Below are 57,671 nucleotides of genomic sequence, written 5' to 3' on the forward strand. Positions count from 1 at the left end.
GACAAGCTGTTCGCCGCTGCCAAGAAGGAAGGCTTCAAGGCAGTGCCGCTGGGTCTCGAAGCATCGACCAGCTTTTCGAACGACATCCGCACTTTCGAATCGCAAAACGTGATCGGTATCCTTCCCGGTACGGAAGCGCCGGACGAATACGTCATCCACACCGCGCACTGGGACCATCTGGGCCGGTGCACCGCAGCGCCTGACGGTGACGATATCTGCAATGGTGCGGTCGATAATGCGACGGGCACGGCGGCCCTGGTCGCTCTGGCCGAAGCGCATGCCAAGGTCGGTCCTACACGCCGCACGCTGGTGTTTCTTGCGGTGACGGCAGAGGAATCGGGGCTACTCGGCGCCGATTATTATGCGGCAAACCCGGTCTTCCCGCTCGATCAGACGGTCGGCGGCATCAACATGGATGCCTTCCTGATCGCCGGTCCGAGCAAGGACGTGACGGTTGTCGGGCCCGGCAAGTCGCAGCTCGACCAATTCCTCGAAGCGGCGCTTGAAGCCGATGGCCGCGTGTCGACGCCCAACCCCAATCCGGAAGCGGGCTATTACTATCGGTCCGATCACTTCGCCTTCGCCAAGCGCGGCGTGCCGATGCTCTATGTAGATGGCGGGGAAGACCTGGTCGACGGCGGTACGGAAGCGGGCGCGGCAGTGGCGCTCGACTATCGCGAAAACCGTTACCATGGCCCCAAGGACGAGTACGATCCGAACTGGGACTGGTCCGGCGTAATGGCTGATCTCCAGCTCTTCTACCGGCTCGGCCGCATGCTCGGCATGAGCACGAGCTGGCCCAACTGGAACGAGGGCGACGAGTTCAAGGCCACACGCGACGAAACTTGCACGGCGGCCAAAACCGGCTGCTGATCGAGGCCGGTTCAAACAGGAAGGGCCGGTCTGCCATAGCGGCGGGCCGGCCCTTTCCTTTTGGGGATGATGCTTTTTACTTTGCGAGCAGGCGCTCGGCGATGGCCCGAACTTCGCTTCCCATGTCTTCGCGTTCGAGCGCGAGTGCGAGGGTCGCTTCGACGAAACCGGTCTTGCTCCCGCAGTCGTAGCGGTTCCCGGCGAAGGTTACTGCGTGGAACGGCTGGTTGCCGATCATGCGCGCCATGGCATCGGTCAGCTGGATTTCGCCGCCGGCGCCCTTGCCCTGCGTTTCGAGGGTGCGCATCACCTCGGGCTGTAGAATATAGCGGCCCGAGATGATCTTGTTCGAAGGCGCTTCTGCAACCGGCGGCTTCTCGACCAATCCCGTCACTTCGGTCAGCGTATCGGAGATTTCCGCGCCCGGCGCGATGACGCCATAGCTCGACACCTCGTCCTGCGGGACTTCGAGGACCGAGATCAGGTTGCCGCCTACCTCGTTATAGGCTTCGACCATCTGCTTCATGCAGCCCGGCTCGCCGACCATGAGTTCGTCCGGAAGCAGGATTGCAAACGGATCGTCACCGACGATGGCGCGCGCGCACCAGATGGCGTGACCCAGACCCAGCGGAACCTGCTGGCGCACCGTAATGATATCGCCCGGCGTTGCACGCGTCGGATCGAGCACGCTCATATCCTTGCCGCGCTCTTCCATCGTGCTTTCGAGCTCGTATGCGATGTCGAAATGCTCGACGATCGCCGTCTTGCCCCGGCCGGTCACGAAGATGATCTGTTCGATCCCCGCCTCGCGGGCTTCGTCCACGGCATACTGGATCAGCGGCCGATCGACGATCGGAAGCAGTTCCTTCGGGATCGCCTTGGTGGCGGGCAGGAATCGCGTACCGAGTCCCGCAACGGGGAAGACGGCCTTCTTGATCGGTTTGTGCTGGGTCATGCGGCGGGGGTTAGGTCGGCGGCCGGAACAGGTCAATCGCTCGGCGGTTGAGCGAGCAGTATTGGGGGGGCGGCGCCACGCGCATGATGCTTGCCACAGCCCCGGAGAGGACTAAGGCAGGGGGCCATGGACAAACTTATCATTCACGGCGGCAATCGCCTTTCGGGTACCATTCCCATTTCCGGCGCCAAGAACGCGGCGCTTACGCTGATACCATGCGCACTGCTCACCGAAGAGGCCGTGACGCTGCGGAACCTCCCACGGCTCGCCGATATCGACGGCTTCCAGCACCTCATGACCCAGTTCGGTGTCAGTCACACGATCCCCGGCAAGCGGCCGGAGGAATTCGGGCGCAATGTCACGCTCGAAGCCATGCGGATCACCAGCTCGGTCGCGCCCTACGATCTCGTTCGCAAGATGCGCGCGTCGATCCTCGTGCTTGGCCCGCTCCTCGCCCGGACCGGAGAAGCGACGGTGTCGCTGCCCGGTGGCTGCGCGATCGGTAACCGGCCGATCGATTTGCACCTGAAAGCCCTCGAAGCATTCGGCGCGCAGATCGAATTGGCGCAAGGGTATGTGAAGGCAGTCGCTCCGGACGGCGGGCTGCCCGGTGGCGAGTTCGATTTCCCGGTCGTGTCTGTGGGCGCTACCGAAAACGCCTTGATGACCGCGGTGCTGTGCAATGGCACCAGCAAGCTGATTAATGCCGCGCGCGAGCCGGAAATCGTCGACCTGTGCAACCTGCTCACCGCCATGGGCGCCGAAATCGAAGGTATCGGCAGTTCCGAACTAACCATCCACGGCGTGAAGAAGCTGCACGGCGCGACCTATCGCGTGATGCCCGACCGGATCGAGGCGGGGTCTTACGCCTGCGCTGCGGCAATCACCGGTGGCGAGGTATTTCTCGAAGGCGCCGATGCCGATGACATGGCGTCGACGATCCATGCCTTGCGCAACATCGGTGTCGAGATCGAGACCGACAAGAAGGGCGTGCGGGTCGCAGCGAACCAGCCGCTCAAGGCGCATAATCTGACGACCGCGCCGTTCCCCGGCCTCGCGACCGACATGCAGGCGCAGTTGATGAGCTTGCTGTGCAAGGCAGAAGGCACCAGCGTGCTCAAGGAAACGATCTTCGAGAACCGCTTCATGCACGTTCCCGAGCTCATCCGCATGGGCGCCGATATCGAGACCACAGGCCGCACCGCCATCGTGCGCGGTCCGGTAGAGCTGGCGGGGGCCGAAGTGATGGCCACGGACCTGCGCGCTTCGATGAGCCTCGTGATCGCAGGCCTTGCCGCAAAGGGCGAGACCACGGTGCGCCGCCTCTACCACCTCGACCGCGGTTACGAGCGGCTGGAAGAGAAGTTGCAGCTGGTCGGCGCGGATATCGAACGGGTCGGCGACGATTGAGGATCGCGTTGCGGACCTTTCGGCGTTTTCATCCGTTGACCGAGTGAAGCAATTTTCGAAAGGGAAGCACTATGATCCTCAAGCTCGCAGCACTCGGTGCACTCGGCTATGCCGGGTACAAGTATTACGAAAAGAACCAGCGCGACAGCAATGGCGTCGCATTTGCGGACGGCCAGCCGGAAGGCGCATTCCGCAATGCCGGTTCGGAAGCGACCGCCTCGACGGGCGACACCATGAGTTCGACCGACGAAGCGCTCGATGAAACCTATCCAGCTAGCGACGCGACCGCGAAATACTGATCAGTCTTGCTGATCGTTACCAGGGGCGGCGGACATCGGTCCGTCGCCCTTTTGCGTGCGCTCGGCCATTTCGTGCGTAGCGAGCCACACCCGGATGGCTCCGGCGAGGCCGGGCGGCGTGTCGCTCCTGATGCGTTCGGCATCGATACTTGCCACGAGTGTGTTGACCGCTAGTCCACGCCTTGCGGCCGCACGGCGCAGCAGGTCCCAGAACACGGGCTCCAGGCTCACCGAAGTGCGATGCCCCTCGATGCGGATCGAGTACTTCTTCGGCGGGTGGTAAGGGGTCGTCATGCGCCTGCCCTAAACTGCTTCGCGCCGGCGCGCATCATCAATTGATATGCCGGCACCGGCTCGGGAATAGGGATCGCCTACCTGAACAAGGTTAGCCACCGCATCATTTTCAGGCGTGCGTAATTGGAAAGAACCGCGTCAGAGGTCGCGATTCCTCATCAGTACATGTGCTGGCCGCCGTTGATGCTCATGGTCGAGCCAGTGACGAACTCGGCGTGTTCGGAGCACAGGAAGCTCACACCGCGGGCGATTTCGCTGGCCTTTCCGAGGCGGCCGACCGGGATCTTGGCAACGATTTTTTCCAGCACAGGCTCGGGCACGGCTGCGACCATGTCGGTGTCGATATAGCCGGGCGCAATCGCATTGACGGTGATGCCGAAGCGCGCGCCTTCCTGCGCGAGGGCCTTGGTGAAGCCGTGAATGCCGCTCTTGGCGGCGGCGTAGTTGACCTGGCCATATTGTCCGGCCTGTCCATTGATGGAACCGATGTTGACGATCCTACCCCAGCCGCGCTCTTTCATGCCGGGGAATGCGGCCTTGGCCATGTTGAAGCAGCCGCCCAGATTGGTCCGCATCACGGCGTCCCAATCGTCATAGCTCATCTTCAGGAGCGTGCCGTCGCGCGTGATCCCGGCGTTGTTGACGACGATGTCGAGGGGGCCGTGCTCTTCCGCTACCTTCTCGCAGGCCTCCTGCACGGCGTCAAAATCGCCGACGTCGAATTTTACCGTGGGAATGCCGGTTTCTTCGGTGAACTTGCGGGCCGCCTCGTCATTGCCGGCGTAATTGGCAATGACCGTACAGTCGCGTTCGTCGCGCAGTCTTTCGCAAATGGCGCGCCCGATTCCGCGCGTACCGCCGGTCACGATTGCAACTCGTCCCATAGTGATTCTCCCAAGCTTTCCGTAGCGTTTTGCCTATTCGTAGGCATGGATACATTACGGCGCAAAGGCAATCAGACCTTCAGGGAAGGCCGACAATCGTATTCGTAGAGAATTGTAAGTATGTATCCGCCTAGAAGCGGATCTGAGTGCCCACGTAGACGGCCTGGTCGTCTTCCACGCCGTTGGTCAACGGAGCGAGACGATCCCGTTCCTGCTTGAGGCGGACGCCGGCAGTCACGTCGAGGTTGCGGCTCAGGCTATACGAACCGCCAAGGTCGACCTGCTGCGAGCCCGCACCTTCGATGGTGAGGGGCGAGGAGCCTGCGCGATCCTTCTGTCCGATCTCGATTCGCGACTGGAAGCGGCTGCGCTCGTCACGCTCCCCATCGCGATAGGTCGACAGGTCCGGCATCGCGATGTCGCGAATGCCCGTGGGTACGGCCGCTGCCGAGCGAGTCGGCTGGGCGAAGCTCTGGTAACCGCGTGCGACGCCAAGATTGTAGCGCGTCGGCGTAACCGGCAGCACGCTCTCGATCGGGTTGGCGCTGGCGAGCTTGTCACCCGACGCACGACCTGAAATCGATGCCGCGATGCCCTTGTCGACCCGCACCGCGAAATTGACGGTGCGCTGGTTCGAAAGGCGGGGCTTGCTGGCCGGAGTGAACCGCAGGGCATCTTCGCCGATCACGGCGGCAACGCGGGCAGCCAGTTCCGGATCTACGCCTGCGGGCGTGAATGGCAGGAATTCCATCGTTTCAGGAGCTGCTTCGGGCGTGCTCGACACGACGGCGAGGCCGGCGCCCGGAATGGCGAGCGCGCAAACGGCAGCCGCAAGCACGACCGGCGCGAGCCGATCCTTGCCTTTGCTGTTACGTTGCGTGCCCATCAGGCCGATGTCCTCTCGATTGCGGGTGTGTTCATCCTTAAAGACGAACCCCGCTTAACTGTTCCCGAACGCGATAGCACGGTTGTGCGACTCGGATCGGATGGAAAAGACTAGGCCCGCCAGAAGGGCAGCGCCAGCTTTTCCACAAGGTCTGTTCCGACATCGCGCCGGAGTGTTGCATAGCCTCAACAAATACCATCCAATTCAGACGGTATTCACGCGTTCGCGGCGTCTATGCCGCCAAGCTGGCGCTTGCCCGAGCGCGAGCAGGCACTATAGAGCCGGACTAACTTTTTTGACCCAAGGACCGTTCATGACCCTCACCCGCTCCATCCGTCGTCCCGCAGCCATTGCCGGCCTCGCGGTCGCCACACTGGCGCTGGGCGCTTGCAGCAAGAGTGAACGTCCCCGCGCCGACCTCGCTGCCGCGCAGGTGTCGACCATCGGCGTGAACTCCTATCTCTGGCGCGCCTCGCTCGAAGCCGTCAGCTTTGCCCCGCTGCTCCAGGCCGACAGCAGTGGCGGCGTGATTGTCACCGACTGGTACGCAAATCCCAATAATCCGGGCGAACGTGTCAAGATGACCGTGACCATCCTCGATCGTGACCTGCGTGCCGATGCCTTGCGCGTCGCCGCCAGCCGCCAGGTCGCACAGTCGGGTGGCTGGGTCGATGCGCCGGTCCAGGCCGCCACGGTCCAGAAGCTGGAAGACATCATCCTCACCAAGGCGCGCGAATTGCGCCGCCAGGCCATCGCCAACTGATTCTGACGGGTTCCATTTGCGCCCGAATTGCCTAAGGGCTTCGGGCATGAGCGATACCCGTTTCGATCCGACATCCGCCGACCCGCGCTGGCAAGCCGCGTGGCAAGACGCGCAGACCTTCCGCGCGGACAGCAATTCCGAAAAGCCCAAGAGCTACGTGCTTGAGATGTTCCCCTATCCCTCGGGGCGCATCCATATCGGTCACGTGCGCAACTACACGATGGGCGACGTGCTGGCGCGCTACAAGAAGGCGACCGGGCACGAGGTGCTGCACCCGATGGGCTGGGATGCTTTCGGCATGCCGGCGGAAAACGCCGCGATGGAGAAGGGCGTGCACCCGGGCGGCTGGACCCGCGACAATATCGAACACATGAAGGCGCAGCTGAAGCGCCTCGGCTTCGCGCTCGACTGGAGCCGCGAACTGGCGACCTGCGAGCCGGATTATTACGGCCACGAGCAGGCGCTCTTCATCGACCTTTACGAAGCGGGCCTCGTCTATCGCAAGGAAAGCGAGGTCAACTGGGACCCGGTCGACATGACCGTGCTCGCCAACGAGCAGGTTATCGACGGCAAGGGCTGGCGCAGCGGCGCGGAAGTCGAGAAGCGCAAGCTGAACCAGTGGTTCCTCAAGATCACCGACTTCGCCGAGGAGCTGCTGGAGGGACTGGGCAGCCTCGAGAACTGGCCCGACAAGGTTCGGCTGATGCAGGAAAACTGGATCGGCAAGTCCAAGGGCCTGGAATTCAGCTTCGACCTTTCGAATGGCGAGAAGCTTCCCGTCTACACTACGCGCCCGGATACGATTTTCGGCGCGAGCTTCGTTGCGGTTGCCGCCGATCATCCGGTCGCGCAGGCTATCGACAGTGACGAGGCGCGCGCCTTCATCGCCGAGTGCAAGAAGGGCGGGACCACCGCCGCCGAACTCGAAACCGCCGAAAAGCTGGGCTTCGACACGGGCATCACGGCGAGGCACCCGTTCACCGGCGCGGACTTGCCCGTCTACATCGCGAACTTCGTGCTGATGGATTACGGCACCGGCGCCATCATGGCAGTACCGGGCCACGACCAGCGCGACTTCGAATTCGCCACCAAATATGGCCTGCCGATCCCGCGCGTCGTCGCGTCGAGCCTAAAAGAAGCGGGCAAGGGTTTCGACGGCGAGGCCGAGGCGGGCGACGGCGTGATCGTCAACTCCGACTTCCTCGACGGGATGGAAGTCGAGGATGCCAAGCGCGAGATCATCCGCCGCATCGAGGAACAGGGACGCGGGACCGGCAAGACCGTCTGGCGCCTGCGCGACTGGGGCGTTTCGCGCCAGCGCTACTGGGGCACGCCCATCCCCTTCATCCATTGCGATGCTTGCGGCGTCGTGCCTGCGCCCAAGGACAGCCTGCCGATCACGCTGCCTCAGGACGTCGATTTCCAGACACCCGGCAATCCGCTGCTGCGCCACGCGACATGGAAGCATGTCGACTGTCCGAAATGCGGCGGCAAGGCCGAACGCGAGACCGACACCCTCGACACCTTCGTCGACAGTTCGTGGTATTTCCTGCGCTTTGCGAGCCAGCCAGCCGACAAGCCATTCGACCCCGAGGAGGTCGCCAAGTGGCTGCCGGTCGAACAGTATATCGGCGGCATCGAGCACGCGATCCTGCACTTGCTCTACGCCCGTTTCTGGACGCGCGCGCTCGCCCACATGGGCCAGATAGAGGTGAAGGAGCCCTTTGCCTCGCTCTTCACGCAGGGCATGGTCACGCATGAGACCTACAGCCGCAAAACCGGCGGCAAGACGGTCTATTACGCGCCCGACGAGATCAGCCGCGAAGCCGAGCGTGCCCTCCTCCTGGAGGATGGTGGCGAGGTCGAGATCGGCCGCGTCATCAAGATGTCGAAGTCGAAGAAGAACGTCGTCGACCCCGACACGATCATCGACACTTATGGCGCCGATGCAGTGCGCTGGTTCATGCTGTCCGACAGCCCGCCCGAGCGCGACCTGCCGTGGTCCGAAGCGGGCATCGAAGGCTGCAGCCGCTTCGTCCACCGGTTGTGGCGCCTGTTCGCTGCCTATGACGCAGGTGCCGCAGGCGAGGACAAGGCGCTCGCCCGCAAGACGCACCAGACCATTGCCGCGGTTGCCGAAGACATTGAGGCGCTCGGCTTCAACAAGGCCGTGGCCCGCATTTACGAGCTGACCGGGGCGGTCGAGAAAGCCGTTCCCTCCGCTAGCCGCAGCCACGCTATCCGCACCCTGGTGCAGCTGGTCGCGCCGATGATGCCGCACCTTGCGGAAGAGGCATGGGCCGGTCTCGGCGAGAGCGGGATGGTGGCCGACGCAGCCTGGCCCGCAGTCGATCCGGCATTGCTGGTCGAAGACGAGGTGACCATCGCCGTCCAGCACAAGGGCAAGCTGCGCGATACGCTTACCGCGCCCAAGGGTGCCTCGAAGGAAGACCTCGAGGCGATGGCGCTCGCATCCGAAAAGGTCCAGCGCTCGCTTGATGGTGCAGAAGTCCGCAAGGTCATTGTCGTGCCCGACAGATTGGTGAATATCGTCACGTGATGCGTTTCGTCTTCAGTCTTCTCGCCTGCCTCGCACTCGCGGCCTGCAACCTCTCGCCCATGTATGCGGGCGGTGGCAGCGGGGCGGTCGCGCAGGGACTGGCAGCCGTGGACGTTCCGCCGATCGCGGGACGGGCCGGGTGGCTGGTTCGCGGTGAGTTGAACGATCGCCTCGGAGCGGCGGGCAATGAAGCACCGCAATACCGCCTCGACGTTCGCCTCGACGACAATCTCGAAGCGCTCGGCATTTTGGCCGATGACACGGTCAGTCGGGAGCGGCGGACTTTGCGTGCCCGCTACCAGTTGGTGGACGCGTCGACCGGCGAAATCCTGCTCGACGCCACCGAAGGCGCGGATGCCGGGATCGATGTCGTGTCCAGCGAATACGCCACCATCGCGGCAGAGCAGACGGCGCTGGAAAATCTCGCGCGCGAAATTGCGGACAGGATCGTGACCCGCGTGGCACTGACGCTGCGCGAACAGTGAGGGCGGCCGGGGCGTGAAGGTCAGGGGGAACGAATTCGCTGCGAAGCTGCAGGGCCTCGCGAAGGATTGCTCCATCTTCTTCTTCTGCGGCCAGGATGAAGCGGGTGCCAGCGCCGCTGCGCGGGAGCTGGTTGCAGCCCTGCCCGATGCTGGCGAGCGGGTGGAGATCCCCGGTGCGGAGCTTCGCGCCGATCCTGCCAAACTGGGCGACGAGGCGCGCTCTTCCTCCCTCTTTGGGGACAAGCGGCATATCTGGTCGCGGGTCAGCGGGGACGAAGCGCATGCCGCGCTCGAAACGCTGATCAAGACGGGCGAGATGGGCGCGGGCGAAGCGTGCCCGGTGATCGTCGTCGCGACCGCGGCCACCGACAAATCGCGCACGGCAAAGCTGCTCGAGAAGCGCAAGGATGCAGTCGTCGCGATGTTCTATCCGCCCGACCTGCGCTCGGTGACGCAGTCCGTTCGCGCCATGGGCGATGCCGCAGGCGTGCGCCTCGACCAGGCGGTGGCCGAGCGGATCGCGCGCGGTGCCAATCTCGACGTGCGGCTTGCGCAGAGCGAGGTCACCAAGCTGGCGACCTATCTCGATGCCACCGCGCAATCGCCGCGCCCTGGCACGATGGAACATCTCGACGCTATCGGCGCGGCCAGCGAGGAGGACGGCTTCGCCAGCCTCGTCAATGCGGTTCTCGGCGGCCAGACCGGCAAGGTGGGCGGCGAGATCGCACGGATGAAGCAAATCGGCCTCAACCCCGTCGGCACCTTGCTTGCCATCGAACGCCGTGCCGCCCAGCTCGCCCGCATTTCGGCGGCGCTCGGCAATCGCCGTTACCAGGATCTCGACAAGGGCCAGAAGGCACGGCTCGGCATCTTCTGGAAGGAAGAGCGCGATATCGCCGACCAGGTCAATCGCTGGCGCGGGCCCAAACTCGACCGGCTGACCAACGGCCTGACCAAGCTGCACCGTGACCTGTTGTCGAACAGCCAGGCGGCGGAACTGCTGCTGGCGCAGGGCCTTACGAACCTCGCCCGGCTCGCCGCGCGGCGCTAGTCCCCGGACAGCCAGCGGGCCAGTTCGGCCGCCGCGAGCCCATCGTTCCTGCTCCGCCTGTTCGCCAGCGTGCCTGCCAGTGATGCGCCGCGAGTTGCGAGGCGCCCGAGACGCCGGAATCCTGTCGAGCCCTTCGCCTGGTCGAGCGGTGCCTCTTTCAGCCGCGCGCCTCGTTCTCCGGTTGCCAGCCCTGCAATCGCGTTGATGTCCTTCCGCGCAGCGGGATCCTGGACGAGAAGGTCTTCGACCCGGTCGAGCAGCGCGGCGTCGGCGCGGATCGGACAGATGGTGTTCTCCTGAAAGCCGGGTCGCAACCATCGGCCTATCAGGGCAAAGACCAGCGCTGCCGGCCTGGCGAAGCCCTCACCTTGAGCGCGCTGCCAAAACGCAGCCCAGTCGATCTCCCGTTCGGCAACGAAATAGTCGATATCTAACAGTCCGAGCGGCCCGACATTGAACAGGTGGGAAACTGCGCAGTGCATCACCAGGTGAGCGAGCATGTCCTCGTCTGCGGGTACGAGCATGCCGAGCGAATCGTCCCGCACCGCCCGCGCCAGAATGCCTTCGTCATCGCATGGCGGCATCGCCGCACTTGCCAGCGGCGCGCTTGCCCAGGCGTGGGCATGCACTTCGCACATCACCCCGTCGGGCGAGAACAGCGGGGGTAAGTGCGTTTCCTCGCGAGCCATTCGATCCAGCAATTCGCCGTCCGCCTGTGGTGCCTGCCATCCCGCATCGCGAAGCGAGCGATAGGCCTGCGTCGCCCGAGCTTGCGGGACCAGTACATCGATATCGCGCATGACCCGCTCTGCAGGTGAGGGCCAGACGCTCCACGCCAGCGCGGCCCCCTTGAGCGCGACGGCTGCGATGCCGTGTTCGCCCAACGTCAGGGCGATCCGCGCCAGCGCCCGCCGTTGCACGAGCTGGTCGAGCGCGTTGAAGCGGTGCGCTTCCTGCCAGCCTTGCGCGATGAAGGCGGGCACCTCCGCCTCGATTTCCTTGCGCACCAGCTTGCCGTGCAAATGCGGCCGCAAGCGATGGCCTGCCGCAAGCCGGTCGAGCGAGCGCCACTGCCTTTCGGTCAGCGTCCCGATTTCGCCGAAGCGATGCCCTGTCAGCGCCAGCAGGGCGCGGCGCATCAGTCTTGCGGGACGGAGAAAGTGCCCGTGACGCGGCCGCCCGATTGCTGTGTCTCGCCCGTCACCGGGGAAGACCCGCTTGCGCGGCCATCGACGCTCGACACGCCGCTCGCCAAGTCGATCACCAGGCGTCCGCCGTTCAGGCGATCGGTCCCGCGATTGAGGCTGACATTGCCGGCCATGGTGATGATCCGGCGGTTGAAATCATAGACCGCCGTATCCCCGCTCGCGCGTTCATTGCCGCGCGACACCGTCACGCCGCCGGTGGCCAGGATGCGCTGGATCTCCAGCGTTCCGGCATCGCTGTAATCGACGACGGTGCGTGCTGCGTTCAGCGTCAGGCCGGCCTGCGTGATGCGCACTGCGCCCGAAAGGACCACGCGATTTTGCCGGTCCTGCAATTCGATCCGGCCCGCATCGAAGGACACGGGCGCGTTCGAATTGTGGCTGGCGATGGCCTGCGCGTTCAGCTGCATCCCTCCCAGCGCCGCGCAGGTCAGCGCGAAACCGGCAAGGAGCGACTTGGTCATGGCGGGCAGGTGCTGCTTCATCATGGCATTCTCAGCTTTCCGGGTTCCATGCGCAAGCGCGCTTCGCCCGATAGGGTTACGGTCCTTGCCGCAAGGTCGGCATCGAGGCGGTTGGCGCTGAACGTGCCGGCAGGCACTGCGCCTTCGACGCCGCCCGCGCCGGTCATGGTCTTGCTGTCGAGTTCGACCGAGACGCCGCTGGCGCGCATGCGATAACCGTCTGCGGCCTCCATGCGCATGGTTCCCGTAACGTCGATCCGCTCTGCGTCGATGTCGTACTGGCCACCTTCCGCGCTGATTCGCGCGGGGCCTTCCGCCATGAGTAGTCGCGCCACGATATCGCGCATCCGCACGATCCCTTCCGCGCTCGAGCGCTGGACGGCTTCATCTGCGGTCAGCGAGAACGGGCGCCCCTGCGCATCGGTGCCGCGATAGAGCGCATTGTCGACGCGCAGGCGCTCCTGGATCACGGCGACTTCGTTGCGGTCGAGCAGAAAGCTGATTTCGCCGCGGGGGCTGAGCGGGGTGATGACCATCAGCGCTGCCAGGACGCCGACGCCCATCGGCAGGGCGCGGGCCAAGAAGTGCACCAACTTGTCGTGACTGCCGCCGGGCGCGGCGAAATGCTGGCGGCGCGAGCGGAGTTGCTGCGCTTCTGGCGTTTCGATCCTGCGCTTGCGGCGACGTATCATGGGGTCCTGCTGCCTGCCTTGCCCTTACGCGTGGCTGAAGATGTCGTGGTCGGCCCAGCCGAGGATGTCGAGATGGGCGCGTGCAGGAAGGAAATCGAAACAGGCCTCTGCCAGTTCCATCCGGCCTTCGCGTTCGAGCCTCTTGTTCAGCTCTTCGCGCATCCGGTGGAGGAAGCGCACGTCGCTGGCGGCGTATTCGCGCTGCGCCTGGTTGAGCTCCGGGCCGCCCCAGTCGGACGATTGCTGTGCCTTGGAGATGTTTTCGCCGAGCAGTTCCTCGACGAGGTTTTTGAGGCCGTGGCGATCGGTGTAGGTGCGCACCAGCTTGCTGGCGATCTTGGTGCAATAACAGGGCGCCGCGGTGACCCCGAGATAGTATTCGATCGCGGCGAGATCGAAGCGGGCGAAGTGGAACAGCTTGAGGCGTTCCGGGTCCGCCAGCACCGCCTTCAGGTTCGGCGCGTCGTATGTGCTGTCGGGGCCGAAGCGCACGAGGTGCTCGTCGCCCTTGCCGTCGCTGATCTGCACCACGCACAACCGGTCACGGATGGTGATGAGCCCCATGGTCTCGGTATCGACGGCCACCGGGCCATCTGCGAGCACGCCTTCGGGGAGGTCTTCTTCGTGAAAGTGAACTGCCATGCCCCGCGCCTTAGGCCGATTGGGGATTGTAGGGAAGGGGCCACTGGTCTGCCAACCGAAGCGGGGCCAGAGTGCCGGCCATGAGCGAGAGTGTGCCCGACAGCTGGAAGCCGGTCCTCGACCCTGTCCTGGGTGGCGAAGAAGCGCGCAGGCTCGGCGGCTGGCTGCGCGCAGAAGAGGATGCCGGCAAGATCGTCTACCCGCCGCGCGGCAGCCGGTTGAAGGCGCTCGAACTCACCCCGCTGGATGCCGTGAAAATCGTGATCCTCGGGCAGGATCCCTATCACGGGCCGGGGCAGGCGATGGGCCTCAGCTTCTCCGTGCCCGAAGGCGTGAAGGTGCCGCCCAGTCTTGCCAATATCTACAAGGAGCTGGAAGCCGATTGCGGCATCGCGCCACCGGGCCATGGCGACCTGACGCCGTGGGCGCGGCAGGGCGTGCTGCTGCTCAACAACACGCTGACGGTCGAGGCGGGGCAGGCGGGCAGCCATGCCGGACGCGGGTGGGACGCTGTCACCGATGCCTGCGTGGCGGCAGTCGCCGCGCGCGATAAGCCGTCGGTCTTCATCCTGTGGGGCAGCCACGCACAGGCCAAGGCGAAGCGCGTCGGCGCGCTGAATGGCGGGCCGCATCACGTCATCGCCAGCCCGCACCCAAGCCCGCTGTCCGCCTATCGCGGGTTCTTCGGTTCGAAACCTTTCAGCCGCGCGAATGCATTCCTGGAAGAGCATGGCCGGGGGGCGGTCGACTGGCGGCTGGGCGGGTGACGAAGTTGACACTGTGTCACCCAGCCTGTTTGCCTGTTAGTCTCTGATATACAAAAGGAAATCCGCCGGCATTCCGGTTGACAGTCAGGCGGCATGTTTCCGCCCGGATCGACGATTTGAAAGACCTCGCCGTGACCCTTATCCCGATCCGGGAGAGTAGGAAACGAGCGCGATCGAGGCTGGCGCAAGATTGGGCGCGGGCTAGTCTCGAGTACTCTTCAAGCCGCCGCTCAGGGCAGAACGCCGACGTCTTCGGCGGTGCCGTCCTTGTCCCGCTTGACCTGCCCGTCAGCCCCGACACTGCCACCGGTCACCAGCAGTATGCCGCTGAGGTGGGGGGCGGCCATGGACGTGCCGTCCTTGTTGGTCGTTCCGCCGCCCGGGGCGAGAGAGAGTATCCGCACGCCGGGTTCCGCGTAATCGACCGAAGCTCCGTAGTTCGAGAAGGACGCAAGGTTGCTGCGCTTGTCGATGGCGGACACGGTGAAGAGGTTTCGCCCGTTGTTATAGGCAGGCGATACGGAGCCGGTGTCGACATTCACGCCGCTGTTTCCCGCGGCCATCACCACGAACACGCCCCCGTCGGCCAGGGCCTGTACCCCGGCGTCGAGGATGGTCGATCCCTGGTCTGCGGTGAGGCTCAGATTGACCACATCGCCCACCGATGCATTGGCGGCCACGAAATCGAGGCCCGCGGCGACATCGCTATCCGGTGCCACGCCGAAGGAATCGAGCACGCGTACGGAGTATACCGGCGCTCCCGGTGCCACGCCGACGACGCCGATCGTGTTGTCGAGCGCGGCGATCGTGCCGGCGACGTGGGTGCCATGCCCGTTGAGGTCGTCGACGGAGTTTGCATTGCCGCCGAAAGTTTCTGACGTGAGGAATTCGGCGCTGCCGACGAGGTTGAGATCGGGATTGTCGACGTCCACTCCCGTATCGACGACCCAGGCGACATTGCCGTTGGGCGTGCCGGTGCCGACTCGGGCCACGCCCCACGGAACGGTCTGGTCGCTGCCGCCGCCACCTCCCGGCTTGCCCCCCCCGCCGCCTCCGCCGCCATTGTCGGGTTTCCCGCCGCCACCATCGGGTCTCGGCGCGCCGCGGGCGGCCGCTCCGGCGTCGGGCAGGCCGACATAGACCGCCTGCGAACAGCCGGTAATCGTCGGGTTGCGTTCGACGAGCGTGTCGATTGCCCTGTCGGATACCCGCAGGGCGAAACCATTGAAAATGCGGGAATAGTTGTGCAGCACGCGCCCGCCAGCCTGGCTTGCCGCACGGTTGGCTTCGTAGGTCGTGCTCACCGGCCCGCTGACGAGAGTGCAGATGAAGGTGTCGGGCACAGGGTCACCGACGGATTGGGCGAGGGCCGCCGGTGCCATCAGGAACGACACGCCCAAAAGGGCCACGCGCGTGCGAGTATTCATCGAAGATCCCCTTCTCCAAGCGACCCGCGATGCATGCGACATTCTGTTTTGGCGAGCGGTTAGCCTACTCCATTCAGGCTTCCGCGTCGAATCGGCCAGAGGCCACCTACCGCGGCAGTTCGCTGACCCCCATCAGTTCCTCGTCCACCGCGCGGGCGCACTGGCGGCCTTCGCGTATGGCCCAGACGACCAGGCTCTGGCCGCGGCGCATGTCGCCGCAGGCGAAAACGTGCGGCTCGCTGGTGGCGTAGCGGTTGGTGTCTGCCTTTACATTGCCGCGCGCATCCAGTTCCACGCCCGCCCGGTCGAGCAGGCCGCGGCGCTTGGGGCCGGTGAAGCCCATGGCGAGGAGGATGAGGTCGGCCTTGAGCGTGAACTCACTGCCCTCGACCTCGACCATGCGGCCGTCTTTCCATTCGACGCGCACGCATTCGAGGCCCGCGACATCGCCGCCATCCTCGATCACGCGCTTGGTCAAGACAGCCCAGTCACGCTCCGCGCCTTCCTCGTGGCTGGAGGAGGTGCGCAGCTTGAGCGGCCAGTCGGGCCAGGTCAGCGCCTTGTCTTCCTTTTCCGGCGGCTTGGGCATGATTTCCAGCTGCGTGATGCTGGCCGCGCCCTGGCGGTTGGACGTGCCCACGCAGTCGGAACCCGTATCGCCGCCGCCGATCACGATGACATGCTTGCCGGTCGCCGTCAGGCTGCCGCGCGGAGCGGCGCGCACTTCGTCGTCGCCAGCATTGCGCTTGTTCTGCTGGGTCAGGAATTCCATCGCGAAGCGCACCCCGGACAATTCGGCGCCCGGAATGTCGAGCATCCGCGCTTCTTCAGCACCGCCCGCAAGGACCACCGCGTCGAAATTCTCCTTCAGCGCCTCGAAGCTGACTTCCACGCCAACTTCGCTGGAAGTGCGGAACTGGACGCCCTCGGCCTCCATCTGCACCGCCCGGCGGTTGATGAGGTGCTTTTCCATCTTGAAGTCGGGAATGCCGTAACGCAGCAGGCCGCCGATCCGGTCCGACTTCTCGAACACGGTCACGGCATGGCCGGCGCGCGCCAATTGCTGCGCGGCGGCGAGGCCTGCGGGACCGGAGCCGATCACCGCGACCGACTTGCCGGTCTGCTTTTCGGGCACCTGCGGCTTGATCCAGCCTTCCTGCCAACCCTTGTCGACGATCGCGCATTCGATCGACTTGATGGTCACCGGGCTGTCCACGATGTTGAGCGTGCAGGCCGCCTCGCACGGGGCGGGGCAGATGCGGCCGGTAAATTCGGGGAAGTTGTTGGTCGAGTGCAGCACTTCGAGCGCGTTCTTCCAGTCGTCTTCGTAGACGAGGTGGTTCCAGTCCGGGATGATGTTGTTCACCGGACAGCCGTTGTGACAATAGGGAATGCCGCAATTCATGCAGCGCGCGGCCTGGCGCTTGAGCGCGTCGGGGCTCTGCGGGAGGGTGAATTCCTTGTAGGTCTTCAGCCGTTCTTCGGGTGCGACGTATTCACGCTCTTCGCGATCATACTCGAGGAAACCTGTTTCCTTGCCCATTATTCTGCAGCCTCCATTGCCGCCTGCTCGCGCTCTTCCTCGAGCGACTTGAGCGCGCGCGCGTAATCGCGCGGCATTACCTTGCGGAAGTTTTTCAGTTCGTTCGACCAGTCGTCAAGCAGCGCCTTGGCGCGTGCCGACCCGGTGTGAAGATGATGCCGCTCGACCAGGATCTTGAGCCGCTCCGCATCGTGGTAGAGCGGATCGCCCATGCCTGCATCGTCGACCGTCTGGGCGCGTTGCTGGGGATGGCCCCAGCTCCTTTCGGCGCCTTCGCCGTCGCCCGGCGTCACGGCGAGGACATCGACCTGCGCATGGTTGACCAGCGCGTCGAAAGCACCTTGCGGATCGTAGACATAGGCGATGCCGCCGCTCATGCCGGCTGCGACATTGCGGCCGGTCTTGCCGAGCACGCAGACCACGCCGCCGGTCATGTATTCCAGCGCATGGTCGCCGGTCCCTTCGACCACGGCAACCGCACCCGAATTGCGCACGGCGAAGCGTTCGCCCGCAACGCCTGCGAAATAGGCTTCGCCCGCGATCGCGCCGTAGAGGACGGTATTACCGACGATGATATTGTCGGTCGGATCGCGCGAGACGCCTTCGGGCGGCCTGACGACGATGCGCCCGCCGGACAGGCCCTTGCCGACATAATCGTTGGCATCGCCGGTCAGGCTCATGGTCACACCATGCGCGAGCCATGCGCCGAAGCTCTGTCCGGCAACGCCCTTGAGGTCGATGCGGATCGTGTCCTGCGGCAGGCCGGCATGGCCGTATGCTTCCGCGATACGGCCGGACAGCATGGTGCCGACAGTGCGGTTCACATTGCGGATATCGCGCGAAATCTGGACGGCCTGCCCGCTTTCGATGGCAGGCTTGCACGCCTCGATAAGCTCGACATCCATGGCTGCGCCAAGGCCGTGATCCTGCGTTTCGGTGTGGTGCAGCGACCTGCCTTCTTCGAGCGGGACCTCGTGGAGGATGCGCTTCAGGTCGACGCCGTGCGCCTTCCAGTGGCGACGTACGCGGCGCATGTCGACACGGTCCACGCGGCCGACCATTTCCTCGACCGTGCGGAAGCCCATTTCCGCCATGATCTGGCGCAGTTCTTCGGCCACGAAGAAGAAGTAGTTGATGACGTGTTCGGGCGTGCCGGTGAACCGCTTGCGCAGCACCGGGTCCTGCGTGGCGACGCCGACGGGACAGGTGTTGAGGTGGCACTTCCTCATCATGATGCAGCCCGCCGCGATCAGCGGGGCAGTGGCAAAACCGAACTCGTCCGCGCCCAGCAGCGCACCGATGGCCACGTCCCGGCCCGTGCGCAGGCCGCCGTCGACCTGCACCGCGATACGGCTGCGCAAATCGTTGAGAAGGAGCGTCTGCTGCGTTTCGGCAAGGCCGATTTCCCACGGGGATCCGGCATGGGTCAGACTGGTTAGCGGCGATGCGCCGGTGCCGCCCTCATAGCCCGAGATGGTGAGGTGGTCGGCCTTCGACTTGGAGACACCCGCGGCAACCGTGCCGACGCCGACCTCGGACACCAGCTTCACCGAAATGCGCGCTTCGGGCTGCACGTTCTTGAGGTCGTGGATCAGCTGCGCGAGATCCTCGATCGAATAGATGTCGTGGTGCGGCGGGGGCGAGATGAGGCCCACGCCCGGCGTCGAATGGCGCACCTTGCCGATGCGCTTGTCGACCTTGTGGCCGGGCAGCTGTCCGCCTTCGCCGGGCTTTGCACCCTGCGCCATCTTGATCTGGATATCGTCCGAGTTGACGAGATATTCCGTCGTCACGCCGAAACGGCCCGAGGCCACCTGCTTGATGCGGCTGCGCATGGAATCGCCATTCGGCAGCGGCTGGAAGCGCTCCGGCTCCTCGCCGCCTTCGCCGGTGTTCGAACGCCCGCCGAGGCGGTTCATCGCGATGGCGAGGGTCGAATGCGCTTCATGGCTGATCGAGCCGAAGCTCATCGCGCCGGTGCTGAAGCGCTTGACGATGTCGGCCGCCGGCTCGACTTCGGACAGGTCGAGCGGACGCTCGGCCTTCTTCAGTTCCATCAGTCCGCGAATGGTGAGCAGCCTTTCGGACTGCTCGTTCACGCTCCTGGCGAACTCCTCGTAATTCTTGGGATCGCTGCCGCGCACGGCGTGCTGCAAATTGGCGATGTTCTGCGGGGTCCAGGCGTGGTCTTCGCCGCGGATGCGGTACTGGTAGATACCGCCCACATCCAGCATCCCCTTGTAGAGCGGACTGTCTCCGAACGCCTGCGCGTGACGGCGCACGGTTTCTTCCGCCACCTCGGCAAGGCCGATGCCCTCGATCGTGGTCGCGGTGCCGGTGAAATAGGTCTCTATGAAGTCGCTCGACAGGCCGACCGCGTCGAAGATCTGCGCGCCGCAATAGGATTGGTAGGTCGAGATGCCCATCTTGGACATGACCTTTAAGATGCCCTTGCCGACCGCCTTGACGAAGTTCTTCTGCACATCGCCAGCGTCGAGTTCGGGCATTTTGCGCGCGCGCAAATCTTCCAGCGTTTCGAAGGCGAGGTAGGGATTGATCCCTTCCGCGCCATAGCCTGCCAGCGCGCAGAAATGATGGACTTCACGCGCTTCGCCGGTCTCGATGACGAGGCCGGTCTGCATGCGGAGGCCCTGCCGCACGAGCTGGTGATGCACGGCCGCAGTCGCCAGCAGCGCAGGCATGGCGATGCGGTCCGGCCCCTGGCCCCGGTCCGACAGGATCAGGATATTGGCATCGCCAAGCACGGCCTCGGTCGCGGCCCAGCACATTTCCTTCAGCGCCATGGCGAGGCCATCCGCGCCGGTGCTGGCGTCCCAGGTGATGTCGATCGTCGCGGTACGGAAAGCCCCATCGAGAGCCACGCCGACCGAGCGGATTTTCGCCAGGTCGTCGTTTGTGAGGATCGGCTGCTTGACCTCAAGGCGCTTGTGCGTACCCCCGTCCCGGCCGAGCAGGTTGGGGCGCGGGCCGATCATGGACAGCAGGCTCATCACCAGTTCCTCGCGGATCGGGTCGATCGGCGGGTTGGTGACCTGCGCGAAGTTCTGCTTGAAGTAATCGTAGAGCAGGCGGCTCTTCTGGCTCAGCACGGCAATGGGCGTGTCGGTGCCCATCGACCCGATCGGATCCTCGCCATTCGCGGCCATCGGCTCGAGGAAGCGCTGGATGTCTTCCTGCGTGTAGCCGAACGCCTGCTGGCGGTGGAGCAGCGCGATATCGCTTTGCGGGATCTCGGACAGGTCCGGCTCGATATGGTCGAGGTCTTCGAGCTTGTACTGCGCCTTCTCCAGCCACGCCTCATATGGTTCGGCAGCGGCGAGGCCGGCCTTCAGTTCCTCGTCCTCGACGATGCGGCCCTGCTCGAGATCGATCAGCAGCATCTTGCCCGGCTGAAGGCGCCATTTGCGGGTGATGTCTTCCTCGGCGAAGGGCAGCACGCCGCTCTCCGAGGCGAGCACGACGAGGTCGTCCTTGGTGGTGCAATAGCGCGCAGGGCGTAAGCCGTTGCGGTCGAGGCAGGCGCCGATCTGGCGGCCATCGGTGAAGCATACGGCGGCAGGGCCGTCCCACGGCTCCATCAGGGCGGCATGATATTCGTAGAACGCACGGCGCGCCGGATCCATCTGCTCGTTCTTCGCCCAGGCTTCGGGCATGAGCATCATCATCGCGTGCGCAAGATCGTATCCGCCGGTCAGCAGCAGCTCGAGCGCATTGTCGAGGCAGGCCGTGTCCGACTGGCCATGCGGGATCAGCGGCCACATCTTGTCGAGGTCGGCGCCCAGCAGTTCGCTTTCCATCGTGCGGCGGCGCGCTTCCATCCAGTTCACATTGCCGCGAACCGTGTTGATTTCCCCGTTGTGCGCCATGAAGCGATAGGGGTGGGCAAGCCGCCAGCTGGGGAAAGTGTTGGTGCTGAACCGCTGGTGCACGAGGCCGAGCGCGCTGACGCAATCGGGATCGCGCAAATCGTCGTAAAAGCTGCCGACCTGGTTCGCCAGCAGCAGGCCCTTGTAGACCACGGTGCGGCTGGAGAAGCTCGGGATATAGGCCTTGCTCAGGCCAGGAATGCCGTGCTTGTCTTCCAGCGCGGCGAGCGGGTTCAGCGTCTGCTTGCGGATCACCACGAGCTTGCGTTCGAAGGCGTTGCGATCGACGCAGTTCTGGCCGCGCGCGATCACGCACTGGCGAATGACCGGCATGGAATCGACCACTGCCTTGCCCAGCCCGTCGAGCGTGACGGGCACGTCGCGCCAGCCGACCACGCGCTGGCCTTCCTTTTCGGCGAAGCGTTCAAGCTGCTTCTCGACGAATTCGCGCGCCTCGTCCTGTTGCGGAAGGAAGCACATGGCGACGGCGTAATCGCCTTCTTCGGGCAGGTCGTGCCCGTGCGCCTTTGCCCATTTGCGGATCAGCGGGTCTGGCGTCTGGATGAGGATGCCCGCGCCGTCGCCCAGCAGCGGGTCCGCGCCCACCGCGCCGCGATGGTCGAGATTGGCAAGGATCGTCAGCGCCTGCGTAATGATGTCGTGGCTCTTCTCGCCCTTGATGTGCGCCACCATGCCGACGCCGCACGCGTCGTGCTCATTGGCAGAATCGTACAAGCCCTGGGGGGCGGGAAAAGAAGAATGCGGAACCTGCATGCGCCGAGGCGTCCTCCAACCGAACCCGTCTCCATTGCCGACCGAAGGGAAGGACAGAGGCGGGTAAAAATGTCGCAGCGCCGCATCTGGCACTGCCAAAATTTCGCGAACCATCCCTTTGCAGGTACGAAACCGCTTTTGCAATGGCCCGGACGGGTAGCAAAATTTCACGCGGCCCAAGTTTTAGGGCGTTTTACCGCATTGCAGCATGGAGGAATTCGTATCCGCGCGCGGCTGACGTAGCGGCAGCGGCGCGTGCGCAGGCTCAGTCGGCCTTGCCGACCCGGCCCAGCTTGTCGAGCGCGCTACGCAACGCCGCCTGCGGATCCTGTGCCGATTCGCCGCCATCGCGTTCCGCCTCGCGGCGCAGGAAGGAGATGACCTGCTCCGTGTCCTCGTCCTGCGGCGGCGCGGTCGCGGCGGCCTTGTGCGCTTCGAGCGCAGCGGCAAGACGCCCGGTCAGCTGGTCGAGGGACAGCTCTTCGGCGGCGCGCACTTCGGGTGTTTCACGCTCCTGCGGCACTTCGACGGGCATGGCTTCTTCGGCAGTCTCGACTTCGAATTCGTCCGCTTCGTCGATCTCGGTGAACTCTGCGGTTTCCGTGATCGCAATGCCGTCCTCGCCGAGATCTTCGCGAGCCGAGAGCACGCGGCTTCGCGTCGGTTCCTCGTCCACGACCGGGCCGGTGGCTTCGTCGTCGGCCCACTCGTCCGCGGGATACGCATCGCCCTTCCTCGCGAGACGTGCCGCCAGGATCAGGCCGAACACCAGGCCGACGAGTGCAGCCACACCTGCGACCGCAGCGAAACCGGCCATGCCTACCGGCGCTTCGAAATAGGGGTGGAGGCCCGCAAGCCCGGTCCGCGCGAAATAGTAATCGCGTGTCGCGGGGGCCATCACGTAAAGCACGCCCAGCGTGCCCGCGCCGAGCAGGAAGGCGAACCACAATCCCACCAGGGGGCGGAACCATGCGCGCTGCGTCATGCTGGTTTCTTCGGTATAGCTCATGCCTGCTTCATTCCCGTTCGCTTCGGCTTTGCCGCTTCTACCAGCGCCGAGTAAATCTCGCGATAACGCGCCACATTGCGTCCCCAGTCGTGATGCGCGGCGACGTGTTCGCGGCCCGCTTTGCGCATGACATCCCACTCTTCGCGGCGGTCGATCAGTCCTGCGAGGGCGCTTGCGATTGCTGCCGGATCGTCGGGCGCGAACAGCACGCCGGTGACGCCGTCCTCGATCAGTTCGCGGTGACCGCCGACATCGCTTGCCGCGACGATCCGGCGCTGGGCCATGGCTTCGAGCGGTTTGAGCGGGGTGACCAGGTCGGTCAGGCGCGATTTCTTGCGCGGATAGGCGAGAAGGTCGATCAGCGAATAATAACGATCCACTTCGTGATGCGGTACGCGCCCGGTGAAGACGATCGCCTCGGCTGCGGGAGAGGCGGCAGCCTGCGCCCGCACGGCCCCTTCGCGCGGCCCTCCGCCGACCAGCAAGAGCCGCGCTTCGGGATGTCGGTCCCGCAAACCGGGCATGGCGGCGATCAGGTCGTCGAGCCCTTCGTAATCATAGAAGCTGCCGATGAAGCCGATCACCGGACCATCCCCAAGGCCGAGTTGTGCGCCGAGGGCATTGTCGCGCTGGCGCGGCTCTCCGAAAAGCGAAAGGTCGACGCCGTTGGGAGAAAGCCTGATCTTGGCCGCGTCATGGCCCCGTCCGGCGAGGTCGCTGCGCAGGCCTTCGCAGATAGTGAAGACCGCATCGGCGCGTTTGACCACGCGGTTTTCCAGCGCCCGCGTCAGGCGATATTTCGCCGAGCCTTGTGTGCCCGTCCCGTTGCCGACTGCGGCATCTTCCCAGAACGCACGGATTTCGTAGACGAAGGGCACGCCGATCGACCTCGCGGCCTTCAGGCCGGCCATGCCGCACAGCGCCGGCGAATGCGCATGGATGATGTCGGGACGCCATTGGGCGGCGACCTTCTCGATCGTTCTCCTCAGCGCCGCGACTTCACGCAATTCGCGCGCGACCGGAGGCCCCGACGCGGTGCCCGGCGTGCGATGGAAGGTCAGCCCGTCCACCTCCTCGACGCCTGGTCCATCTGCGACATGGCGCTGACCGGTCACTGCCCGCACCTCGCATCCGGCCGCCTGCAGGCTCTTGAGGATGGCGCGCGTGCGGAAGGTATAGCCCGAATGGAGCGGCAGCGAGTGGTCGAGGATGTGGAGGACCCGTGTCATTATCGCCCTCCTGTGACACAACAGGCTTAACGACGCGTCAACCCTGTGCTGTTACCGGGTGACACGCCGTTTGGCGGATAACGGGCGGACCATAAGCTAGCGTGATCGACTATTTCGCCATTTTTCTGACCCACGGGCTGATCATGCTCGTGTGCTGGCGACTGCTTGCGCGCGAGGATCTCGACGATCCGCAGGCAGCGCCGCCGGTCGAGGGCAAGAGAGGCGCTCGCGGGCGCCGCGCGCGCCGGAAAGGAAGCGGCGGCGATGTTTGACATCCTCATCCTCGCCTTCCTGGCCGTGCTCGTGGTGATGGGCCTGCGCAAGCCCTTCATCTGGGTGCTCGCCTATATGTATGTCGACATCGTCGTCCCGCAGCAGGTCGGATACGTGTTCCTGCCCGACCTCAAGATATCGCTGATCACGTTCATCCTGGCGTTCGCCGGGTGGATCCTGTTCGACAACAAGAAGGGCACGCAGTTTTCTTCACGGCAGGGCATCCTGCTGGCCTTCCTGCTCTGGTGCGGCTTCACCACCATGATCGCGCAATTTCCCGAAAGCGCGGCGTCCAAATGGGCCTGGGTCTGGAAGTCGATGCTCTTCGCACTGTTCCTGCCGCTGGTCCTGCGCACGCGATTGCGCCTCGAAGCGGCAGTCTATGTGAGCGTGCTATCGCTGGCGACCATCGTGATTTCGGGCGGCATCAAGACGCTTCTGACTGGTGGCGGCTACGGCGTGCTGGTCACGCTTTCGGCGAGCAATTCGGGCATTTACGAAGGCAGCACGCTGTCGACCGTAACCATCGCCTGCATCCCACTGGTCTGGTGGCTCGCCATGCACGGCACGATCCTTCCCGCCCGCACGAAAAGCGCGATTTTCCTCGCCGTAGCGCTCACGGGCGCATCGCTGCTCATCCCGATCGGCACGCAGGCGAGGACCGGGCTGCTGTGCATCGCGTTTCTCGGCCTGCTCCTGCTGCGCTCGGTGCCGAACAAGTTTGCCTTCGGTGCAGCTGCGGGCCTGATGGTGCTGATCTCGATCCCCTTTCTGCCGCAATCCTTCCAGGAGCGCATGGGTACGATCGCCAATTACCAGGCCGACCAGTCCGCTTCGACGCGCCTCCAGGTCTGGGACTGGACGCTCGATTATGTCGCGGAAAATCCCATCGGTGGCGGTTTCGACGTCTATCTCGCCAATTCCTTCACCTATGAGACGGTCGAGACGATCCGCGAAGGCAATGTCGAGCGCACCGAGCGCAGGGAGGTGACCGAATCCCGACGCGCCTTCCATTCCAGCTATTTCGAAGTGCTGGGCGAACAGGGGGTCTTCGGCTTCCTCCTGTGGATCCTCCTCCACGCGACAGGACTGGTTGCGATGGAGCGCCTGCGCAGGCGTGGGCGGGCGTCTGACGATCCGGAACTGCAGCGGTGGGGAACGCTCGCCAATGCTCTCCAGCAGGTGCAACTGGTCTACCTGTTCGGCGCTCTGTTCGTCGGGGTGGCGTACCAGCCCTTCATCATGACGGTGCTCGCCATGCAGATGGCGCTGACCGGGCTGGTGGTGCAGGGCGACCGGCGCGAGAATCAGCGCGAGCGCAAGAAACGCCTCGCCGCCCGGCGCGAACACGGACGCGAAGCGGCGTCGTCATAACGCGTCCGCGCGCGCCGCATCGCTGCCCGGCCCGCAGTCCCCCCATGCCGTAACGGCAGCTTTCCGGCAGTTGCACAGCCTTTCTCCATGCGCCATGAGTCCGCGCGCAAATGCGATGTGGAGTCGCGTAATTCAGCAAGTTTTCGAGGAGAGCGAGCAATGACCCCCCAGGACGTAGCAGCCAAGGTCGGCGAACAGGTCGGCACCAGCGAATGGGTCGAAATGAGCCAGGAGCGCATCAACCAGTTTGCCGATGCGACCGGTGACCACCAGTTCATCCACGTCAACGAGGAAGCGGCCAAGATGACGCCGTTCGGCGGCACGATCGCGCACGGCTTCCTGACGCTTTCGATGATCCCCTACCTCACCGCGAACAGCGATGTCCCGCGCGTCGACGGGATCAAGATGGCCGTCAATTACGGCGGCAACAAAACCCGCTTCATCAACCCCGTTCGCTCGGGCAAGAAGATCCGCGGCCACTGGAAGCTGCTCGAAATGACCGAGAAGCGCCCCGGCCAGTGGCAGCAGACGATGGAGATCACCATCGAGATCGAAGGCGAGGACAAGCCCGCCCTGATCTGCGAATGGATGACCATGTACTTCGTCTGATTTCTTTCCCCTCCCCGGGAGAAACAGACGTTCAACGACCAGATAGATTTAAGGAATGACCATGCGTGACGCAGTCATCGTTTCCACCGCCCGTACCGGTATGGGCAAGGCCTACAAGGGCGCTTTCAACTCGACGCCCGGCGCAACGCTCGGCTCCTATTCGCTGAAGCCCGCGATCGAGCGCGCCGGCATCGATGCCGGCGAAGTCGACGACGTGCTCTGGGGCGCCGCGCTCCAGCAGGGCGCGCAGGCCGGCAACCTCGCCCGCCAGGTCGCGCTGCGTGCCGGTTGCCCGATCGGCGTGTCGGGCATGACCATCGACCGCCAGTGCTCCTCGGGCCTGATGACCATCGCCACGGCTGCCAAGCAGGTCATCACCGACCGCATGCAGATTGTCGCGGCGGGCGGCCAGGAATCGATCAGCCTCGTGCAGACCAAGGAAATGCGGGTCATGCCCGACCCCGAACTGGTGAACATGCACGGTGCGATCTACATGCCCATGCTGCAGACGGCTGAAACCGTCGCCCAGCGTTACGGCATCAGCCGCGAAGCGCAGGACGAATATTCGCTCCAGAGCCAGCAGCGCACCGCCGCGGCACAGGAAGCCGGCATCTTCGACGACGAAATCGTTTCGGTCAGCACCACGCACAAGGTGATGAACAAGGAAACCGGCGAGGTTTCGGACGAAGACGTGACGATCGCCAAGGACGAAGGCAACCGCCCCTCGACCACCCTCGAAGGCCTCGCTTCGCTGCAGCCGGTCATGGGCCCGGGCACCACGATCACGGCGGGTAACGCCAGCCAGCTGTCGGACGGTTCGGCAGCGGTCGTCGTCATGGAAGCCAAGGAAGCGGAAAAGCGCGGCCTCAACCCGCTCGGCCGTTACATCGGCATGGCGGTTGCAGGCACCGAGCCCGATGAAATGGGCATCGGCCCGATCTTCGCGATCCCCAAGCTGCTCGAACGCTTCGACATGAAGGTCGAGGACATCGACCTGTGGGAACTGAACGAAGCTTTCGCGGTGCAGGTCCTGTACTGCCGCGACAAGCTGGGCATCGACAACGACAAGCTCAACGTCAACGGCGGTTCGATCTCGATCGGCCACCCCTACGGGATGACCGGCGCGCGCTGCGTCGGCCACATCCTGCGCGAAGGCCAGCGCCGCAAGGCGAAATACGGCGTCGTCACCATGTGCGTCGGTGGCGGCATGGGCGCAGCGGGTCTGTTCGAAATCTTCTGATCCGGCTCAATATAGACAAGAGAAGGGCGGCACCGCGCAAACGGTGCCGCCCTTTTTCTTTGCCGGAAGCAGGCGGATCAGCGGGCGCGGATATCGCCGCTGCCGTTTACTTCGCGCCGGGTGATGACACGCGCGCTGCGGTAGCTGATGTCGCCCGATCCGTTGACGTCTGCCGATAACTCTCCGACATCGCCTGCGCGGATATCGCCCGATCCGTTGATCGACGCGACCAGCCGGTCGACCGACCCGATAACAACATCACCGGACCCATTGATTGCCGCATCGACCAGCGCCACGCGGACGGGGGCGAGGTCGATATCGCCCGAACCGCCGATGCGTGCGCGAATATCGTCGACCGATCCGTCGATCTCGATATCGCCGCTGCCACGGATCGACAGCGAGAGCGCAGGGGCGTCCCAGCCTTCGAGCCGCACGTCGCCGCTGGCGTTGATCGTCACTTCCCGCAGGTCGGGGACCGAAAGGTAGGCAAGGATCGGTTTCTTCGTGCGGAAGCTGCCCTCCGTCGTCAGCGACAGCGTGTCGCCGTCCTTCCTCGCTTCGATCAGGCCGATGATATTGTCTTCTGCGACGAGCCGTAGCGTGGGCGCACCCTGCCGGATCACGACATCCACGGGGCCGTCGATGGCGAGGGCACCGAAGGCCGGAATACGCCTGTTCTCTTCGACCACGACGCCCGATCCCACGATCTGCGCCTCGCCGCTCCGGTACACCGAGACCGACGTATTTTGCGAACTCGTGCTGTGCTTTTGCGACCCGGCATTCGCACTGTTGCAAGCAGCAAGCGAAGTGGCTGCGAGCGCGGCCGCAATTGTGAATTTGCCTATCATAATGTCCTCCCGAAAGATGTCGTTGACATTTGTAAACGATAGGCCCGCAGCGCCGTTCGGGTCAATTCCCGCTCGTCGTGTGCACTTGGTCGTTGGACGAATGGGAAATCGGAGGCATACTGGCACTTATGGGAGTGATGGAAATCATCGGGATAGCCGGAAGCGTGAGCCTGCTGGCGGGCTGGCGGCTTTACCTCAGCATCTTTGCGACCGGCCTCGCCATGCGCCTGGACGCGATCCCGCTGCCCGAACATTTGCAGAGCCTCGACGTGCTGGCGAACCCGTGGATCATGGGGATCGCCGCCATTGCGGCCGTGGCCGAATTCTTCGCCGACAAGGTCATGTGGCTCGATAGCGCATGGGATGCCGTCCATACCTTCGTCCGGCCTATCGGCGGTGCGCTGCTGGCGCTTGCTATCGTCGATCCCTCTGATCCCGCCACGCAGGTCGTCGCTTTCCTTTTGGGCGGCGGGGCGGCGCTGACCGCGCATGCCGGCAAGGCGGGCGCGCGCGGTGTGGTCAATGCCAGCCCCGAACCGGTCAGCAATGTAGCGGTCTCCACGGTGGAAGACGTGGCGACGGTCGGCCTGCTCTACCTCGCTTACGAATATCCCTATGCGGCAGGTGCAATCGCGCTGGTGTTACTGGGCCTCACGGTCTGGCTGATCCTGACTGCCCGCAGGCTAATCCGCTCCTTCTTCGGCGCGGGCAAACCCGCCGACCCGCCTAGCGGCTGAGCAGGAAGACCGCGAATTCGGCGCGCAAATTCGCCGCGCCCGAAACCGGTTTCTCATTGGCGAAGAACCATTCGCGCTCGATCCGTGCGTTCTTTTCGCGCGCCAGTTCGCGGAAATCCTTTACCGTCACGTGGTGGATGTTCTGCGTCTCGTACCAGCTGACCGGAATGGACCGGGTGACCGGCATGCGACCGCCGAGCATCAGCGCGCTGCGGGTGCGCCAATGGGCGAAATTCGGAAAGGAAACGAACGCCTGCTTGCCCACGCGCAGCAGCTGGTCGAGCATGAGGTCTGGCCGCCGGGCGGTCTGCAGCGTCTGGCTGAGCACCGTGTAGTCGAAACCCTTGTGCGGATAATCCGCGAGCGCGCTGTCGGCATCGCCCTGCACCACGGAAAGCCCCTGCGCCACGCAGCGTTCCACGCAGCCGCCGTCGATTTCGATCCCGCGCGCGTCCACCCCCTTTGACGCGCGAAGTTCCGCCAAGAGGGCACCGTCGCCGCAGCCGATATCGAGCACACGGGTGCCCGGTTCGATCGCGGAGGCGATGGCGGCAAGGTCGGGGCGAAGGGCGCTCATTCGATGAAGCCTTTCACCACGCGGTCGAGCGCGGGGACTTCGAGCAGGAAACTGTCGTGCCCGTGGGGTGCGGACAGTTCGACGAAGCTCACCGCAGCACCTGCTGCATTCAAGGCATGCACCACGTGCCGACTTTCGGCGGTCGGATAGAGCCAGTCGCTGTCGAAGCTGACGAGGCAGAAGCGCGCCTCGGTCCCCGCAAAGGCATTGGCGAGCTTGCCGCCATGCTCTTCCGCCAGGTCGAAGTAATCCATCGCGCGCGTGATGTAGAGATAGGAGTTGGCGTCGAAGCGCCGCGTGAAGCCGCTGCCCTGGTAGCGCAGATAGCTTTCAACTTGGAAATCGGCATCGAACCCAAAGCTCTTGGTGTCGCGATCCTGCAAATTGCGCCCGAACTTGCCAGTCAGCGCCTCTTCGGAAAGATAGGTGATGTGCGCGGCCATGCGGGCGACGGCCAATCCGCTGTCGGGCTGGCTCTCCTGCGCATAATAATCGCCCTGGTGCCAGTTGGGATCGGCCATGACGGCTTGCCGGCCGAGTTCGTGAAAGGCGATGTTCTGCGCCGAATGGCGGCTGGTCGATGCGATGACCAGGACACGTTGGGCCCGGTCCGGCCAGTTGGCGGCAAGGCTCAGCGCCTGCATCCCGCCCATCGACCCGCCGACTACCGCGTGCAGCTTTTCGATGCCGAGACCGTCGAGCAGCGCGACGAGGCCGCGCACCATGTCGCGGATGGTGATCACCGGGAAGCGCATGGCATAAGGCTTGCCGTCGGGCGCCTCGCTCGCCGGGCCGGTCGAGCCCATGCAGCTGCCGACGACATTGGCGCAGACCACGAAATAGCGATCAGTGTCGATCGGCTTTCCGGGTCCGACCATGCGCTCCCACCAGCCCGGCTTTCCCGTCACCGGATGGGGCGAGGCGACATACTGGTCGCCCGTCAGCGCGTGGCAGAGCAGGATCGCGTTCGAACCATCCCCGGCCAGCGTGCCGTAGGTCTCGTAAGCAATCTCGGCGCCATGCAACTCGCCCCCGCCGTCGAGCGGCAGCGGATCGGTCAATTGCAAAACTTGGGACGCCCCGGCCATTCCTTGGCCTCTACAGCCAAGGCAGGTGCTTGTCGAAGGGCCGTTTTTCTTTCATGCGAACAAGCCGCGATGACAGACACAGCCGACAGCGCCGCCCGCCCGACAATGAAGCCCTGGATCGAGGCGATCCACGCCTATGTGCCGGGCAAGTCGAAGGGCAGCGACGGGCGCGAACTGGTCAAGCTTTCGGCCAATGAGAACCCGCACGGCTGCAGCCCGCTCGCGCTCCAAGCGCTGGCCGATATCGCCAATCCGGCGCTCTATCCCGATCCAGACAGCACGGCCCTGCGCGAGGCGCTGGGCGAGACGCACGGTATCGATCCCTCGCGCATCGTGTGCGGGGCGGGGTCAGGCGAACTGCTGCATGGTGCGGTGCAGGCCTATGCGGGCCCGGGCGACGAGGTCGTCTGTGCGCGCTATTCCTTCTCGCTCTACCCGCTGCTCGCGGCAAAGGTCGGCGCAAGCATCGTTTACGCGGACGATGACGATCATGCCCCCAGCGTCGATGCCTTGCTGGCGGCAGTGACCGACAAGACCCGCGTGGTCCTAGTCGACAATCCGAACAATCCCGTCGGCACATGGCTGGATCGGGACGAGGTCGCGCGCCTCCACGATGGCCTGCCGCGCGATGTGCTGCTGGTGATCGACCATGCCTATGTCGAATACCTTGCGCCCGGGCTCGACGATGGCGGGATGGAGCTGGCTGCACGGCACGAGAACGTGCTCGTCACGCGGACATTCTCCAAGGCGTTCGGCCTTGCAGGTGAGCGGATCGGCTGGGCCACCGGGGCTCCAGAGATCGTGGGCGCGCTCAACCGCCTGCGCGGCGCTTTCAACGTCACTGCAGCGGGCCAGCGTGCGGCTCTGGCGGCAGTCGGCGACATGGCTTTCGTCCGCAAGTCCTGCGAAGAAAACCTGGCCGCGCGCGATGCTTTCGAGCGGCAGATCGCGGCGCTCGGCAATCACGGCCTCAGGGCCAAGCCGAGCGAGGCGAATTTCGTGCTCGTCCTGTTCGAAGGCGCGCTGAGCGCCGATGCGGCGTTGGAGGCCTTGGCGCAAGGTGGCTATGCCGTGCGGCACTTGCCCTCACAGGGTCTTCCCCACGCGCTGAGGATCACGATCGGGACGCGCGAGCAGATGGGCGAGATCGCGGCTATCCTCGGCAAAGCCTGCGAGGCTGCGGCGTGACTATAGAGCGCGTCGCCATCATCGGTCTCGGCCTGATCGGCGGGTCGATCGGCCTCGCTGCGGGCAAGATGGCTCCGCATATCGCGACCACGGGTTGGGATGCCGATCCCGACGTCCGTGCGCGCGCTGCGGAGCGAGGTCTGGTCGCCACGGTATGCGAAACCGCCAGCGATGCGGTCGTGGATGCCGATCTCGTGGTGCTGTGCGTACCTGTCGGCGCGATGGAAGAAGCGGCGCGCGCAATCTCTGCCTCGCTCAAACCGGGCGCGATCGTCAGCGACGTGGGCTCGTCCAAGGCGAGCGTTGCGGCGGCCCTAGCCAAAGCGCTTCCGGATGCGACGGTCATCCCTGCGCATCCCGTCGCCGGTACGGAGAAGAGCGGCCCGGAAGCAGGCTTTGCCGAACTGTTCCGTCATCGCTGGTGCATCGTCACGCCGCCCGAAAATGCGCCCGAAGAGGCTGTCGCCGACCTTGCTGCATTCTGGGAGAGCCTCGATGCTAAGGTCGAGATCATGGATGCCGCGCACCATGACCTCGTCCTCGCCGTGACGAGCCACATTCCTCACCTCATCGCCTACACCATCGTGGGCACCGCCTCTGACCTCGAGGATGTGACCCGGGGCGAGGTCATCAAATACTCTGCAGGCGGTTTCCGCGATTTCACCCGCATTGCCGCGTCCAATCCCGTCATGTGGCGCGACGTGTTCCTGTCGAACCGCGATGCGGTGCTCGAAGTGCTGGGGCGTTTCACCGAAGACCTCACCGCGCTCCAGCGGGCGATCCGCAACGGCGACGGCGATACGCTGCACGACCTGTTCGACCGCACGCGGACGATCCGCCGGTCGATCATCGAAGAGGGGCAGGACGATGCGCGGCCGGACTTCGGCCGGTCCGACCACTGATCAGTCGTTGAGCGCGTTGATCGCGTCGAGAACCCGCGCTTCGACCTCGTCGCGCGGCAGGCCTGCGGGGATCGTCTCGCCGAAGCGATAGGTGATCGTGCCCTTCTTCTTGAGGCCGCGATGATACAGCGGACCGCTGTTCACCGCGACGGGCACGACGGGCAGGCCGATCATCTTGTAGATCCCGGCGAAGCCCGACTGAAGCCGTCTCCGCTCGCCATGCGGGACGCGCGTGCCTTCCGGGAAGATGACCAGCGGACGGCCTTCTGCAGAGCGCGATTTCGCTGAGCGGATCATGGTCATCAGGGCTTTGGCGCCCTGTTCGCGGGCCACGAAGATCAGGCCATAGGCCGCCGCCGCACGGCCCCAGCCGGGGATGCCGTGGAGTTCCTTCTTCGCGAACACGGCCGGGCTGTCGAACAGCGTCGGCGCATCGATCGCCTCGAAGAAGCTTTCGTGTTTCACTGCGTAGAGCGCGGGCTCTTCGATGGGACCGCCTTCGATCACGAGCTCGATGCCGAGGAAGGTGCGCATGCACCAGCGCTGCCACCCGCTCCAGTTCTCGACGCGCCTGCGGAAGGCGGGTTTCGAGAAGGGCACGCAGGCCAGCGCTGCGGCAGTGATGAAAATCGAGCCGAAATAGAACGCCAGGTAGAACGCGGTATTGCGCAGGACTATCATCGGATCAGACCGGCAGCCCCTGCGAAATCTCGGAGGCCAGCAGCTTGTTGTATTCGAGGAACAGAGTCTGCAAATCCGGGTGGGATGGCACCGCGTCGCGGATCAGGCTGGTTTCGGGCGGCAGCACTCCGGCCACTTCCGAATAGGCGCGGGCCATGTGCCAGTCGGTCGTCACGAGCCGGGCGGAAGTGAATTCCTTCTCTTCCATCCATTGCGCGACTTCGCCCGCATTGCTGCGCGTGTCGACGGCGAGGTACCCGAGCGTCACGCAGCAATCCATCGTCCGGGCCGAAACATCGAACTGGGCGGCGAATTCGCCCGGCTTCACTTCGGGATCGACGCCGGAGACGAACAGTTCGCGCGCCTGCCCTTCACCGACGACTTCCAGTCCGCGGGCAATCCGTCCCGGACCACCGGTCAGCACGATGACGGCGTCGGTCTCCACCTCTTTTGCGGGTGCGGGCAAGGTCACCGAAAAGGCGACGAAGCCGAAGGTGTAGAGCAATACGAGGGCAGCGACGAAGCGAAGGATCACAGCAGTTTCCGCAAGGATGCGAGGACGGTCATGCGTGCCGTGTAGACTGCAATGACGACGGCGAAAAGCGGGACCATGGCCAAGATGACCCAATCCACCGCAGACAGTGACCCGCCTGCAACCATCCCGGAATCCAGCGCGGCGAAGCGCCCGGCCAGAAGCACGATCGCGCCTGCGCCGAGGACGAGGCCGAGCAGCCCTCCGACCAGCGCGTCGAGCAGGATGGAGCGCTGGAATACGCTGGCGATCTGCGCATCGCTCCCGCCCAGCAGGTGGACGATCTCTATCGTGTCGCGATTGCCGCCAAGGGCATTGCGCGCCGCCAGCCAGACGGCCGCGATGCCTGCGAAGGCCAGCAGCGCGATCAGCGCCAGTGCCATCCACTGCAAGGTCCTGAGCGCATCGAGGACCGGGGCGAGCCAGGTCTCCTGGCTGTCGATCCGGGCCGAAGGCGCATAGGCGGCGATCCGCGTTTCCAGTTCCTCCAGCGCAGCGTCATCCACTTCGCGGGCAAGCTGGAGATCGATGAGTGCGGGCAGGGGCACAGCCTCGACAGCCTCGCCCGAGCCGAGCCAGGGTTCCAGCAGTTCGGCGACCTCGCTTTCGGGTACCATTCGCAGTTCGGTCACTGCCGGGTCTTCGCGCAACAGGCCCGCTATCCGCCGCGCCTGTTCGGCCCGGAGGTCGTCATCGGCCTCAATGATCTGGACCGTCGCGCTCCCCGCAAGATCGCCGCGAGCGCTTGCAGCGAGGTTGGACAGGGCCAGCGCGCCGCCTGCAGCAAGCACGGTCAGGGCGACCATGATGGCGATGACCCATGGAACCGGTCCGCCGAGGCGGGTGCGCGGCAGCAGGCTTGCGGCCCGGCGTCCACGAAAAGGAGCAAGGCCGCGATCGACGGCGCGCCCGAGGGCCGGCGGTTTCTGCGTCATGCTTCCACCCCGCCGGAGGTGCGCTTGGGCGGATAGCGCAGCGCGCCGGTCGGATCCGACAGCGTGCCCTTGTCGAGCCGCATGATCAGGCTGTCGGGCACTTTGCGGATAAGCTGGTAGTCATGGGTCGCGACCACGACGGTCGTTCCGAGCCGGTTCAGTGCCTCGAACAGGCGCAGCAGCTTGAGCGCCATTTCCGGGTCGACGTTGCCGGTCGGCTCGTCGGCGACGAGGATTTCGGGCCGGGCGATCACCGCGCGCGCAATGGCGACGCGCTGCTGTTCGCCGCCCGACAGCGTCGCGGGCCGCGCATCGGCGCGGTGGCCGAGGCCCACCCACTCCAGCATGTCGTTGACCGGCCCGGTCAGGTCGCTTTCGCGCACACCCGATACCCGCAGTGGCAGGGCGACATTGTCGAAGGCGGACAGGTGGTCGACTAGGCGGAAGTCCTGGAAGACCACGCCCATCCGGCGGCGCAGGCCCGGCAGGTCGCCACGCGGCATGGTGATCACGTCGGCTCCGAACATGCGCATTCCCCCGCGCGAGGGGCGCTGGGCGAGATACAGCAGTTTCAGGAGCGAAGTCTTCCCCGCCCCGCTGGCACCGGTGAGGAAATAAAACCGGCCCGGGAACAGGGTGAAGGAAATATTCGACAGCACCTCGCGCTCGGTGCCGTAGCGCAATCCGACGTTGTCGAATTGCACGATCGCGCTTTCCTTTGCGCTCATCGGCCTGGTTTCGCCGAGAAAAAGAGGTGAATTGGGGCCGCCATCGTCCAATTGGGGCCTATAACCGCCCTTCGATGTGGAAAAAAGCCGCTTGGGGCTTTCACGCACAGATGCGCAGCTTGTCGCGATTCGCACCAATGCGTAAGGCTTTCATCCACCATGATTATCGCCTGTCCCGCCTGTAGCACGCGTTATGTCGTTCCGGACAACGCCATCGGCGTGGACGGCCGGACCGTTCGCTGCGCCAAATGCAAGCATTCCTGGTTCCAGGATGGCGCCGATGTAGCAGATATCCAGGCAAGCGAGGCGGCTTCTCCGCCGCCACCTCCGCCGCCACCGCCACCTCCTGCCCCGCGACAGGTGGAGGAGGCGGAAGCCGAAGCGAAACCGGGCTTCACCTTCAACGACGATGTGGCCGGTGCGCCGATCGCCGACGACGATGGCGATGACGCTCCCGACTTCGACGAAACACCGCCTCCGTCATACGACAGGGAAGGTGCCACCGCGCCGCCGGTCTATGCCGACGATGACGAGGACGATTTCGTGTCGCGGTTCGATCATTCGCCGCCCTTCCGCCCGCGTCGCAACATGATGAAATTGTGGACCTGGGCTGCGGCGATTTTCGCGGTGCTGGCGCTGGGCGTCGTCATCGCGATCACGCAGTTCGGAACCCCGTCGTGGTGGCCGGTCGACAAGCCGACCTTCGGACAGGCGCAGCCCGATCTCGAACTACGCTTCCCGCCGGAGGCGCAAAGCTGGCGCGAGCTGGAGAACAAGACATACCTGTTCTCGGCGCGGATCGAAGTGGAGAACACATCGCGCGAAAGCCGCAAGCTGCCGCCGATCCAGATCGTCATGCTGAACGAACGCGAAGACCAGGTCTTCACCTGGATCGTCCAGCCGCCGCAGCCGACCCTGGCGCCGGGCGAAACGGTGACGATCGACGAGGCAAGCACGCAAGTGCCGCGCAATGCGGTCTATGCCGACGTGGGCTGGGCACCGCTTTAGATTTTGCATGAACAAGGTGCTTGCGGGGGCGCATTCTCGCTGCTAGTGGCGCGCTCCTACCGGCGGTAGCACGCCTCCTGCGCATGCGGGATTCGCTACCGGATTTGACTGTGTGCGGTCGTGGCGGAACTGGTAGACGCGCAACGTTGAGGTCGTTGTGGCCGCAAGGCCGTGGAAGTTCGAGTCTTCTCGACCGCACCAACAGTCTCCTTCTCCAGGAAAAGTCGTTTGTTCGGGCACGGCAAGCATTCGCTTGTCCGGATGTTTTCTTGTGCCTAGAACAATTCAAAGCACCGGAAGAATCCGGACATCGCAAGGCGTTGCATATGTATTGGTTGGAAGCAGACAGCGAGCCTCCCGTGGCTCTCGGGACCGCGCTCGACAAGAGCAAGGTGTCCCTGTCGCTGTCCGACATGCGCATGGATGATGCGCCGCTGGTCGGCGTGAACACCGCATTTTGCGAGATGACCGGATATTCGCCCGACGAAGTCCTGGGCAGGAACTGCCGGTTCCTCCAGCCGGACACCGGGGCTGGCCCCGTGCGAGAGCGGATGCGGAACTTCATTTCCGATGACAGGCTGACGGAAGGCAAGTTCCTCGTGCCGAATATGAAGCATGACGGAACGCCTTTCCTGAACCTCGTTTACCTGTCGAAGATCAAGCTGGATAAGAAGATCGTCTACATTCTCGGCTCGCAGTTCGAGGTAAAGCCGGCCGGAAAGGACGTGCTGGATGTCTACGAGGAAGCGCTGAAGCAGGATATTCGCGACCTGCGTTCGATTGCAGGCGAAATGGGCATGGTCATGCTGGGCACTTACGAACAGCTCGCATCGAGCCATTCGATTATCGCGGAGGCGCGGTTGTCGGACCAGAGGGGGGAATAATTGGACGATAATCTGGACAAGGTTGTGCCGGTTGTCGGAATCGGCGCGTCGGCAGGGGGGCTGGAGGCGCTGCGCGAGGTCTTCGGCGGCCAGGAAGGCAAGACCGGCCTCGCATATGTCGTGGTCCAGCACCTGGACCCGACCCATGAATCGCTGATGGCGCAGCTGATCGAGCGCTATACCGCGATGACCGTTACCCAGGCTGAAGGGAACGAAAAGCTCGAAGCCGACCACGTATACGTGATCCCGCCCGGTCACGGCCTGGCGATCCACGACGGGGTTCTCGAACTCACCGAATTTTCCGACCCGCGTGGTCAGCGGCGTCCGATCGACGATTTCTTCGACAGTCTCGCCAACGATCGCCAGCACATGGCAGCCTGCGTCATCCTTTCGGGCACGGGCGCAGACGGCAGTCGCGGTTTGCGGGCGATCAAGGAGATGGGCGGGCTTGCCGTGGCGCAGGAACCGGAAACCGCTCGCTATGACGGGATGCCCGTGTCCGCCATCGGCACCGGGCTGGTCGACGTGATCGCCAAGCCCGCGGACGTCATCGAGGTCGTCAGCGACTTCTTCAAGCGCGCCCCGACCGAAGAGGTCGAGGAAGAGGCCCGCGAAGTCGCCGACCGGATCGACGAACTGTGCGAAGTGTTGCGCGACACGGTGGGGCACGATTTCTCGCGCTACAAGCGCTCGACGCTGATCCGCCGCGTGGCCCGGCGGATGCAGGTTCTCTCGATCGAGGATGCGGGCGACTATGTCGGACGAATCCGGAACGATGCGGACGAGTGCCAAGCGCTTTTCCAGGACCTGCTGATCAACGTAACCCAATTCTTCCGGGACCACGAAGACTTCACCGCCCTGCATGAGCAGGTCATCGATAGGATTGTCGGCTCCTCACGCGACGGGCAGGAAGTCCGCATCTGGGTGCCCGGCTGTTCGAGCGGCGAGGAAGCCTACACCATCGCCATGCTGTTCGCCGAGTCCATGCGGAAGGCGGACAAGCGGCCTTACGTGCAGGTTTTCGCGACCGATATCGACGACAAGATGCTCGATATCGCACGCAGCGCGACCTACCCGAATTCGGCACTTCCTGACATCCCGGCCGAGTACCAGCACCACTATGTGGTCGGCGGATCGGACACCTTCTCCCTTGTCAGCCAGATTCGCGAAATGGTGCGCTTCAGCCTTCACAATGTCGTGCGCGATCCGCCCTTCTCGAAGATCGACTTGGTCAGCTGTCGCAACCTCCTGATCTATTTCGACGAGGACTTGCAGAAGGCGGTGTTGCCCCTGTTCCATTTCGCACTGCGCGATAATGGGCATCTCTTCCTCGGCACGTCGGAAGGAATCGGGAGGTTCGAGGATCTATTCGAGACGGTCGATCAGGGTTCACGGATATTCAAGCGCCGCAACGTGAAGAGCAATTACAACCTCCATATCCCGAAGACGAATGCGCCGACTTATGTTCGCCGGCGCGAACGCGGTGGCACGCAGCCCCCACCCGTCGATTCAGGGTCCACGGAAGTTGCAGCCCTTCGCCGCCTTGCGGACAAATATTCGCCGGTAAGCTTCCTGGTCGATTCCGAAGGCCTGCTTCTCCAGAAATGGGGCGCCGTGGGTCGTTATCTCGAATTCCCCGACCAGTTGGAGCGTACGGTGCATGTGCCTACGCTTGCACGTCCAGGCTTGCGGGAAGTTATCGGGCCGCTGCTACGCAAGGTTGTCGAGGATCAGAACCGGCTCGTGGTCCGCGATCAGGAGGTCACGACCGAATTCGGGCGCATCAAGACCTCGATCTTGTGCGAGCCGGTGGCACCCGGCGGCTACCTGGTCGTCATTCGCGAGACAGGTGCGCTGCAACCGTTCGAGGACGACGAATTCGAAGAGTTCGAAGTAGGTGACGGCCAGCTGCAATTCCTCGAGGAAGAACTGCAGAATACGCGCCACCGGCTGCGGTCCACGGTGGAAGAGCTCGAAACTACGAACGAGGAGCTCAAGAGCAGCAACGAAGAAATGATGTCGATGAACGAGGAGCTCCAGTCCACCAACGAGGAGCTGACCACGGTCAATGACGAACTGAAATCGAAGGTCGACCAGGTCACGGTCGCCAATGCGGACCTCAAGAACTTCTTCGCGACGACCGAGCTGATGGTGCTGGTCGTCGATGGCGATCTCAACTTGCGCAGCTATACCGATGCAGCGACGAAGATCTTTCACATCAACCAGAGCGATATCGGGCGGCCGCTCGACGTCGTGCCCACACAGCTTGCCGATCAGGATTATCTGAAGATGGCGAAAGCGGCCGCTGCGCAGGGTCGCACCCAGGATTATCATTCATCCTCGGAAGACGGATCGCGCAAATATCTGGGCCGGGTCATTCCCTATCGCCAAACGAACGGCGACATCGACGGGGCGACGATCATGTTTACCGACGTCACGCAGGCCCTGACGATGGAGCGCGACCTGCGCGAGGAGCGCGAACGCCTGCGTCTTGCGCTCGAAGTGGCGAAGATCGGTGTGTGGGAATACGAACCTGCGACGGATCGCACGATCCTCGACGATACGGAGCGTCGTCTCCTCGAGCTGGGCGAGAGCGAAGGCGACACGATGGAGCCTATCCTCGCCAAGCTGTCGGGCCCCGACCGGGACCGCATCAATGCAGCCCTTCGTCGCGCGATGGACGGCGAAAAGGATTTCGACGAGGTGTTCAGCTTGCCGCTCGAAGATGGCGGCACGCGCTGGTTGCACGGTCTCGGGCGCAGCATCACCAACAGTGGTTCAGCCAAATTCATCGGCGTCACCTACGACATCACGGCAGAGCGCGAGATCCTTGCCGAGCGCGAGATCATGCTGCGCGAGATGAACCACCGTGTGAAAAACCTGTTCGCGGTGATCGCCGCCATGGTCGCGATCTCGAAGCGCGAGGCCGATAATCTCGACGATTTTGCAGAAGACCTGCGCAATCGCATTCACGCGCTCGGGCGTTCGCATGCCTTGACTACGCGTCATGCGGACGGAGGCTCGGTCGGGCTCCGCGAATTGCTCGAAACGGTGCTCGCGCCGTCGCATGAGAACCAGAAGCTCAACTTCGACGGCCCAGACGTCGACATCCCCAACGCCAAGCTGACTTCGGTGGCGCTCATCCTCCACGAATGGGCAACCAATGCCTCCAAATACGGAGCTTTGGGCGACGAGGAAGGGTCCGTGACAGTCCATTGGGAGGTCGAAGACAGCGACCTGCGCCTTGAGTGGGTCGAAGCCGGCAGCACCGGCAAGGACGGGGCGGGGAAGGGATTCGGCACCCGCCTGCTCGAAGTGACCGCGCGTCAGCTATCGGGAAGGGTAAAGGGCGATAAGGTGGAAAACGGCTACCGGCGCAGCCTGGTTTTCCCGCTCAGTGACAGTGGGCAGCCTGCTCCGCCAAGCCCTGACTGAGGGCCTTCAGCAGGTCTCGCTCGCTTACCGGTTTGTCGAGGCGGGGTTCGTTCTTGAATTCGGTCGTCAATTCCTCGTGCCGCAGGTTCGCGCTTACGAAGACGATATGCGTGCCGCTTTCGCGAAGCTTGCGCGCCAGGGGCCAGACGGGACGGGCATTGAGATCGATATCCAGCACGGCGGCGCGCGGCGTTTCATCGCTCACCATGTCTAGCGCCTCGTCGAGCGAGGTGGCCGGTCCAAGGACGTCGTAGCCGGCGTCGACGAGAGTCATCTCGAAATCGAAAGCGATCAAGGCCTCGTCATCGACGATCAGGATCCGATTGGATAGCGACACGAAAATTCTTCCCCTTTTCGGGTCAGAATACCTTCGTCGGCAAAAGGTTTCGCAGTTTATAACATTTGTTCCGGCGAGGGACGGTTCTCAGCGATTGTCGATCGGGCTCATGGCCCACCAGGCGCCGCCCGTGCGCTGGACCTTGTGGCGACCCAGGTCGCGCAGGCAGGCCATGAAACCGGGCTTGAACATCTCGTCACCCTTCGAACAATCAGCCTCTTCGCAGCGGCATTCGAACGTATCCCACTGGTCGGCCGTCGTGATGTGGATGTCGCCATAGGGGTTCAGCAGGCGCAAGCCGGCGATGGCGCCAACTTCGCTTTCGTTGACCAGCAGATCGTATCCGCGCTTCCCGTTGAGGATCGGGCCGTCCTTGGTGTCGAGACCCGGGTCGGCAATGCGGGTTGTGGGACCGTTGCGCACGACGAAAAAGGCGGGCGTGACCGCCCGTCGCTGTGCCCCGGTGGGATGTTCGTCATCCGGCAGGCCTGCGTGACGGCACACGCTCTGGTGCATCCGCTCCATCGACTTCTCGAAAAAGACCGAACGCCTGACGCCGCCATCGTAGAGCGCGCGAGAACCCTTGCTCGAGCCCGTGACCCGAAGCTGCTGGTGAAAGACCGGCATGGCGGACGATGCCATGGCCGCGGCGCACAAGGCATCGACCGCTTTCTCATTGTCGGGTTCGTCCTGCACCAGGCCGCGCACATCGACATAATGGAACAGGCCGCAATTCGCCTCGACGAAGCCGATATAGCCGGCGATCTGCGACTGCCGCAGGGCGTCGAGAAGCGTTGAGTCCCCGTTTTCGAAGATCGCATTGCGGATGCGCTTGCGCAGCGGTGCGGTGCCCGCCTGTGCGCCGCGCAGGGGTAGCATCTTAAGCCCGGTATTGCGCACCACGTCGCGCTCGGTGCGCGGAGAATATCCCCATACCAGGCGGTCCATCGCATAGCGCCGGGTCTCCACCGGCTGGCTCTCGTCCAGTGCAACCATGAGCAGGAGGGTCTGCAACGATCCGGTGGAGATGCCGGTGATGATCTTCACATCGCGCATCGCAAGGTCCCGGCCGCTGGCATCGTGCATGGTGCGGAAAAGACCCGCGCCATAGGCCCCCCACTGGCCCCCGCCGGAAAGCATCAGCACCTTTGCGCCCGGCGCGTTGTGCGGCTCGTCCGGATCATGTGCGAGCTTGCGGCCATGCTCGTCGTGACCGTGCAATGCGCATTCTTCGACCAGCTTTTCCAGGTCGTCGCCGAGCGGGTCGCTATCATGGCCCGTGTGCTGAGCGTGTCCGGCCTTGGCGATGACCGACGGGCTATGCGGCGGAGGGGCATCGCGCTGGATGTCGCGGATGAACCGGTTGGGCGCCGCATCATGCACGTGGTCGTGGAAATGGCTGCAGGGAACCTCGTGCGGGCCCCAGTTGAACAGCTTGCGCCCGATGAAGAAGAACAGGAACGGCAGGCAGAAGCCCACCACGAGAAAAAACAGGTTTTCCAGCATCTTTGCTTGCCCCCCGACAGCCACCAGTCGGATTTTGCCTATAGTGTTTTCGCGTCCAAGCCTATTGGAGAGGGACGACATCGGGGGGACAATTGATGCGCATCGAACGCAAGCGCGGCGGGCCGTGGGTGAACGAGCACCGCTCCATCTTCAAATTCATGCGCCGGACAGTCGAGCTTCATGAGGATGCGGCCGATGACGTGGCCAGTGTTCTTGCGCAGCGCCGTGACGCGATGGGCGAGCTCATCGACTACGAGGCGAAGCGCGACCGCGAGCTGTGCGTGACCGGGTCCGGCTGGTCGCAGAGCAAGCTGTTCCACGGCCTGTCCAGCCATGTGACGACGGACGGGGACGAAGGCATCTGGCCGGTCCCCGACGAGGCGTTCCTCGATGGGGTCGAACACCGCCGACGCTATGTGCTGGTGACCGGAGGGACCAAGATCCACTGGCTGATGGACTGGCTCGGTAGGCCGGGCCGCGACCTGTCGCTGCGCACGGCGGGGTCGCACAAGGGCCAAAGCATTGCGGGCATGATCGCCACCGGATCGCACGGTTCGACGCTGGATGAAACGGGCTGCGAAACACATGTGAGGGGCATGGTCCTATCGACCGGCAAGGGCGAGGCGATATGGCTCGGCGATCCGGACAAGCCCGTCCTCAAGCACGACTGGATCGAGCGCTTTGCCACGCCCGGCGATCCGGCCCATTTCGCGGCCGCGCGTGTCCATCTCGGCGGCATCGGTTTCGTGTCGGCCTACCTTATCGAGGCAGTGGAGGAGTTTTACTGCGGCTTGGTGAAATGCGCGCGCGTGCTCCCTGCCGACTGGGGCGACCTCGTGGCGCAAGGCCGCTTTGCCGAGGCGATGGGCGACATCACCCAGGGCCGCACACCGCATTATTACGAGCTGACCTTCGATCCCTTCGCTGCGGATGACGAAGAGGTGCTGGAGACGATCTGGCTGGATATCGAAACGACCGCCAAGCCCGTCCTTGATGCAGAACCCGTCAGCCGGACCTCGTTCGAAGCCTTGGGCGAGCAGGCCGCCAAGGGTTTGAAGCAAATCACCGAAAACCCGCTCGCGCCTCAAATGATCGAGGCGCGCCTGCGCGACCTTATCGATGTGCCCGGCATGATTTTCGACGACTTCAAGGAGCACGCCTGCGACGAGCGCGACGTGCCGCGCACGCTGTCGCAGCTGACGGCGCAGTGGGAGCCGCACCGGCTCTTCGGGCTGCGGGTCGATGTCTACAACGCGGCCTTCGCAGTGCCCCTGGAGCGCCTGCCCGAAGCCTTGCGGATCGCGCGCGAAATGGCTGCTGGGACCGAGGACAACATCCGGACCTTCAGCAAGGATTTCGTCTATACCGTGCGCTTCGCGAAGAAGAGCCCCGCCGCGATGGGCTTCCTGAAATTCGACAACAACGCCATCATCAATATCGACGGGCTGCCGAAGAACTTCCTGCTCGGCACCGACGCGCATGTGGCTGCGCGGCGACTGCAATACCTTTTCAAGAAGTCGGGCATCCCCTTCACCATGCACTGGGGCAAGGATGCGCAGATGGATGCGGCAGACATCCGCGACCAGTACGGCACCGCGGTCGACGCCTATCGCGCGGCGCGCAAGGCACTGCTGGGGGAGCGGGGCGAGGTGTTCATCTCGCCCGCCCTCGAGCGCTGGGGCCTTGCCTGACCTTTAACCGTGCGCGCCGAACAGGTTCGCGATCGCGGTCGAGATGCGCAGCGACAGGGTGTGCGCGTCCTCGATAGGGTCGATGTAATTCGCCCTGATCGCGTCGTACCCTTCGCCCATGCCGCGCGGGTATTCCCCGCCTTCGTCCATCGCGAAATCGGTCTTGCGCGGGAAGCTCGTCGGATAGGCGCGGCGCAGCTGAGCCAGCGCTTCGTCGACCCGCAAGGTGAAGACCATTTCAAGCACGTCGGTCCGGCTGATGTCGTTGGCGCGGCTGAAGACCGGGACCGACACGATCTTGAGGAACATGTGCTGCATCAGGGCGAGCCGCACTGCCTGGAGCACGCCGATCATGCGGCGCGTGTGTTCACGCTCGGGATGCGGTTCTTCGTCCGGCACGAGGTCGAACAGGCGATGCAGCTTGAGCGCATCGACCCGCAGGCGCGAGGCAAGCCGCCGGAACACGCCGTTGCGATCGTCCTGGATGAGATATTCGGCCAGCGCCTCGCACGCGCGCGAAAGGTGATCCTCCGTCCCGCGATAGGGGCGGCTCGCCCAATAGGCTGAATTGAACAGCTCGCCATAGGCGGCGACGGTCTTGATGCTGGCCAGCGCATTGGAAGCGCGCACGAGGCGCATGATCTGGCGGCCACGCGGGCTTTCGCGCAGCAATTCCGCGATATCCTCGTAATTGCTTTCGGCGGCGCTGCCGACACCGGCGATGATATTCACCGGATAGCCCAATTGCTGGAGAATCGCGTTGTGCGGGATCGCGCGGATCTGCCGCAAGCTCATCTCGCGGTCGGCATTGATATCGCTCTGGCGGCGCGACACGCGGCTACCAGTCGAATTCAGCAGGCCGAGACCGAAGGCGGTAATCGCCCGGCTGTAGGTTCGGCTTTCCAGATGCTCCTGCTGGTGATCCTTCACCGCACGGTAGAAGTCGAGGCTGAGGTCGGTCCGGCGATAGAAGGGGTCGGTCGGCGCTTCCAGGTCTGCGGTCGCCGGCGCGCGTTCGGCAATTTCGGAAAGTGTCGCCAGCGCCAGTTCGGGCGTCGAGAAGAACAAATAGCCATCACCGCCCTGGAAGCTCGCCTCAGGCTCGAGCCGGATGTTCGCGCGCGCGAAGCGGCGGCGCGCCCAGGGGCTCATCGGCCATTCGAGGCGGTCCTTGAAGCTGGCCGGATGCGCGCCGCGTCCCATGCCTTCGCCATGTGTGTTGAAGACGAGCGCGGCGACATCGGTAAGGCCATTGGCGGCCATGGCTTCCGCAAGGCGTCCCTGCAGGCGCTCGATTGCAAGGCTGGCCGGGATCTGCCCGACGAAACGGCCCGCATCGGAAAAGCCGGTCTGGATCGCGACTCTGCCGCGCAGGCGCGCATATTCGCGAAAGGCGTCTTCGGCGAGCAGGGCGTCAAGGAAGCGCCCGCCATGTTCCAGCGCGCTTTCGGTCTCGAACAGGGGCGATACGTCCACCTTGTTCTCGATCCCGAACAGGCGCGCAAAATAGAGGGCCGAAAGGACGGTCGCGGGCTGTTCGCATTCGGCGACCAGCATGCGGATCGGCGCGTCCGCGTCCACATGCTTGAGGATCTGCGCCATGGCGAGGAATTGACGCACGGCGGTCGAACTTTCGATCGCGAGCGAGGCGAAATTGGCCGAGAGCGGCTTTGCCTTGGCGAGCAGGTCGCGCAGGGCGCCGAGCGCACCCTGGCTGCCGAGGTCCAGTTCCTCTCCATTCTCGATGCGGGTGCGGATGGCGTTGTGAAGCTGCTTCGCATTCACGCGGAAATGGATGTGGCCCATGCCCAGTCCATCCGCGCGCATGGCGGCGGCCAGCGTCTTGAAGGCGATCGCTTCCTCGGTCGCCTCGTCCGCTGCCTCGCTTTCCAGCTGCTCGATAATCGGGGTCAGCGACAAGAGTTTGTCGTCATGGTCGGCGGTCAGGCGATTAGCGGCTTCGGACAGGTCTTTCGGATCGGTCAGGTCGCCCGCGAAGTCTTCGGCGCTGCGCAGCGTGTGGGCCTGTGCCGCGCGCAGCTTGGCAACGAGCGGGTGGTCGGCATCGATCGCGGCGAGCTGGTCGGCATAGCGGCCCAGCCTCTCCGCCTTTTCGGACAGGCGGAAGCGGATCGAGGTGTACCACTTGATGTCCGTGCGCCCGTCCATGTCGTAACCGACCCAGCTGGCGAAGTGGAAGGGCAGCGGCTGCAATTCTCGCCAGCGCTTGGGCCATTTTTTGGCGGCGCAATCGTAGAGCGAGGTGACGATCCGGTCGCGCGCATCCTGGGCATGGGAAAGCGCGGCCATCGCCTCGCCATGTTCGTAATCGAGCGTGATCTGCGCACGCTCACCGTCGGGGTGACCCACCTTCACGCCTTCGCCGGCCGCCTTGGCGACGGCCTGCGTCTGTCCCGGTGGTAGGAGGAAAGTCGGATGGGCGGTAAAGACGACGTGGAGCTGCGGATGGGCCCAATGCGCGGCGAACGCATCGAAATCCTCGGCATCCTTGCAGAATGTGTCGAGCCGCTTCGGCGCAGCGTCGGGTGACACGAGGTCGCGTAAATGGTCGGCTCTCACTTCGAGAGCCTGTCCTTCCAGTTCCTCGATCAGTCCCGCCAGATCTTCGAGCGACAGATCTCCCGCTTCCAGCTTGCGCGACAGATCATGGGCAAGCTGGAACACCGGATTGAAGAGCGGCGTCTCCTGCGTCCTCGCGTGCAATTCGCGCAGTCGTTCGGCCAGCGTGTCGAAGGAAAGGGGGGACAGATCGGTCAAGGCACGCTCCACATGAGTTTCGGCGCGTAAATGCCGGGAAAAGGGGGCGGTGAGTCAAGGGCGGGCTCCCGGCGGCGCCATGAATAGGTTTGCGCATCTGTAACTGCGCACTCGCCGTGGGTGTTCCGCCCTTCTCCCTTTACACCTGCGCTTTCCTTCGTCACCCAATCGCCAGGCGTTAACAGCTCGCGCACACTCACGCGCTAGGTCCGCAAGGGCCGGCTTCGCAGTGAAGGGCACGAAACAGGATATGGATACATGAGCGATTGGACCATCGGCATCATCGGCGGGTCGGGCCTCTATGCGATCGACGAGCTGGAAGACGCACAATGGATCGAGATCAACTCGCCCTGGGGTGAGCCGTCCGACCAGATCCTGTGCGGGACGATCGGCCATGTCCGCGTCCGTTTCCTCCCGCGCCACGGACGCGGCCACCCGATCATTCCCGGACGGATCGATGCCCGCGCCAATATCGATGCGCTGAAACGTGCCGGCTGCACCGACATTCTCGCCATCAGCGCGGTCGGTTCGCTGTCGGAAGAGCTGCATCCGGGCCGCTTCGTGACGGTCGACCAGTTCATCGACAACACCAAGAGCCGCGCCTCGACCTTCTTCGACAACGGCTTCGTGGCGCATGTGCCCTTCGGCGATCCGGTCTGCAGCCGCCTGTCGAAACATATCGGCAAGGCGGTCGAGAAATCGGGCGGCGATGTCACCACCGGCGCGACATATCTCGCGATGGAAGGTCCGCAATTCTCCACCCGCGCGGAAAGCAAGCTCTACCGCCATTGGGGGGCAGAGGTGATCGGCATGACCGGCATGCCCGAAGCCAAGCTCGCGCGCGAAGCCGAGCTGCCCTATGCGCTGCTCGCGATGGTGACCGATTGGGATAGCTGGCGCGATGACGAGGCGACTGTCGACGTGGCCGAAATCGTTGCCCAGATGCAGAAGAATTCCGAGCGGGCGAAGAAAGCGCTTGTCGCGTTCTGCAAGGGCCTGCCGAAGAAGCGCAGCCCCTCGCCGATCGACCGCGCGCTGGACGATGCGGTGATCACGTCGCCCGACCAGCACGACAGGGAATTGATGGCCAAGCTCGACGCGGTTGCAGGACGGCTTTTCCGCGCACGATGAGCGAACGCTTCGACCTTCTCGTAGTCGGCGGCGGTATCAACGGGGCCGGGATTGCGCGCGATGCGGCAGGCCGCGGCCTGTCGGTCGCCCTGGTCGAGAAGGACGACCTGGCCTCGCACACGTCGTCGGCCAGCACCAAGCTCGTCCACGGCGGGCTGCGTTACCTGGAGCATTACGAATTCAGGCTGGTGGCCGAGAGCCTGCGCGAACGCGAAGTGCTGCTCGCCAATGCGCCGCATATCATCTGGCCTCTGCGCTTCCTCCTGCCACACGAGCCGGGGATGCGGCCGAAGTGGATGCTGCGGGCGGGGCTGTTCCTTTACGACCGGCTCGGCGGACGCAAGAGGCTCCCCGGCTCGCACAAGGTCGACCTGCGCAACCCGCCACATCGCGCGATCCTGCAGGATCACCTGACCAGCGGCTTCGAATATTCGGACTGCTGGGTGGAGGATTCCCGCCTCGTCGTCCTCACTGCAATGGATGCGGAAGAGCGCGGGGCGAAGGTGTGGACGCGAACCGAATGCACTGCGCTCGAACGCAGGGCCGACCATTGGCTCGCCACGCTGGGCGGGTCCGATGGCGAGCGCGCGGTGGAGGCCAAGGCGGTGGTCAATGCCGCCGGTCCCTTCGTCGACAAGGTCGCCAGGTCCGCGCTCGGCGAAGGGACGCCCGCTCACTTGCGGCTGGTCAAGGGCAGCCACATCATCGTCCCGCGGGCCTATGCGGGCGACCATGCCTACATCTTCCAGCAGGCCGACGACCGGATCGTCTTCGCCATTCCCTATGAGCGCGACTTCACCCTGATCGGCACGACCGACCTTCTTTACGAAGGCGATCTGGACCATGTCGAAATCGCCGCGGAAGAGCGCGAATATCTGCGTGAAGCGGCTACGCGGTATCTGCGGAGCGGGATCACCGAAGAGGACATCGTGCACACCTATTCGGGCGTGCGCCCGCTCTACGAGGATAACGCGAAGTCCAATTCCACGGTGACGCGCGATTATGTGTTCGAAATCGAAGCGGAAGGCGGCGCGCCGATCCTGTCGGTCTATGGCGGCAAGATCACGACCTATCGCAAGCTTGCCGAGCACGCGCTGGAAAAGCTTTCTGCGCATGCCGGAATCCCGCCGCAGGGCTGGACCGCGCATGCCCCGCTGCCCGGCGGCGACATGGACAATGGCGACTTCGCCCGTTTCCTCTGGAAAGCGAGCGACCGCTTCAGCTGGGTGCCGCCGGAAATGCTCCTGAGGCTGTGCCGCGCCTACGGAACCCGGATCGACCGCGTCCTCTCCGACGCACGGAGCCTCGACGAGCTGGGCACGCACTTCGGGGGCGATCTCTACGAGGCGGAACTGCGATATCTGGTAGACTGCGAATATGCGCGCTCGGCCGAGGACGTCTTGTGGCGCCGGAGCAAGCTCGGGCTGCATCTGTCCGCTGAAACGCAAGAATCCGTAAGGGAATGGTTCTCGTCGCGTTCCTGAGGCGCCCTGCGGTTCACAAAGCTTGAAAGCGCGGGTGCTCGGGTCCAAGTGGCGGGGGTTAAGTCCCTTTGTCACCTTCGGAGTCGCATGGCCCTGCACGATCCAATCCGCCCCCAGTCCATTTCCCGCCAGTCGCTGCGCGAAGCCTACCGCGCAGAAGAGAACGCCTGTGTCGCCGAGCGCCTGACCCAGGCCGCTCCCGCCAGCGCGAAGCATGACGAGGCCGCGGACTTAGCTGCACAGCTGATCGAGGGCGCCCGTCGCCAGAAGGCAAGCGGTATCGACGCGTTCCTGCACCAGTACGGGCTGGCCACCGAAGAAGGCGTGGCGCTTATGTGCCTTGCCGAAGCGCTCTTACGAGTGCCCGATGCGCCGACAGCGGATGCGCTGATCCGCGACAAGATCGGCGATATCGACTGGTCGGAGCATCTCGGCGAAAGCTCGTCGACATTCGTCAACGCAGCGACCTTTTCGTTGATGCTGACAGGCGAAGTGCTGGAACGACCAGAAGAAGCGCAAAAGGGCATGCGCCGCACGCTCAAGGGGGCGGTTACGCGGCTGGGTGAACCGGTCATCCGCAAGGCGACGCTACAGGCGATGAAGATCCTCGGAGGCCAGTTCGTTTACGGCCGCACGATCGACGAATCGCTCAAGCGTGCGGCACCGGAACGCGCCAGGGGCCTGACCCACAGTTTCGACATGCTCGGCGAAGCGGCGATGACCTATGCCGATGCGGAACGCTACCGCGCCAGTTACGAGCGCGCGATCGACCGGCTGGCCCGCGAGGCGACGGGCGACCTTGCAACATCGCCCGGCATTTCGGTCAAGCTGTCGGCGTTGCATCCGAAATATACCTTCCTGCATGCGGACCTCGCCATCAGCGGCCTGCTGCCGATGCTGCGCTCGCTGATCGTCAAGGCACGCGATGCCAATATCCATTTCACCATCGATGCCGAAGAGGCGGACCGGCTGGAATTGTCGATGGACATCATCGAAGCGCTGGTGCGCGACGACGACCTGTTCAAGCGCCCCGACGGCTCGCACTACGAGGGCTTCGGCCTTGCCATCCAGGCCTACCAGAAGCGCGGCGTGCCGATGTGCGAATGGGTTGCGCGCCTCGCCCGCAAGTACGACCGCCGTTTCTTCGTCCGTCTGGTGAAGGGCGCGTATTGGGATACGGAAATCAAGCTCAGCCACGTGGGCGGCTTCACCGATTTCCCGGTCTTCACCCGCAAGCTGGCGACCGACGTCAGCTACCTCGCCTGTGCCGACAAATTGCTGGCGGCGGACGATGTCATCTATCCGGCTTTTGCGACGCACAACGCCTATACTATCGGTGCGGTGAAAGCGCTCGCCGGACCCAAAAGGTTCGAATTTCAGCGGCTGCACGGCATGGGCGAAGACGTCTATGGTGCGCTGGCCCAAGTGGAGGGAAACCGGAAAACGAATGTCCGCATCTATGCACCGACGGGCACGCACAAGGACCTGCTCGCCTATCTGGTGCGCCGCCTGCTCGAGAACGGTGCGAATTCGTCCTTCGTGAACCGCATGGCCGATGCTGAGATACCGGTGTCCGAGCTGGTCACCGATCCGTGCGCGGACCTGCTCGATCTGGAACCCTACCGCAATCCGGCGATCCCGCTTCCGGCGGACATCTTTCCCAACCGCAGGAACTCTGCAGGCATCGACCTGTCCGACCCGCTGGAGCGCGAACCGCTGCTCGACCGGCTGCACGAACTGGAATCGCGGCACTGGCATGCGGAGCCGACCTTTACGTCGGGTGCGGATGCGGAAATCGCTCCGATCAACAAGCCGCACGACCTCACGGCAGAAGTCGGCACGCGGCGCGATACGCTCGATTTCGAGGTCGAAGAAGCGATCACGCGCGCCGAGCGGATCCAGCATGGCTGGAATGCGCTTGGCGGTGAACGCAGGGCCCTGCTGCTGGAAGAGGCAGCGGACCTGTTCGAGGAGCACACCGACGAATTCCTGTCACTGTGCCAGCGCGAGGCCGGCAAGACCCTGCAGGACGCAATCCTCGAATTGCGCGAAGCGGTCGACTTCCTGCGCTATTACGCAGGCGAGGCGCGGCGCCTTTTCGAAGGCTCGATGCCGCTGCCCGGACCGACGGGCGAGGAAAACCGCCTGACGCTGGCCGGTCGCGGCGTCTTTGCCACGATCAGCCCGTGGAACTTCCCGCTGGCCATCTTCATCGGCCCTGCCGCCGCTGCGCTTGCCGCTGGCAATACCGTGGTCGCCAAGCCGGCGGAACAGACCCCGCTAATCGCAGCGCTGGCCGTCAGGCTGTGCCACGAGGCGGGCATTCCCGAAGAGGCCTTCCAGCTGCTGCCGGGTGCGGGCGACGTGGGTGAATTCATCACTTCCGATCCGCGCATCGCGGGCGTTGCCTTTACCGGCTCGACCCAGACTGCACAGGCCATCAACCGCAGCTTGGCCGCGCGCGACGGACCGATCGCCACTTTCATTGCCGAGACCGGCGGCCAGAACGCGATGATCGTCGATTCCACCGCGCTGCCCGAACAGGTCACCCGGGATGTCGTCGCCTCCGCCTTCCAGAGCGCGGGCCAGCGCTGCTCCGCCCTGCGCGTCCTGCATATCCAGGACGAAGTCTACGACGAGATGTTGGGCATGATCCGCGGCGCCTTCGAAGCGCTGACGATCGGCAATCCGGAGAACCTGTCCACCGATGTCGGCCCGGTCATCGATCCCGACGCCAAGGCCGCTCTCGAGCGCCATGTCGCACGTCGGAAGAAAGGCGGTATGCCGGTCTGGCGCCGCCGATTGCATCGCGGGGCCAATGCGGGGTGCTTCGTGGCTCCGACGATCATCGAGATCGATTCGATCCTCGACCTCAAGCGCGAGAACTTCGGCCCGGTGCTCCACGTCGTGCGCTACAAGTCGAGCGACCTCGGCCGTATCGTCGAGGAAATCAACGCGACCGGCTATGGCCTCACGATGGGCCTGCACAGCCGTAACGACGACACCCGCGCCTTCGTCGAAGCGCGCGCGAAGGTCGGCAATTTCTACGTCAATCGCAACCAGATCGGCGCGGTTGTCGAGAGCCAGCCGTTCGGGGGCGAGGGCCTGTCGGGCACTGGTCCCAAGGCCGGCGGCCCGCACTATGTCGCGCGCTTTGCGACTGAACGCGTCGTGTGCATCGATACCACCGCGGCCGGAGGCAATGCCACGCTGCTGGCGAGCTGACACAGGGACGCTTGCGAACCCATGGCGTGCCGCGTTAGAAGCGCGCCATGGTTCGCACCCTCCGGAATTTCATCGTCCTCTTCGCGCTCGCCTGGTCATCGATGGCTGCGGCGGCGGTCGAGATCACTTTCCACTCCTTCAACGGCTCGGTCTTCGCCGGGCGTTACCCGCACACATTCGTGTCTATGGCGGGAACGCTGGAAGACGGGACCGCCGTGAAAGAGAATTTCGGCTTTTCCGCCAAGAGCGCGACGCCTGCCGTATTGCGCGGGCCGGTCGAACACATCGTGATGACGGAAAAAGAGAAATGGCTGAGCAAAACGAATCGCCATTTCACGCTCAAGATGACCGATGCGCAGTACCGCAAGGTGAAGAGGCTGGTTTCCGAATGGCGCGATGCGCCTGGGAAGTTCTATGATCTGGACACGCGCAACTGCATCCATTTCGTAGGCGAGATCGGCCGGATCATGGGGCTCAAGGTAGAGTACCCCGATGACATGCTGCGCCGTCCGAAGAAGTGGCTGAACCACATCACGGTGCTCAATCCCTGGCTGGGTGCAGCTGCCGTCGACTAGGTCGTCAGGCTGGCGGCAGCGGCGCGCTGTTCGCTGAGGATGCCCCATCCTGCGAGGAACAGGCCGACGACCAGCGGGCCGATCACGATGCCTGAAAGTCCTGCGAGCGCGATGCCGCCAAGGGTCGAGACGAGGATCAGCCAATCGGGAATCCCCGTATCTCGCCCGACGAGGATCGGGCGCAGGATATTGTCGATCATGCCGATCAGCGCGACACCCGATATCACCACGACTACGCCTTCCCAGATCGCGCCAGTCGCCAGGAGGTAGATCGCTGCAGGCACCCAAACGATCGCGGGTCCGACGGCAGGCAGGAGCGAGGCAATGGCCATTATGACCCCGAACAGCAGCACCGAGGGCATGCCGACCACCCAGAAGGTAAGCGCGCCGAGTGCGCCCTGCACCAGTCCGACGACGATGGATCCCTTGATCGTGGCGCGCACGATGCCGAGGAAGCGCTCCGCCAACCGCAGCGAGATCGACCGATCGAAAGGCAGCGAACTCAGGATGGAAGCGCTGATCGACCTGCCGTCGCGCAGCAGGAAGAAGCTGACGTAAAGGCCTACCGCGAAGGCCAGGACATAGCCGAAAACGCTGCCGCCGAAGGCGATGGCCTGCTGCGCGATAAGCCCCAGACTGTCCTGCGCGAATTCCTGCGCCCGTTGCTGCAGGGCAGTGAGGTCGCCGAAGCCGGATGCGCTGAGCGATGCCTGGATATTGGCGGGCAGCGCGCCGAACACCTGCTCGAACCAGTCGGCGACATCGATGCGGCCTTGCTGGAAGGCCACTACCAGTCCTGCCGCTTCGTCGACCACTTCGCTGCCGATCCAGAAGGTAGGCAGGATCACCGCGACGAAGATGACGAGCAGGGTCAGCGAAGCGGCGAGGCTGTCGCGGCCCGGCAAGCGCGCGAGAAACCAGCGCAGCAAGGGCTGGAACATTATTGCCGCCAGCGCAGCCCAGAGCATGGGCTGGAGGAAGGGGAGGACCACGACAAGCAGGGCCAGCGTGATCAGTGCAAGAAACAGCAGGAAGCCGCCTTGCTCTATCGCTTTCCCGCGCTCCGCCTCCATCCCGCCTGGCCCCTTGTCGTTACACGTCGAGGTTGGCGACGTTGAGCGCGTTCGCCTGGATGAATTCGCGGCGCGGCTCGACCACGTCGCCCATCAACCGGGTGAAGATTTCGTCGGTCACGTCCGCATCCTCGACCTTGACCTGCAACAGCGCGCGGTTGTCCGGGTCCAGCGTGGTTTCCCAGAGCTGCTCGGCGTTCATTTCGCCAAGGCCCTTGTAGCGCTGGATCTTCTGGCCCTTTCGTCCTGCGGCCATGACGGCGTCGAGCAATTGCGTGGGCAGGGTGATCGCGCTGTCGTCGATGAAGGCCGGCGCATCGGCGTCGGTCTCGTCGGCGCTTTCCGGATCGACCGGCTCGGCCTCGCCGCTGTCGCCCTTCACGAGGCGGACAGGTGCGCCGTAGACTTCGGCGTGCTCTCCGGCGACGCGGTGGAGCTTGCGGGCCTCGGCGCTATCCATGAAGGCAGGCTCGATTTCGTGCACGTCGGTGACGCCGCGCCACACACGGAAGAAACGGACCATGCCGTCTTCACCGGTTTCGGCCGACCACTTCGCTTCGGGATCGCCCATCTGGAGGTGTGCGGCGGCGCGGTCGAGACCGGCCCCGCGATCGCCGTCGGGGTCGAGCGCGCCGGACAGCGCCATCGCCTCGATCAGGTCGAGCTTGTACTTGCGCGGTACGAAGGCGAGCAGATTGCGCATGCGCAGGCCGTGCTCGACCAGCTGGCCCATGCCGTTTGCCGGAATGGAACCTTCTTTGGTGTCGAGATGGTGCCCGGCCAGGCCCTGGTCGATCAGGTAGCGGTCGTAGGCGGCCTGGTCCTTCAGATAGACCTCGCTCTTGCCACGCGCGACCTTGTAGAGCGGCGGCTGGGCGATGAAGAGGTGCCCCGCCTTCACGATCTCCGGCATCTGGCGATGGAAGAAAGTGAGCAGCAGCGTGCGGATATGCGCACCATCGACGTCGGCGTCGGTCATGATCACGATCTTGTGATAGCGCAGCTTTTCGAGGTTGAATTCATCGCGCAGGCCCGTGCCCATCGCCTGGATCAGCGTGCCGACTTCCTTGGACGAAATGATCCGGTCGAAGCGAGCGCGCTCGACATTGAGGATCTTGCCCTTCAGCGGCAGGATCGCCTGCGTCTTGCGGTCGCGGCCCTGCTTGGCCGATCCGCCTGCGGAATCACCCTCGACCAGGAAGAGTTCGCAGTTTTCGGGGTTGCGATCCTGGCAATCCGCCAGCTTGCCGGGCAGCGAGGCCACGCTCATCGCGCCCTTGCGGCTCATTTCGCGGGCGCGGCGAGCGGCTTCGCGCGCAGCGGCCGCATCGATCACCTTCTGGACGATGGCCTTCGCGTCATTGGGATTTTCCTCCAGCCACTCGGTCATCTTTTCGCCCATCAGGCTTTCGAGCGGTTGGCGCACTTCGGAGGAAACCAGCTTGTCCTTGGTCTGCGAACCGAACTTGGGATCAGGCAGTTTGACCGAAACGATCGCGGTCAGGCCTTCGCGCATGTCCTCGCCGGACAGGCTGACCTTTTCCTTCTTCATCAGCCCCGATGCCTGCGCGTAGTTGTTGAGCGTACGCGTCAGCGCGGCGCGGAAGGCGGCGAGGTGGGTGCCGCCGTCACGCTGCGGGATGTTGTTGGTGAAGCACAGGACGTTTTCGTAATAGCTGTCATTCCACTCCAGCGCGACGTCGATGCCGATGCCGTCCTTTTCCGCGCTGACGGAAATCGGTTCTGCAACCAGCGCCTGCTTGTTGCGATCGAGCCATTTGACGAAGGCCGCGATGCCGCCTTCGTAGAACAGGTCGTGTTCCTGGACTTCCTCGCTCCGCTTGTCGCGCAGCAGGATGCGAACGCCCGAGTTGAGGAAGGCAAGTTCGCGATAGCGATGTTCCAGCTTGTCGAAATCGAATTCGATGACGTTCTTAAAGGTCTCCTCCGACGCCTTGAAGGTGACGCGGGTGCCCTTCTTGAGGCCATCGTCGTCGCCATTGCTGGCAACCGGCGGGGCATCGCCCACGACGCGCAGCGATTCCACGGCTTCGCCATGTTCGAAGCGCATCCAGTGTTCCTTGCCGTCGCGCCAGATGGCCAGTTCCAGCCATTCGGACAGCGCGTTGACCACCGAAACGCCAACGCCGTGGAGGCCGCCCGACACCTTGTAGGCATTGTCGTCCGAGGTATTCTCGAACTTACCGCCGGCGTGTAGCTGGGTCATGATGACTTCCGCTGCGGAAACGCCCTCTTCTTTATGCATGCCGACGGGAATGCCGCGACCGTTGTCTTCCACGCTGACGGACCCGTCGGCGTTGAGTTCGATCAGCACCAGGTCGCAATGCCCGGCCAGAGCTTCGTCGATGGCGTTGTCCGAAACCTCGAAAACCATGTGGTGGAGGCCCGATCCGTCATCGGTATCGCCGATATACATGCCGGGGCGTTTGCGCACCGCGTCGAGGCCCTTGAGGACCTTGATCGAATCTGCGCCATATTCGTTGGAATTGCGGGCTTTTTCGCCCTTTGCGCCCGAGGCGTCCTGAGTGTTCTCGTCCATGCCCATTATATAGGCTCTGGAGGGGCAAAAACCAAAGGATTCGAGCCTAATTTACCCACAGGCACGGCCAGCGAAGGTTTCAAGTGAAACCGGTTGATTCTGCACTGGTTTGAGCGCATCCATGCGCCATGCTTTCGGTACTCGACATCTTCCGGATCGGGATCGGTCCCTCC

The 57,671-nt window shown here is 64.1% G+C and carries 49 protein-coding genes and 1 tRNA gene (2 of these 50 running past the window's edge); 25 read left to right on the forward strand and 25 right to left on the reverse strand.

Features of this window, described 5'->3' with window-relative positions; all coding sequences use genetic code 11:
• A protein-coding gene (locus K3179_RS05890; protein ID WP_221562891.1) for a M28 family metallopeptidase crosses the window boundary here: on the forward strand, window positions 1-873 show its 3' portion. 816 nt of this gene lie to the left of the window's left edge; only the last 873 of its 1,689 coding nucleotides appear in the window; its start codon lies beyond the left edge, outside the window; it ends in the stop codon at window positions 871-873.
• A gap of 76 nt (window positions 874-949) precedes the next feature.
• Here the strand turns inward: K3179_RS05890 and galU are convergent, their stop codons facing one another.
• Window positions 950-1,828 (reverse strand): UTP--glucose-1-phosphate uridylyltransferase GalU, encoded by an 879-nt coding sequence (gene galU, locus K3179_RS05895; protein ID WP_221562892.1) that lies wholly within the window; start codon window positions 1,826-1,828, stop codon window positions 950-952.
• Window positions 1,829-1,954: 126 nt separating this feature from the next.
• Between galU and murA the strand changes: the two genes are divergently transcribed.
• Window positions 1,955-3,238, forward strand: a complete 1,284-nt coding sequence (murA, locus tag K3179_RS05900; protein ID WP_221562893.1) for a UDP-N-acetylglucosamine 1-carboxyvinyltransferase — start codon at window positions 1,955-1,957, stop codon at window positions 3,236-3,238.
• 71 nt (window positions 3,239-3,309) lie between these two features.
• The gene (locus K3179_RS05905; protein WP_221562894.1) at window positions 3,310-3,537 is read left to right on the forward strand and encodes a hypothetical protein; all 228 of its coding nucleotides are present in this window, start codon (window positions 3,310-3,312) and stop codon (window positions 3,535-3,537) included.
• Here the strand turns inward: K3179_RS05905 and K3179_RS05910 are convergent, their stop codons facing one another.
• From K3179_RS05910 to K3179_RS05920, 3 genes are all read right to left on the reverse strand, one after another.
• Window positions 3,538-3,831 carry a ribbon-helix-helix domain-containing protein gene (locus K3179_RS05910; RefSeq protein WP_221562895.1) on the reverse strand — a complete coding sequence of 98 codons (294 nt, stop codon included), beginning with the start codon at window positions 3,829-3,831 and terminating at the stop codon, window positions 3,538-3,540.
• Window positions 3,832-3,989: 158 nt separating this feature from the next.
• On the reverse strand, window positions 3,990-4,715 hold the full coding sequence (gene phbB, locus K3179_RS05915; protein WP_221562896.1) for an acetoacetyl-CoA reductase: 726 nt from the start codon (window positions 4,713-4,715) through the stop codon (window positions 3,990-3,992).
• 130 nt (window positions 4,716-4,845) lie between these two features.
• Window positions 4,846-5,601, reverse strand: a complete 756-nt coding sequence (locus K3179_RS05920) for a hypothetical protein (protein WP_221562897.1) — start codon at window positions 5,599-5,601, stop codon at window positions 4,846-4,848.
• 313 nt (window positions 5,602-5,914) lie between these two features.
• Here K3179_RS05920 and K3179_RS05925 point away from each other — a divergent pair, with 313 nt between their 5' ends.
• The 4 genes from K3179_RS05925 to holA are packed head-to-tail and all read left to right on the forward strand — an operon-like array spanning window position 5,915 to window position 10,460.
• Window positions 5,915-6,364 carry a DUF3576 domain-containing protein gene (locus tag K3179_RS05925; RefSeq protein WP_221562898.1) on the forward strand — a complete coding sequence of 150 codons (450 nt, stop codon included), beginning with the start codon at window positions 5,915-5,917 and terminating at the stop codon, window positions 6,362-6,364.
• A gap of 46 nt (window positions 6,365-6,410) precedes the next feature.
• On the forward strand, window positions 6,411-8,924 hold the full coding sequence (gene leuS, locus K3179_RS05930) for a leucine--tRNA ligase (protein ID WP_221562899.1): 2,514 nt from the start codon (window positions 6,411-6,413) through the stop codon (window positions 8,922-8,924).
• A complete protein-coding gene (gene lptE / locus K3179_RS05935; protein ID WP_221562900.1) occupies window positions 8,924-9,409 on the forward strand; it encodes an LPS assembly lipoprotein LptE in 486 nt (161 codons plus the stop codon). Before leuS ends, lptE begins: the two co-directional genes overlap by 1 nt.
• Before the next feature lie 13 nt (window positions 9,410-9,422).
• Entirely contained in the window at window positions 9,423-10,460 is a 1,038-nt protein-coding gene (gene holA / locus K3179_RS05940; protein WP_221562901.1) for a DNA polymerase III subunit delta, read from the forward strand.
• Here holA and K3179_RS05945 read toward each other — a convergent pair.
• Genes K3179_RS05945 through K3179_RS05960 form a run of 4 tightly spaced genes read right to left on the reverse strand, consistent with a single transcriptional unit; the run spans window position 10,457 to window position 13,463 of the window.
• Entirely contained in the window at window positions 10,457-11,599 is a 1,143-nt protein-coding gene (locus K3179_RS05945; protein WP_221562902.1) for a nucleotidyltransferase domain-containing protein, read from the reverse strand. The genes holA and K3179_RS05945 overlap by 4 nt on opposite strands.
• Window positions 11,599-12,150, reverse strand: coding sequence for an LptA/OstA family protein (locus K3179_RS05950; protein ID WP_221563065.1), 552 nt, complete (start codon window positions 12,148-12,150; stop codon window positions 11,599-11,601). Before K3179_RS05950 ends, K3179_RS05945 begins: the two co-directional genes overlap by 1 nt.
• Window positions 12,150-12,821 (reverse strand): LPS export ABC transporter periplasmic protein LptC, encoded by a 672-nt coding sequence (gene lptC / locus K3179_RS05955; protein WP_221562903.1) that lies wholly within the window; start codon window positions 12,819-12,821, stop codon window positions 12,150-12,152. Before lptC ends, K3179_RS05950 begins: the two co-directional genes overlap by 1 nt.
• Window positions 12,822-12,845: 24 nt before the next feature.
• Entirely contained in the window at window positions 12,846-13,463 is a 618-nt protein-coding gene (locus K3179_RS05960; protein ID WP_100259964.1) for a ribonuclease D, read from the reverse strand.
• A gap of 80 nt (window positions 13,464-13,543) precedes the next feature.
• On the opposite strand from K3179_RS05960, the gene K3179_RS05965 reads away from it, so the two are divergent.
• A complete protein-coding gene (locus K3179_RS05965; protein WP_221562904.1) occupies window positions 13,544-14,230 on the forward strand; it encodes a uracil-DNA glycosylase in 687 nt (228 codons plus the stop codon).
• 230 nt (window positions 14,231-14,460) lie between these two features.
• Here K3179_RS05965 and K3179_RS05970 read toward each other — a convergent pair whose 3' ends face one another.
• The 5 genes from K3179_RS05970 to K3179_RS05990 form a co-directional block, all read right to left on the reverse strand.
• Entirely contained in the window at window positions 14,461-15,657 is a 1,197-nt protein-coding gene (locus tag K3179_RS05970; RefSeq protein WP_221562905.1) for a S8 family serine peptidase, read from the reverse strand.
• A 106-nt stretch (window positions 15,658-15,763) separates the two neighbouring features.
• Window positions 15,764-17,200 carry a glutamate synthase subunit beta gene (locus K3179_RS05975; RefSeq protein ID WP_221562906.1) on the reverse strand — a complete coding sequence of 479 codons (1,437 nt, stop codon included), beginning with the start codon at window positions 17,198-17,200 and terminating at the stop codon, window positions 15,764-15,766.
• Window positions 17,200-21,861, reverse strand: coding sequence for a glutamate synthase large subunit (gene gltB, locus K3179_RS05980; RefSeq protein ID WP_221562907.1), 4,662 nt, complete (start codon window positions 21,859-21,861; stop codon window positions 17,200-17,202). Before gltB ends, K3179_RS05975 begins: the two co-directional genes overlap by 1 nt.
• A 265-nt stretch (window positions 21,862-22,126) precedes the next feature.
• Window positions 22,127-22,870 carry a hypothetical protein gene (locus K3179_RS05985; RefSeq protein WP_221562909.1) on the reverse strand — a complete coding sequence of 248 codons (744 nt, stop codon included), beginning with the start codon at window positions 22,868-22,870 and terminating at the stop codon, window positions 22,127-22,129.
• Window positions 22,867-24,099, reverse strand: a complete 1,233-nt coding sequence (locus tag K3179_RS05990; protein ID WP_221562910.1) for a TIGR04063 family PEP-CTERM/XrtA system glycosyltransferase — start codon at window positions 24,097-24,099, stop codon at window positions 22,867-22,869. Before K3179_RS05990 ends, K3179_RS05985 begins: the two co-directional genes overlap by 4 nt.
• Before the next feature lie 101 nt (window positions 24,100-24,200).
• Between K3179_RS05990 and K3179_RS05995 the strand changes: the two genes are divergently transcribed.
• From K3179_RS05995 to K3179_RS06010, 4 genes are all read left to right on the forward strand, one after another.
• Complete coding sequence (locus K3179_RS05995; RefSeq protein ID WP_221562912.1) at window positions 24,201-24,371, forward strand: hypothetical protein; 171 nt, start codon at window positions 24,201-24,203, stop codon at window positions 24,369-24,371.
• A complete protein-coding gene (locus tag K3179_RS06000; protein WP_221562913.1) occupies window positions 24,364-25,746 on the forward strand; it encodes a putative O-glycosylation ligase, exosortase A system-associated in 1,383 nt (460 codons plus the stop codon). Before K3179_RS05995 ends, K3179_RS06000 begins: the two co-directional genes overlap by 8 nt.
• A 159-nt stretch (window positions 25,747-25,905) precedes the next feature.
• Window positions 25,906-26,355 (forward strand): MaoC family dehydratase, encoded by a 450-nt coding sequence (locus K3179_RS06005; RefSeq protein WP_090476800.1) that lies wholly within the window; start codon window positions 25,906-25,908, stop codon window positions 26,353-26,355.
• A gap of 61 nt (window positions 26,356-26,416) precedes the next feature.
• Window positions 26,417-27,595, forward strand: coding sequence for an acetyl-CoA C-acyltransferase (locus tag K3179_RS06010; protein ID WP_221562914.1), 1,179 nt, complete (start codon window positions 26,417-26,419; stop codon window positions 27,593-27,595).
• Between the two features lie 77 nt (window positions 27,596-27,672).
• Here K3179_RS06010 and K3179_RS06015 read toward each other — a convergent pair whose 3' ends face one another.
• Complete coding sequence (locus K3179_RS06015; protein WP_221562915.1) at window positions 27,673-28,443, reverse strand: GIN domain-containing protein; 771 nt, start codon at window positions 28,441-28,443, stop codon at window positions 27,673-27,675.
• Between the two features lie 128 nt (window positions 28,444-28,571).
• Here K3179_RS06015 and K3179_RS06020 point away from each other — a divergent pair, with 128 nt between their 5' ends.
• Window positions 28,572-29,180 (forward strand): DUF4126 domain-containing protein, encoded by a 609-nt coding sequence (locus tag K3179_RS06020; RefSeq protein ID WP_221562916.1) that lies wholly within the window; start codon window positions 28,572-28,574, stop codon window positions 29,178-29,180.
• Here K3179_RS06020 and metW read toward each other — a convergent pair.
• Window positions 29,170-29,757 (reverse strand): methionine biosynthesis protein MetW, encoded by a 588-nt coding sequence (gene metW / locus K3179_RS06025; protein WP_221562917.1) that lies wholly within the window; start codon window positions 29,755-29,757, stop codon window positions 29,170-29,172. The genes K3179_RS06020 and metW overlap by 11 nt on opposite strands.
• Entirely contained in the window at window positions 29,754-30,845 is a 1,092-nt protein-coding gene (gene metX, locus K3179_RS06030; RefSeq protein WP_221562918.1) for a homoserine O-acetyltransferase MetX, read from the reverse strand. The genes metW and metX overlap by 4 nt, the downstream gene beginning before the upstream one ends.
• Window positions 30,846-30,914: 69 nt before the next feature.
• On the opposite strand from metX, the gene K3179_RS06035 reads away from it, so the two are divergent.
• Both K3179_RS06035 and K3179_RS06040 read left to right on the forward strand, forming a co-directional pair.
• Window positions 30,915-32,033, forward strand: a complete 1,119-nt coding sequence (locus K3179_RS06035; protein ID WP_221562919.1) for a pyridoxal phosphate-dependent aminotransferase — start codon at window positions 30,915-30,917, stop codon at window positions 32,031-32,033.
• Window positions 32,030-32,935 (forward strand): prephenate/arogenate dehydrogenase family protein, encoded by a 906-nt coding sequence (locus K3179_RS06040; RefSeq protein WP_221562920.1) that lies wholly within the window; start codon window positions 32,030-32,032, stop codon window positions 32,933-32,935. Before K3179_RS06035 ends, K3179_RS06040 begins: the two co-directional genes overlap by 4 nt.
• Here the strand turns inward: K3179_RS06040 and K3179_RS06045 are convergent, their stop codons facing one another.
• From K3179_RS06045 to ftsE, 4 genes are read right to left on the reverse strand one after another with little or no spacing between them, the layout of a single operon-like run.
• Window positions 32,936-33,616, reverse strand: coding sequence for a lysophospholipid acyltransferase family protein (locus K3179_RS06045; protein ID WP_221562921.1), 681 nt, complete (start codon window positions 33,614-33,616; stop codon window positions 32,936-32,938).
• Window positions 33,617-33,620: 4 nt separating this feature from the next.
• Entirely contained in the window at window positions 33,621-34,151 is a 531-nt protein-coding gene (locus tag K3179_RS06050) for a YdcF family protein (RefSeq protein ID WP_221562922.1), read from the reverse strand.
• Window positions 34,148-35,083: a cell division protein FtsX gene (locus K3179_RS06055; RefSeq protein ID WP_221562923.1), complete on the reverse strand. Its 936-nt coding sequence runs from the start codon at window positions 35,081-35,083 to the stop codon at window positions 34,148-34,150. The genes K3179_RS06050 and K3179_RS06055 overlap by 4 nt, the downstream gene beginning before the upstream one ends.
• The gene (gene ftsE, locus K3179_RS06060) at window positions 35,080-35,811 is read right to left on the reverse strand and encodes a cell division ATP-binding protein FtsE (RefSeq protein ID WP_221562924.1); all 732 of its coding nucleotides are present in this window, start codon (window positions 35,809-35,811) and stop codon (window positions 35,080-35,082) included. The genes K3179_RS06055 and ftsE overlap by 4 nt, the downstream gene beginning before the upstream one ends.
• Window positions 35,812-35,970: 159 nt before the next feature.
• Between ftsE and K3179_RS06065 the strand changes: the two genes are divergently transcribed.
• From K3179_RS06065 to K3179_RS06080, 4 genes are all read left to right on the forward strand, one after another.
• Window positions 35,971-36,819, forward strand: a complete 849-nt coding sequence (locus tag K3179_RS06065; RefSeq protein ID WP_221562926.1) for a zinc-ribbon domain-containing protein — start codon at window positions 35,971-35,973, stop codon at window positions 36,817-36,819.
• 114 nt (window positions 36,820-36,933) lie between these two features.
• A tRNA-Leu gene (locus K3179_RS06070) sits at window positions 36,934-37,020 on the forward strand.
• A 125-nt stretch (window positions 37,021-37,145) separates the two neighbouring features.
• The gene (locus tag K3179_RS06075) at window positions 37,146-37,703 is read left to right on the forward strand and encodes a PAS domain-containing protein (RefSeq protein ID WP_221562927.1); all 558 of its coding nucleotides are present in this window, start codon (window positions 37,146-37,148) and stop codon (window positions 37,701-37,703) included.
• Entirely contained in the window at window positions 37,704-41,138 is a 3,435-nt protein-coding gene (locus K3179_RS06080) for a CheR family methyltransferase (RefSeq protein WP_247712805.1), read from the forward strand.
• Here the strand turns inward: K3179_RS06080 and K3179_RS06085 are convergent.
• Together K3179_RS06085 and K3179_RS06090 are read right to left on the reverse strand one after the other, a co-directional pair.
• Window positions 41,098-41,475, reverse strand: a complete 378-nt coding sequence (locus K3179_RS06085) for a response regulator (RefSeq protein ID WP_221562928.1) — start codon at window positions 41,473-41,475, stop codon at window positions 41,098-41,100. The two genes, K3179_RS06080 and K3179_RS06085, sit on opposite strands and share 41 nt — an antisense overlap.
• Before the next feature lie 87 nt (window positions 41,476-41,562).
• Window positions 41,563-43,005 (reverse strand): patatin-like phospholipase family protein, encoded by a 1,443-nt coding sequence (locus K3179_RS06090; RefSeq protein WP_221562929.1) that lies wholly within the window; start codon window positions 43,003-43,005, stop codon window positions 41,563-41,565.
• 71 nt (window positions 43,006-43,076) lie between these two features.
• On the opposite strand from K3179_RS06090, the gene K3179_RS06095 reads away from it, so the two are divergent.
• The gene (locus K3179_RS06095) at window positions 43,077-44,672 is read left to right on the forward strand and encodes an FAD-binding oxidoreductase (protein WP_221562931.1); all 1,596 of its coding nucleotides are present in this window, start codon (window positions 43,077-43,079) and stop codon (window positions 44,670-44,672) included.
• Between the two features lie 3 nt (window positions 44,673-44,675).
• Here K3179_RS06095 and K3179_RS06100 read toward each other — a convergent pair whose 3' ends face one another.
• Entirely contained in the window at window positions 44,676-47,450 is a 2,775-nt protein-coding gene (locus K3179_RS06100) for a phosphoenolpyruvate carboxylase (RefSeq protein WP_425594734.1), read from the reverse strand.
• 258 nt (window positions 47,451-47,708) lie between these two features.
• Between K3179_RS06100 and mtnP the strand changes: the two genes are divergently transcribed.
• The 4 genes from mtnP to K3179_RS06120 all read left to right on the forward strand — a co-directional run bounded on the left by mtnP (window position 47,709) and on the right by K3179_RS06120 (window position 53,865).
• A complete protein-coding gene (gene mtnP / locus K3179_RS06105; protein ID WP_221562933.1) occupies window positions 47,709-48,581 on the forward strand; it encodes an S-methyl-5'-thioadenosine phosphorylase in 873 nt (290 codons plus the stop codon).
• Window positions 48,578-50,065, forward strand: coding sequence for a glycerol-3-phosphate dehydrogenase (gene glpD / locus K3179_RS06110; RefSeq protein ID WP_221562935.1), 1,488 nt, complete (start codon window positions 48,578-48,580; stop codon window positions 50,063-50,065). Before mtnP ends, glpD begins: the two co-directional genes overlap by 4 nt.
• 87 nt (window positions 50,066-50,152) lie before the next feature.
• Window positions 50,153-53,290 (forward strand): bifunctional proline dehydrogenase/L-glutamate gamma-semialdehyde dehydrogenase PutA, encoded by a 3,138-nt coding sequence (putA, locus tag K3179_RS06115; protein ID WP_221562937.1) that lies wholly within the window; start codon window positions 50,153-50,155, stop codon window positions 53,288-53,290.
• Window positions 53,291-53,337: 47 nt separating this feature from the next.
• Entirely contained in the window at window positions 53,338-53,865 is a 528-nt protein-coding gene (locus K3179_RS06120) for a hypothetical protein (protein ID WP_221562938.1), read from the forward strand.
• Here the strand turns inward: K3179_RS06120 and K3179_RS06125 are convergent.
• Both K3179_RS06125 and gyrB read right to left on the reverse strand, forming a co-directional pair.
• Window positions 53,862-54,938: an AI-2E family transporter gene (locus K3179_RS06125; protein ID WP_221562939.1), complete on the reverse strand. Its 1,077-nt coding sequence runs from the start codon at window positions 54,936-54,938 to the stop codon at window positions 53,862-53,864. The genes K3179_RS06120 and K3179_RS06125 overlap by 4 nt on opposite strands.
• A 19-nt stretch (window positions 54,939-54,957) precedes the next feature.
• A complete protein-coding gene (gene gyrB, locus K3179_RS06130) occupies window positions 54,958-57,498 on the reverse strand; it encodes a DNA topoisomerase (ATP-hydrolyzing) subunit B (RefSeq protein ID WP_221562940.1) in 2,541 nt (846 codons plus the stop codon).
• A 128-nt stretch (window positions 57,499-57,626) separates the two neighbouring features.
• Here gyrB and K3179_RS06135 point away from each other — a divergent pair, with 128 nt between their 5' ends.
• Window positions 57,627-57,671, forward strand: partial view of an L-serine ammonia-lyase gene (locus K3179_RS06135; protein WP_221562941.1) — the start only. Its footprint extends 1,341 nt past the window's final position; only the first 45 of its 1,386 coding nucleotides appear in the window; its start codon is at window positions 57,627-57,629; the stop codon falls past the right edge of the window.

This window comes from Qipengyuania intermedia (genome assembly GCF_019711615.1).
In the GTDB taxonomy this organism is placed as follows: domain Bacteria; phylum Pseudomonadota; class Alphaproteobacteria; order Sphingomonadales; family Sphingomonadaceae; genus Qipengyuania; species Qipengyuania intermedia.

Bases quoted from the DNA above. Each gene is read 5' to 3' on its own strand.
- K3179_RS05910 (WP_221562895.1), bottom strand. From the start codon at position 3,831: ATGACGACCCCTTACCACCCGCCGAAGAAGTACTCGATCCGCATCGAG.
- K3179_RS06000 (WP_221562913.1), top strand. From the start codon at position 24,364: ATGTTTGACATCCTCATCCTCGCCTTCCTGGCCGTGCTCGTGGTGATG.
- K3179_RS06015 (WP_221562915.1), bottom strand. From the start codon at position 28,443: ATGATAGGCAAATTCACAATTGCGGCCGCGCTCGCAGCCACTTCGCTT.
- K3179_RS05975 (WP_221562906.1), bottom strand. From the start codon at position 17,200: ATGGGCAAGGAAACAGGTTTCCTCGAGTATGATCGCGAAGAGCGTGAA.
- K3179_RS06075 (WP_221562927.1), top strand. From the start codon at position 37,146: ATGTATTGGTTGGAAGCAGACAGCGAGCCTCCCGTGGCTCTCGGGACC.
- ftsE (WP_221562924.1), bottom strand. From the start codon at position 35,811: ATGAGCGCAAAGGAAAGCGCGATCGTGCAATTCGACAACGTCGGATTG.
- K3179_RS05985 (WP_221562909.1), bottom strand. From the start codon at position 22,870: ATGAGCTATACCGAAGAAACCAGCATGACGCAGCGCGCATGGTTCCGC.
- mtnP (WP_221562933.1), top strand. From the start codon at position 47,709: ATGAGCGATTGGACCATCGGCATCATCGGCGGGTCGGGCCTCTATGCG.
- K3179_RS06095 (WP_221562931.1), top strand. From the start codon at position 43,077: ATGCGCATCGAACGCAAGCGCGGCGGGCCGTGGGTGAACGAGCACCGC.
- K3179_RS06125 (WP_221562939.1), bottom strand. From the start codon at position 54,938: ATGGAGGCGGAGCGCGGGAAAGCGATAGAGCAAGGCGGCTTCCTGCTG.
- phbB (WP_221562896.1), bottom strand. From the start codon at position 4,715: ATGGGACGAGTTGCAATCGTGACCGGCGGTACGCGCGGAATCGGGCGC.
- K3179_RS05990 (WP_221562910.1), bottom strand. From the start codon at position 24,099: ATGACACGGGTCCTCCACATCCTCGACCACTCGCTGCCGCTCCATTCG.
- K3179_RS06045 (WP_221562921.1), bottom strand. From the start codon at position 33,616: ATGATAGTCCTGCGCAATACCGCGTTCTACCTGGCGTTCTATTTCGGC.
- K3179_RS06005 (WP_090476800.1), top strand. From the start codon at position 25,906: ATGACCCCCCAGGACGTAGCAGCCAAGGTCGGCGAACAGGTCGGCACC.
- glpD (WP_221562935.1), top strand. From the start codon at position 48,578: ATGAGCGAACGCTTCGACCTTCTCGTAGTCGGCGGCGGTATCAACGGG.
- K3179_RS06010 (WP_221562914.1), top strand. From the start codon at position 26,417: ATGCGTGACGCAGTCATCGTTTCCACCGCCCGTACCGGTATGGGCAAG.
- K3179_RS05905 (WP_221562894.1), top strand. From the start codon at position 3,310: ATGATCCTCAAGCTCGCAGCACTCGGTGCACTCGGCTATGCCGGGTAC.
- metW (WP_221562917.1), bottom strand. From the start codon at position 29,757: ATGAGCGCCCTTCGCCCCGACCTTGCCGCCATCGCCTCCGCGATCGAA.
- murA (WP_221562893.1), top strand. From the start codon at position 1,955: ATGGACAAACTTATCATTCACGGCGGCAATCGCCTTTCGGGTACCATT.
- K3179_RS06120 (WP_221562938.1), top strand. From the start codon at position 53,338: ATGGTTCGCACCCTCCGGAATTTCATCGTCCTCTTCGCGCTCGCCTGG.
- K3179_RS05950 (WP_221563065.1), bottom strand. From the start codon at position 12,150: ATGAAGCAGCACCTGCCCGCCATGACCAAGTCGCTCCTTGCCGGTTTC.
- K3179_RS06035 (WP_221562919.1), top strand. From the start codon at position 30,915: ATGACAGACACAGCCGACAGCGCCGCCCGCCCGACAATGAAGCCCTGG.
- K3179_RS05960 (WP_100259964.1), bottom strand. From the start codon at position 13,463: ATGGCAGTTCACTTTCACGAAGAAGACCTCCCCGAAGGCGTGCTCGCA.
- metX (WP_221562918.1), bottom strand. From the start codon at position 30,845: ATGGCCGGGGCGTCCCAAGTTTTGCAATTGACCGATCCGCTGCCGCTC.
- lptE (WP_221562900.1), top strand. From the start codon at position 8,924: ATGCGTTTCGTCTTCAGTCTTCTCGCCTGCCTCGCACTCGCGGCCTGC.
- gltB (WP_221562907.1), bottom strand. From the start codon at position 21,861: ATGCAGGTTCCGCATTCTTCTTTTCCCGCCCCCCAGGGCTTGTACGAT.
- lptC (WP_221562903.1), bottom strand. From the start codon at position 12,821: ATGATACGTCGCCGCAAGCGCAGGATCGAAACGCCAGAAGCGCAGCAA.
- K3179_RS05970 (WP_221562905.1), bottom strand. From the start codon at position 15,657: ATGAATACTCGCACGCGCGTGGCCCTTTTGGGCGTGTCGTTCCTGATG.
- gyrB (WP_221562940.1), bottom strand. From the start codon at position 57,498: ATGGACGAGAACACTCAGGACGCCTCGGGCGCAAAGGGCGAAAAAGCC.
- galU (WP_221562892.1), bottom strand. From the start codon at position 1,828: ATGACCCAGCACAAACCGATCAAGAAGGCCGTCTTCCCCGTTGCGGGA.
- leuS (WP_221562899.1), top strand. From the start codon at position 6,411: ATGAGCGATACCCGTTTCGATCCGACATCCGCCGACCCGCGCTGGCAA.
- putA (WP_221562937.1), top strand. From the start codon at position 50,153: ATGGCCCTGCACGATCCAATCCGCCCCCAGTCCATTTCCCGCCAGTCG.
- K3179_RS05945 (WP_221562902.1), bottom strand. From the start codon at position 11,599: ATGCGCCGCGCCCTGCTGGCGCTGACAGGGCATCGCTTCGGCGAAATC.
- K3179_RS05920 (WP_221562897.1), bottom strand. From the start codon at position 5,601: ATGGGCACGCAACGTAACAGCAAAGGCAAGGATCGGCTCGCGCCGGTC.
- K3179_RS05965 (WP_221562904.1), top strand. From the start codon at position 13,544: ATGAGCGAGAGTGTGCCCGACAGCTGGAAGCCGGTCCTCGACCCTGTC.
- K3179_RS06055 (WP_221562923.1), bottom strand. From the start codon at position 35,083: ATGACGCAGAAACCGCCGGCCCTCGGGCGCGCCGTCGATCGCGGCCTT.
- K3179_RS06065 (WP_221562926.1), top strand. From the start codon at position 35,971: ATGATTATCGCCTGTCCCGCCTGTAGCACGCGTTATGTCGTTCCGGAC.
- K3179_RS06020 (WP_221562916.1), top strand. From the start codon at position 28,572: ATGGGAGTGATGGAAATCATCGGGATAGCCGGAAGCGTGAGCCTGCTG.
- K3179_RS05925 (WP_221562898.1), top strand. From the start codon at position 5,915: ATGACCCTCACCCGCTCCATCCGTCGTCCCGCAGCCATTGCCGGCCTC.